The organism is Microbacterium oleivorans NBRC 103075, assembly GCF_001552475.1.
GTDB lineage: Bacteria > Actinomycetota > Actinomycetes > Actinomycetales > Microbacteriaceae > Microbacterium > Microbacterium oleivorans.
In genome coordinates, this window is sequence record NZ_BCRG01000003.1 from 110,979 (window position 1) to 166,402 (window position 55,424).

The 55,424-nt window shown below is 70.1% G+C and carries 56 protein-coding genes and 1 tRNA gene (2 of these 57 cut by a window edge); 25 read left to right on the forward strand and 32 right to left on the reverse strand.

Translation table 11 applies throughout. The features are described from left to right. Both MO1_RS04960 and MO1_RS04965 read right to left on the reverse strand, forming a co-directional pair. On the reverse strand, positions 1-1,466 hold the 5' portion of the coding sequence (locus MO1_RS04960; protein ID WP_036312010.1) for an ABC transporter ATP-binding protein. It extends 262 nt beyond the left edge of the window; 1,466 of the gene's 1,728 nt are visible here — the first part of the coding sequence; it begins with the start codon at positions 1,464-1,466; the stop codon falls past the left edge of the window. Positions 1,467-1,541: 75 nt separating this feature from the next. After that, on the reverse strand, positions 1,542-1,916 hold the full coding sequence (locus tag MO1_RS04965; RefSeq protein ID WP_036312012.1) for a response regulator: 375 nt from the start codon (positions 1,914-1,916) through the stop codon (positions 1,542-1,544). 96 nt (positions 1,917-2,012) lie between these two features. Between MO1_RS04965 and MO1_RS04970 the strand changes: the two genes are divergently transcribed. The 3 genes from MO1_RS04970 to MO1_RS04980 are packed head-to-tail and all read left to right on the forward strand — an operon-like array spanning position 2,013 to position 4,951. Continuing rightward, entirely contained in the window at positions 2,013-3,692 is a 1,680-nt protein-coding gene (locus MO1_RS04970) for a PAS domain-containing sensor histidine kinase (protein ID WP_060915372.1), read from the forward strand. 27 nt (positions 3,693-3,719) lie between these two features. After that, the gene (locus tag MO1_RS04975) at positions 3,720-4,400 is read left to right on the forward strand and encodes a hypothetical protein (protein WP_036312015.1); all 681 of its coding nucleotides are present in this window, start codon (positions 3,720-3,722) and stop codon (positions 4,398-4,400) included. A gap of 11 nt (positions 4,401-4,411) precedes the next feature. Next, entirely contained in the window at positions 4,412-4,951 is a 540-nt protein-coding gene (locus tag MO1_RS04980) for a DUF4352 domain-containing protein (protein ID WP_167542024.1), read from the forward strand. A 398-nt stretch (positions 4,952-5,349) separates the two neighbouring features. On the opposite strand, the gene MO1_RS04985 is transcribed toward MO1_RS04980, so the two are convergent. Beyond that, entirely contained in the window at positions 5,350-6,693 is a 1,344-nt protein-coding gene (locus MO1_RS04985; protein ID WP_255209231.1) for a hypothetical protein, read from the reverse strand. Positions 6,694-6,752: 59 nt separating this feature from the next. Here MO1_RS04985 and MO1_RS04990 point away from each other — a divergent pair, with 59 nt between their 5' ends. Next, positions 6,753-7,220: an SRPBCC family protein gene (locus MO1_RS04990; RefSeq protein WP_060915374.1), complete on the forward strand. Its 468-nt coding sequence runs from the start codon at positions 6,753-6,755 to the stop codon at positions 7,218-7,220. 166 nt (positions 7,221-7,386) lie between these two features. Next, the gene (locus tag MO1_RS04995) at positions 7,387-9,300 is read left to right on the forward strand and encodes a ParA family protein (RefSeq protein WP_060915375.1); all 1,914 of its coding nucleotides are present in this window, start codon (positions 7,387-7,389) and stop codon (positions 9,298-9,300) included. 51 nt (positions 9,301-9,351) lie between these two features. Here MO1_RS04995 and MO1_RS05000 read toward each other — a convergent pair whose 3' ends face one another. Beyond that, a complete protein-coding gene (locus MO1_RS05000; protein ID WP_060915376.1) occupies positions 9,352-9,534 on the reverse strand; it encodes a DUF1272 domain-containing protein in 183 nt (60 codons plus the stop codon). A 107-nt stretch (positions 9,535-9,641) separates the two neighbouring features. Between MO1_RS05000 and MO1_RS05005 the strand changes: the two genes are divergently transcribed. After that, positions 9,642-10,484 (forward strand): hypothetical protein, encoded by an 843-nt coding sequence (locus tag MO1_RS05005; RefSeq protein WP_060915466.1) that lies wholly within the window; start codon positions 9,642-9,644, stop codon positions 10,482-10,484. Here the strand turns inward: MO1_RS05005 and MO1_RS05010 are convergent, their stop codons facing one another. Further along, entirely contained in the window at positions 10,485-10,754 is a 270-nt protein-coding gene (locus MO1_RS05010; protein ID WP_036312028.1) for a hypothetical protein, read from the reverse strand. A gap of 103 nt (positions 10,755-10,857) precedes the next feature. Next, positions 10,858-11,739 (reverse strand): LysR family transcriptional regulator ArgP, encoded by an 882-nt coding sequence (locus MO1_RS05015; protein WP_060915377.1) that lies wholly within the window; start codon positions 11,737-11,739, stop codon positions 10,858-10,860. A 75-nt stretch (positions 11,740-11,814) separates the two neighbouring features. Here MO1_RS05015 and MO1_RS05020 point away from each other — a divergent pair, with 75 nt between their 5' ends. Further along, positions 11,815-12,483 carry a LysE/ArgO family amino acid transporter gene (locus MO1_RS05020; protein ID WP_060915378.1) on the forward strand — a complete coding sequence of 223 codons (669 nt, stop codon included), beginning with the start codon at positions 11,815-11,817 and terminating at the stop codon, positions 12,481-12,483. A gap of 19 nt (positions 12,484-12,502) precedes the next feature. Here MO1_RS05020 and MO1_RS05025 read toward each other — a convergent pair whose 3' ends face one another. After that, the gene (locus tag MO1_RS05025; protein WP_036312034.1) at positions 12,503-12,865 is read right to left on the reverse strand and encodes a histone-like nucleoid-structuring protein Lsr2; all 363 of its coding nucleotides are present in this window, start codon (positions 12,863-12,865) and stop codon (positions 12,503-12,505) included. Positions 12,866-12,893: 28 nt separating this feature from the next. Continuing rightward, complete coding sequence (locus MO1_RS05030; protein ID WP_060915379.1) at positions 12,894-13,742, reverse strand: helix-turn-helix transcriptional regulator; 849 nt, start codon at positions 13,740-13,742, stop codon at positions 12,894-12,896. Between the two features lie 124 nt (positions 13,743-13,866). Here MO1_RS05030 and MO1_RS05035 point away from each other — a divergent pair, with 124 nt between their 5' ends. Next, on the forward strand, positions 13,867-14,217 hold the full coding sequence (locus tag MO1_RS05035) for a DUF485 domain-containing protein (protein WP_174520547.1): 351 nt from the start codon (positions 13,867-13,869) through the stop codon (positions 14,215-14,217). Further along, positions 14,214-15,833: a monocarboxylic acid transporter gene (locus MO1_RS05040; RefSeq protein ID WP_060915380.1), complete on the forward strand. Its 1,620-nt coding sequence runs from the start codon at positions 14,214-14,216 to the stop codon at positions 15,831-15,833. Before MO1_RS05035 ends, MO1_RS05040 begins: the two co-directional genes overlap by 4 nt. A gap of 61 nt (positions 15,834-15,894) precedes the next feature. On the opposite strand, the gene MO1_RS05045 is transcribed toward MO1_RS05040, so the two are convergent. Beyond that, entirely contained in the window at positions 15,895-16,419 is a 525-nt protein-coding gene (locus MO1_RS05045; protein WP_060915381.1) for a methylated-DNA--[protein]-cysteine S-methyltransferase, read from the reverse strand. 193 nt (positions 16,420-16,612) lie between these two features. Here MO1_RS05045 and MO1_RS05050 point away from each other — a divergent pair, with 193 nt between their 5' ends. Together MO1_RS05050 and MO1_RS14710 are read left to right on the forward strand one after the other, a co-directional pair. Then, positions 16,613-20,305 carry a DEAD/DEAH box helicase gene (locus tag MO1_RS05050; protein ID WP_060915382.1) on the forward strand — a complete coding sequence of 1,231 codons (3,693 nt, stop codon included), beginning with the start codon at positions 16,613-16,615 and terminating at the stop codon, positions 20,303-20,305. After that, the gene (locus MO1_RS14710; RefSeq protein WP_164499347.1) at positions 20,295-20,471 is read left to right on the forward strand and encodes a hypothetical protein; all 177 of its coding nucleotides are present in this window, start codon (positions 20,295-20,297) and stop codon (positions 20,469-20,471) included. Before MO1_RS05050 ends, MO1_RS14710 begins: the two co-directional genes overlap by 11 nt. A gap of 4 nt (positions 20,472-20,475) precedes the next feature. Here MO1_RS14710 and mscL read toward each other — a convergent pair whose 3' ends face one another. From mscL to MO1_RS05065, 3 genes are read right to left on the reverse strand one after another with little or no spacing between them, the layout of a single operon-like run. Continuing rightward, positions 20,476-20,931, reverse strand: a complete 456-nt coding sequence (gene mscL, locus MO1_RS05055) for a large conductance mechanosensitive channel protein MscL (protein ID WP_060915383.1) — start codon at positions 20,929-20,931, stop codon at positions 20,476-20,478. 34 nt (positions 20,932-20,965) lie between these two features. Continuing rightward, on the reverse strand, positions 20,966-21,238 hold the full coding sequence (locus tag MO1_RS05060; protein WP_036312049.1) for an FmdB family zinc ribbon protein: 273 nt from the start codon (positions 21,236-21,238) through the stop codon (positions 20,966-20,968). A gap of 14 nt (positions 21,239-21,252) precedes the next feature. Further along, a complete protein-coding gene (locus tag MO1_RS05065) occupies positions 21,253-21,843 on the reverse strand; it encodes a 5-formyltetrahydrofolate cyclo-ligase (protein WP_036312052.1) in 591 nt (196 codons plus the stop codon). Between the two features lie 77 nt (positions 21,844-21,920). Between MO1_RS05065 and galU the strand changes: the two genes are divergently transcribed. From galU to MO1_RS05085, 4 genes are all read left to right on the forward strand, one after another. Next, positions 21,921-22,799, forward strand: a complete 879-nt coding sequence (galU, locus tag MO1_RS05070) for a UTP--glucose-1-phosphate uridylyltransferase GalU (protein ID WP_036312457.1) — start codon at positions 21,921-21,923, stop codon at positions 22,797-22,799. A gap of 22 nt (positions 22,800-22,821) precedes the next feature. Next, positions 22,822-23,442, forward strand: a complete 621-nt coding sequence (locus MO1_RS05075; protein WP_036312055.1) for a GNAT family N-acetyltransferase — start codon at positions 22,822-22,824, stop codon at positions 23,440-23,442. A 72-nt stretch (positions 23,443-23,514) separates the two neighbouring features. After that, on the forward strand, positions 23,515-24,510 hold the full coding sequence (locus MO1_RS05080) for a large exoprotein (protein ID WP_255209228.1): 996 nt from the start codon (positions 23,515-23,517) through the stop codon (positions 24,508-24,510). Positions 24,511-24,564: 54 nt separating this feature from the next. Then, positions 24,565-24,640: transfer RNA gene (locus MO1_RS05085), tRNA-Ala, on the forward strand. 36 nt (positions 24,641-24,676) lie between these two features. On the opposite strand, the gene MO1_RS05090 is transcribed toward MO1_RS05085, so the two are convergent. The 3 genes from MO1_RS05090 to MO1_RS05100 are packed head-to-tail and all read right to left on the reverse strand — an operon-like array spanning position 24,677 to position 27,719. Next, positions 24,677-26,239 carry a glycerol-3-phosphate dehydrogenase/oxidase gene (locus MO1_RS05090; protein ID WP_060915385.1) on the reverse strand — a complete coding sequence of 521 codons (1,563 nt, stop codon included), beginning with the start codon at positions 26,237-26,239 and terminating at the stop codon, positions 24,677-24,679. Further along, positions 26,236-27,048, reverse strand: coding sequence for an aminoglycoside phosphotransferase family protein (locus tag MO1_RS05095; protein WP_060915386.1), 813 nt, complete (start codon positions 27,046-27,048; stop codon positions 26,236-26,238). The genes MO1_RS05090 and MO1_RS05095 overlap by 4 nt, the downstream gene beginning before the upstream one ends. Continuing rightward, entirely contained in the window at positions 27,045-27,719 is a 675-nt protein-coding gene (locus MO1_RS05100) for a class II aldolase/adducin family protein (protein ID WP_036312064.1), read from the reverse strand. Before MO1_RS05100 ends, MO1_RS05095 begins: the two co-directional genes overlap by 4 nt. A 47-nt stretch (positions 27,720-27,766) precedes the next feature. Between MO1_RS05100 and MO1_RS05105 the strand changes: the two genes are divergently transcribed. After that, positions 27,767-28,405: a TetR/AcrR family transcriptional regulator gene (locus MO1_RS05105; protein ID WP_060915387.1), complete on the forward strand. Its 639-nt coding sequence runs from the start codon at positions 27,767-27,769 to the stop codon at positions 28,403-28,405. Between the two features lie 8 nt (positions 28,406-28,413). On the opposite strand, the gene MO1_RS05110 is transcribed toward MO1_RS05105, so the two are convergent. From MO1_RS05110 to MO1_RS05130, 5 genes are read right to left on the reverse strand one after another with little or no spacing between them, the layout of a single operon-like run. Beyond that, the gene (locus tag MO1_RS05110; protein WP_060915388.1) at positions 28,414-29,565 is read right to left on the reverse strand and encodes an MFS transporter; all 1,152 of its coding nucleotides are present in this window, start codon (positions 29,563-29,565) and stop codon (positions 28,414-28,416) included. A 1-nt stretch (position 29,566) separates the two neighbouring features. After that, positions 29,567-30,832, reverse strand: coding sequence for an aminotransferase class III-fold pyridoxal phosphate-dependent enzyme (locus MO1_RS05115; protein WP_060915389.1), 1,266 nt, complete (start codon positions 30,830-30,832; stop codon positions 29,567-29,569). Beyond that, positions 30,829-31,608 (reverse strand): hypothetical protein, encoded by a 780-nt coding sequence (locus MO1_RS05120; RefSeq protein WP_060915390.1) that lies wholly within the window; start codon positions 31,606-31,608, stop codon positions 30,829-30,831. The genes MO1_RS05115 and MO1_RS05120 overlap by 4 nt, the downstream gene beginning before the upstream one ends. Then, on the reverse strand, positions 31,589-32,215 hold the full coding sequence (locus tag MO1_RS05125) for a TetR/AcrR family transcriptional regulator (RefSeq protein ID WP_052009467.1): 627 nt from the start codon (positions 32,213-32,215) through the stop codon (positions 31,589-31,591). Before MO1_RS05125 ends, MO1_RS05120 begins: the two co-directional genes overlap by 20 nt. An 8-nt stretch (positions 32,216-32,223) precedes the next feature. Continuing rightward, the gene (locus MO1_RS05130) at positions 32,224-32,997 is read right to left on the reverse strand and encodes an SDR family NAD(P)-dependent oxidoreductase (protein WP_036312074.1); all 774 of its coding nucleotides are present in this window, start codon (positions 32,995-32,997) and stop codon (positions 32,224-32,226) included. Positions 32,998-33,111: 114 nt separating this feature from the next. On the opposite strand from MO1_RS05130, the gene MO1_RS05135 reads away from it, so the two are divergent. Genes MO1_RS05135 through MO1_RS05145 form a run of 3 tightly spaced genes read left to right on the forward strand, consistent with a single transcriptional unit; the run spans position 33,112 to position 35,483 of the window. Beyond that, positions 33,112-33,477 carry a PadR family transcriptional regulator gene (locus tag MO1_RS05135; protein ID WP_036312076.1) on the forward strand — a complete coding sequence of 122 codons (366 nt, stop codon included), beginning with the start codon at positions 33,112-33,114 and terminating at the stop codon, positions 33,475-33,477. Continuing rightward, positions 33,474-34,859 (forward strand): hypothetical protein, encoded by a 1,386-nt coding sequence (locus MO1_RS05140; protein WP_036312078.1) that lies wholly within the window; start codon positions 33,474-33,476, stop codon positions 34,857-34,859. The genes MO1_RS05135 and MO1_RS05140 overlap by 4 nt, the downstream gene beginning before the upstream one ends. Positions 34,860-34,916: 57 nt before the next feature. Further along, positions 34,917-35,483 carry a hypothetical protein gene (locus tag MO1_RS05145; RefSeq protein WP_036312081.1) on the forward strand — a complete coding sequence of 189 codons (567 nt, stop codon included), beginning with the start codon at positions 34,917-34,919 and terminating at the stop codon, positions 35,481-35,483. Positions 35,484-35,527: 44 nt separating this feature from the next. Here MO1_RS05145 and MO1_RS05150 read toward each other — a convergent pair whose 3' ends face one another. Continuing rightward, positions 35,528-36,601, reverse strand: coding sequence for a Glu/Leu/Phe/Val dehydrogenase family protein (locus tag MO1_RS05150; RefSeq protein ID WP_036312082.1), 1,074 nt, complete (start codon positions 36,599-36,601; stop codon positions 35,528-35,530). A gap of 109 nt (positions 36,602-36,710) precedes the next feature. On the opposite strand from MO1_RS05150, the gene MO1_RS05155 reads away from it, so the two are divergent. Continuing rightward, entirely contained in the window at positions 36,711-37,514 is an 804-nt protein-coding gene (locus MO1_RS05155) for a methyltransferase domain-containing protein (RefSeq protein WP_036312085.1), read from the forward strand. A gap of 3 nt (positions 37,515-37,517) precedes the next feature. Beyond that, on the forward strand, positions 37,518-37,994 hold the full coding sequence (locus MO1_RS05160) for a YbaK/EbsC family protein (protein ID WP_036312088.1): 477 nt from the start codon (positions 37,518-37,520) through the stop codon (positions 37,992-37,994). 6 nt (positions 37,995-38,000) lie between these two features. Here MO1_RS05160 and MO1_RS05165 read toward each other — a convergent pair whose 3' ends face one another. Genes MO1_RS05165 through MO1_RS05195 form a run of 7 tightly spaced genes read right to left on the reverse strand, consistent with a single transcriptional unit; the run spans position 38,001 to position 47,079 of the window. Further along, positions 38,001-38,345 (reverse strand): UBP-type zinc finger domain-containing protein, encoded by a 345-nt coding sequence (locus tag MO1_RS05165; RefSeq protein ID WP_036312090.1) that lies wholly within the window; start codon positions 38,343-38,345, stop codon positions 38,001-38,003. 23 nt (positions 38,346-38,368) lie between these two features. Then, positions 38,369-40,015 carry an FAD-dependent oxidoreductase gene (locus MO1_RS05170; RefSeq protein WP_036312093.1) on the reverse strand — a complete coding sequence of 549 codons (1,647 nt, stop codon included), beginning with the start codon at positions 40,013-40,015 and terminating at the stop codon, positions 38,369-38,371. A gap of 9 nt (positions 40,016-40,024) precedes the next feature. Next, positions 40,025-41,857 carry a Na+/H+ antiporter NhaA gene (gene nhaA / locus MO1_RS05175; protein ID WP_060915391.1) on the reverse strand — a complete coding sequence of 611 codons (1,833 nt, stop codon included), beginning with the start codon at positions 41,855-41,857 and terminating at the stop codon, positions 40,025-40,027. 57 nt (positions 41,858-41,914) lie between these two features. After that, positions 41,915-43,801 (reverse strand): glycogen debranching N-terminal domain-containing protein, encoded by a 1,887-nt coding sequence (locus MO1_RS05180; RefSeq protein ID WP_060915392.1) that lies wholly within the window; start codon positions 43,799-43,801, stop codon positions 41,915-41,917. After that, positions 43,798-44,712 (reverse strand): carbohydrate ABC transporter permease, encoded by a 915-nt coding sequence (locus tag MO1_RS05185; protein ID WP_036312101.1) that lies wholly within the window; start codon positions 44,710-44,712, stop codon positions 43,798-43,800. Before MO1_RS05185 ends, MO1_RS05180 begins: the two co-directional genes overlap by 4 nt. Next, positions 44,709-45,830, reverse strand: coding sequence for a carbohydrate ABC transporter permease (locus tag MO1_RS05190; protein WP_036312103.1), 1,122 nt, complete (start codon positions 45,828-45,830; stop codon positions 44,709-44,711). Before MO1_RS05190 ends, MO1_RS05185 begins: the two co-directional genes overlap by 4 nt. Before the next feature lies 1 nt (position 45,831). Then, positions 45,832-47,079 carry a sugar ABC transporter substrate-binding protein gene (locus MO1_RS05195; protein ID WP_081416994.1) on the reverse strand — a complete coding sequence of 416 codons (1,248 nt, stop codon included), beginning with the start codon at positions 47,077-47,079 and terminating at the stop codon, positions 45,832-45,834. 157 nt (positions 47,080-47,236) lie between these two features. Here MO1_RS05195 and MO1_RS05200 point away from each other — a divergent pair, with 157 nt between their 5' ends. Further along, positions 47,237-48,244, forward strand: a complete 1,008-nt coding sequence (locus MO1_RS05200) for a LacI family DNA-binding transcriptional regulator (RefSeq protein ID WP_036312108.1) — start codon at positions 47,237-47,239, stop codon at positions 48,242-48,244. 13 nt (positions 48,245-48,257) lie between these two features. Here the strand turns inward: MO1_RS05200 and MO1_RS05205 are convergent, their stop codons facing one another. Further along, a complete protein-coding gene (locus MO1_RS05205; protein ID WP_036312110.1) occupies positions 48,258-49,049 on the reverse strand; it encodes an IclR family transcriptional regulator in 792 nt (263 codons plus the stop codon). Between the two features lie 58 nt (positions 49,050-49,107). On the opposite strand from MO1_RS05205, the gene hutH reads away from it, so the two are divergent. The 3 genes from hutH (at position 49,108) to hutI (ending at position 53,654) form a co-directional block, all read left to right on the forward strand. After that, positions 49,108-50,649 (forward strand): histidine ammonia-lyase, encoded by a 1,542-nt coding sequence (gene hutH / locus MO1_RS05210; protein ID WP_060915393.1) that lies wholly within the window; start codon positions 49,108-49,110, stop codon positions 50,647-50,649. 112 nt (positions 50,650-50,761) lie between these two features. After that, positions 50,762-52,426 carry a urocanate hydratase gene (gene hutU / locus MO1_RS05215; RefSeq protein WP_060915394.1) on the forward strand — a complete coding sequence of 555 codons (1,665 nt, stop codon included), beginning with the start codon at positions 50,762-50,764 and terminating at the stop codon, positions 52,424-52,426. A gap of 1 nt (position 52,427) precedes the next feature. After that, positions 52,428-53,654 carry an imidazolonepropionase gene (gene hutI, locus MO1_RS05220; protein ID WP_060915395.1) on the forward strand — a complete coding sequence of 409 codons (1,227 nt, stop codon included), beginning with the start codon at positions 52,428-52,430 and terminating at the stop codon, positions 53,652-53,654. Here the strand turns inward: hutI and MO1_RS05225 are convergent. The 3 genes in view from MO1_RS05225 to MO1_RS05235 are tightly spaced (at most 1 nt apart) and all read right to left on the reverse strand, a layout consistent with a single transcriptional unit that may run on beyond the window. After that, the gene (locus MO1_RS05225; RefSeq protein ID WP_060915396.1) at positions 53,641-54,123 is read right to left on the reverse strand and encodes a SixA phosphatase family protein; all 483 of its coding nucleotides are present in this window, start codon (positions 54,121-54,123) and stop codon (positions 53,641-53,643) included. The genes hutI and MO1_RS05225 overlap by 14 nt on opposite strands. Next, positions 54,120-54,998 (reverse strand): arginase family protein, encoded by an 879-nt coding sequence (locus MO1_RS05230; protein ID WP_174520549.1) that lies wholly within the window; start codon positions 54,996-54,998, stop codon positions 54,120-54,122. The genes MO1_RS05225 and MO1_RS05230 overlap by 4 nt, the downstream gene beginning before the upstream one ends. Before the next feature lies 1 nt (position 54,999). Continuing rightward, a protein-coding gene (locus MO1_RS05235) for a DUF445 domain-containing protein (RefSeq protein ID WP_060915398.1) crosses the window boundary here: on the reverse strand, positions 55,000-55,424 show its final stretch. Its footprint extends 847 nt past the window's final position; only the last 425 of its 1,272 coding nucleotides appear in the window; its start codon lies beyond the right edge, outside the window; the stop codon is at positions 55,000-55,002.

The following is a 55,424-nucleotide window of genomic DNA, read 5'->3' on the forward strand; positions in this document are numbered from 1 at the left end:
CGGTGCACGATGGCGCGGGCGATCGAGAGCCGCTGGCGCTGGCCGCCGGACACGTTCGTGCCGCCCTGCGAAATGCGGGCATCGAGCCCCCCGTCCATCTCCTCGACGAAGTCGCGACCCTGTGCGATCTCGAGTGCGTGCCAGAGTTCCTCGTCGGTCGCCTCCTCGCGCCCGAAACGGAGATTCGAAGCGATCGTGCCGGTGAACAGGAACGGGCGCTGCGGAACGAGCCCGATGCCCTTCCAGAGCTCGTCGAGGTCGGCATCTCGCACGTCGACTCCGGCGACGCGGACCGCTCCGCCGGTTGCGTCGAACAAGCGGGGGATCAGCGAGACGAGCGTCGTCTTGCCTGCGCCGGTCGACCCGACGACGGCCACGGTCTCGCCGGGCGCGGCCGCGAAGGTGAGCCCCTCGAGCACAGGCGAGTCGGCCCCCGGGTAGGTGAAGGCGACATCCTCGAACTCGATCGCGCCGGGGCGGGGGAAGTCGGTCACGGGGTTGGCCGGACGGACGAGCCCACCCTCGACGGCGAGGACCTCGCCGATGCGGTCGGCCGAGACGGCCGCGCGCGGGATCATGATCGTCATGAAGGTGGCCATGAGGACACCCATGAGGATCTGGCCGATGTACTGCATGAAGGCGAAGAGGGTGCCGATCTGCACCGAGCCATCATTCACCTCGATGCCGCCGAACCAGATGACGCCGACGACCGTGAGATTGAGCACGAGCATCGCGAGCGGGAACATGAGCACGAAGAGCGACCCGACCTTGCGGCCGACGACGAGGATGTCGGTGTTGGCGCCGCGGAAGCGCTCTTCTTCGATGGGCTCGCGGACGAAGGCGCGGACGACCCGGACGCCCGTGAGCTGCTCGCGGAGGATGCGGTTCACGGCGTCGAGCTTGGTCTGATAGCTCCGGAACAGGGGCACCATCCGGCTGATGATGAGGATGCCGATGACGAGCAGCGCCGGCACGGAGACCCCGATGAGCCAGCTCAGGCCGACGTCCTGCTGCAGCGCCATCACGATGCCGCCGATGGCGAGCAGCGGAGCGGTCACGAGCATCGTCGCGCCCATCATCGCGAGCATCTGCACCTGCTGCACGTCGTTCGTGTTGCGGGTGATCAGCGAGCCGGCACCGAACTGGGTGACCTCGCGCTCGGAGAAGCCGCTGACGCGGTCGAAGATGTCACGCCGGATGTCGCGACCGACCGCCATGGCGGCGCGCGCGGCGAAGTAGGTGGCGATGACGGAAGCGACGATCTGACCGAGCGCGATCACGAGCATGAGCACGCCGTTCGACCAGATGAAATCGACGTCGCCGCGGGTGACGCCCTTGTCGATGATGTCGGCATTGAGCCGAGGGAGGTACAGCGCGGCCATCGCGGAGGCGAACTGGAAGACCAGCACACCGATCAGCAGCCAGCGGTAGGTCCGGAGATACCGAACCAGAAGGGTTCCGAGCATGAGTCTCAGAGTGCCACTCCCCGCCGACATCCGCGTCCTCCTGCGGGCGGATGTCCGCTGAGGGCGTATCAGAGGTCAGCTCGCGAGCTCGAGGAGCTCCTTCACATGGCCGACGATCTCGCGCGGCCGGAACGGCTTGGCGAGCACTTCGTCGACCCCGGCGCGGAGCGCCTGCTCCTGATCGGTGATGTGGACGCGTGCGGTCAGCATGATGATGTGCGGCTGCGCGATCTCGGCATCCTCACGGATCTCCTGAGCCGCCTGGATACCGTCGGTCACCGGCATCATCCAGTCCATGAGGACGACGCGGGGCCGGTCGGCGCGGACCCGTTCGATGCCCTCGCGTCCGTTGCCGGCGCGGGCGGTCGCGATGCCGGCGCGCTCGAGACTGGAAACGAGGAGCATAGCGATGTCATCGTCGTCGTCAACCACGAGCACGGAAATTCCCATCCTCGTACTCTGACACCCATACGTCGGTGCGGGTAATCCCGGACCCGCTCGACGGGGGAGCCGGGGGCAGTTCCCGGCTGGGAGGGGGTCCCAACCATGAACAACCGTCCGCTGTGGAAGCCGATGCGGCCCGAGGAACTTTTCTCGCGCTTGCAACTGCCTTTCGTCGCAGGAATCGTCTTCGTCGTGCTCGCCGCCGGCGCCGCGGTTCCGAGTCTCTGGATGTCGGAGGTGCTGCTCATCGGCGTGATCGTCGCGGGGGCGACATCCGCCGTCTTCCTCATGCCGCGGCGCGGCTGGCTGCTGACGCCGTGGGGGATCGTCGTGCCGCTGCTCGACGTGGTCGCTCTCGCGTTCGTGCGGGGGGCGCTGTTCCCCTACATCCCAACGGTGGGCGTCCTCTGCCTCATGCCCTTCGCGTGGATCGCACTGCGATACCGGTGGCAGGCGCTCTTCCTCGTCTTCCTGGGCGGGCTGTTCATCTCCGCGCTGCCGTTACTGATGCGCGTCGAGCAGGTCGCCACTCCTCTCATGCTTCTCAACCTCGTGACTCTGCCGTTCCTCGCGACGGGCATCTCGATCGGCATCCACCTCGCGGTGCAGAGCTTCCGCCGCAGTCGGCAGCAGGTGGAGGATGCCGCGGTCCGGCTGGAGACGACCCTCGAGAAGTCCGAGGACGATGCCCTCGTCCTTCGGACCGTGCTCGACACCGTCAACGGGGCCGTCGCCTTCTACAACGCCGAGGGGCGGCCCGTCCTCGCGAACCGCGCTGCCCACAAGATGGCCGAGGTCGTCGGCTTCCGATTCGACACGCCGCCGTTCGCCGGCCCCCACGTGCGGAAGGCCGACCGGACGACCCCGGTTCCCTGCCAGGAGCAGATCGTCCCGCGCGCGCTTCGCGGCGACGCCATCCGCAACCATCTCGAGTGGTTGGGCACGCCGGGCAATCAGATGGCGATCCTTGCGTCGTCGCGGCGCGTTCACCGCCCGGACGGTGCACTCCTCGGCACTGTCATCGCCGCCTACGACGTCACCGACCTCGCTGACGCCATCGAGGTGCGCGAGGAGTTCCTGACCACGGTGTCGCATGAGCTGCGGACCCCGCTCACCTCCGTCGTGGGGTACACCGAGCACGTCATCGACGTCCTGGGGGAGGATGCGGACCGCCTGGGCGTGGCGAACGCCCTCGGCGCCATCTCCCGCAACGGCGACGTCTTGCTCGAGCGGGTGGCGCAGCTGCTGACCGCGGGGAACAAAAAGATGGTGCTCGCGCCCGCGGTTGTCGACGTTGCAGGGCTCGTCGAGGAGACCGTCGAGGTCATGGTCCCTCTGGCACGACAGGCGGGCGTCGATCTCTCGGTCGAATGCGACGAGAACGTCATCGCCGAACTCGATGCGCGCCGGATCGAGCAGGCTGTGGAGAACGTCCTCACGAACGCCGTGAAGTTCACGCCTCGTGGCGGTTCGGTGTCGGTGAAGGTGTCTCGCCGAGCCGACGGCGAGCAGGTCCACATCGCGATCACGGACACCGGCATCGGGATGAGCGCCGACGACAAACGCCGTGTCTTCGACCGGTTCTACCGATCGACCGAGGTCCGCAAGAACGCGGTCCAGGGCATCGGGGTGGGCCTGTCCATCGTCAAGTCGATCGTGGGAGCCCACGGCGGCGACGTCACGATCGAGAGCGAACCCGGTCAGGGCACGACGATCGCTCTGCACCTTCCGCGGATGCGCGCGGCGATAGAGCCCGCCGCGGAGTTCGCCCTCTCCGCGTGACCGGTGGCGCGTCGCTATGATGACGCCGTGACAGGCACCGGTGAAGGGTCCCGTGGCACCCGATCCGTGCGGGATGCTCAGTGGCTGCGCGCAGCGACGGACCGCGTTCCCACGGCCTGGATTCCCGGCATCCTCACCGCTGTGTTCCTGGGCGCTGCGGCAGCGTTCGGAGGGCTCGAAGCAGTCGCCGCGCCGCCCATCGCGACGCTGGAGCCCGGGGAGACGCACGTGAACGACATGCTGTCGATCACGGTCGAGCGCGCGGTGCTCATCGACAGCTTCCCCGAAGCCGGGGCGTACGCCGACCCGGATAAGGGTCAGCGAATTCTCGCCATGGTGGTCACGGCGGAGAACGTCTGGGACCGCCCCGTTCAGTCGATGAGCGACACGTCCCTCACAGGGTCGCTTCGCGTGCCGGGTCTCGCCGACCCCGTACCCGTCGCCGCCGCCCGACTCGACGACGGCACGAACAAGCCGTGGCTCCAACCGGGAATGCCGGCGGAGATCGTGGTCACGTGGCGGATCAGCGCCGAGGAAGTCGCCGCGGGCGATGGCATCACCGTTGAGATCAGCGACTTCTCCCTGCAGCGCGGCCAGATCGTCTTTTCCGGCGAGACCTGGGTGAGCCCCGTTGTCGCGGCGCGGACATCCGTGACCGTGACAGACGTCGGCGCGGGGGCCGACGCCGAGCAGTCCGGTCCATCGTGATGAAGCCCTGGGTGGTCTGGGCCGTCGGCGTCACTCTGCTCGTCGTCGCCTGGGGCGTAACGAAGGTGACCCCTGGAGCGGAACTCACCGAAGCGTCCTTCGTCACACCGGCAACGATCGGCGAACGCGCCCTCGGGTCTGAACTGGCGCTGACCATCGACGAGGTCGTCATCGCCTCCACTGTCTCGGACTCCCGCGGCTGGACCGCAGAAGGTCAGTGGCTGATTGTCGATCTCCAGATGTCGGCACAGACGACCGAGGAGGTGACGTCGCTCTCGACCGCGATCCTCACCGTCGACGGCAAGATGTACCAGGCCAGCGAGAGGCCGCAGTCGCTGTTCCTCGAGTCGCTGGGAGCGGACATCGTCACGACGGGGAGCGTGGCGTTCGAGCTGCCGGCTGGGGCCGACTCGCAGGCGGCCACCCTGCGCTTCGCTCCGAAAGCGGGCGATGTGCGGCTCGACTCCGTCATCGAATTGTCTTTTGACCTCGGCGATCTTTCGCACGAAAGGTCTCGGGAGCTACGGCCGACGGTAGGAGGCGGGCTGTGAGCGACTGGTGGCGGCGGAACCGTGGCGCTCTCCTGGCGATCGTCATCCTGGTTCCGCTGATGGTCGGCATCGCCGGAGGGTGGGAATTCTGGAATCGCGTTCAAGGACGGCCGACCTTCCCGGTCGCGGCGGCTGCGGGAAGTTCGCTCGACTTCGGTGGAATCACCTTCGGCCCCGCCACGGCAGAGGTGACCTCGATACCCGACGCACAGTTGCCGCCGAACACGAAGATCATCGCCGTCTCGGTCCGAGTCGACCGTCACGATGCGACGACATCGTGCTCGATCCCTGTGCTCCGAGAGCTGACCGGTAAGGGGAGGGTCTGGGAGGCAGACGCCCAAATCGTTCCGTGGAACTGGCGCCTCAACACCCTGTGCCCGGCGCAGAGTACCCGTAACCTATTTCCCGGCGGGGCGTTCTCGATCGACGTGCCCTTCATCGTGCCCGACGACGTCGACGGCGAGCTCGGCGTCGAGTTCACGATCCCGAACCAGCTCCCGCGCTACGCGCGACTCGTCGTCGTGCCCTGACGCGACGACAGGGGCGCCGATCAGGGCTCCCACCGTCGAGTCGTACGCCGCCGCGATGAGCGACGTGCGAACCGGCTCGATGATGAGCGAGGGGATGCCGAGGAGAAGCCCGCCGGCTGCTCGCCAGAAGTCGTACACGTCGTGCGGGCCGATGACCCGCGTCACCCCGACGCTGAGCAGTGGCTCGAGAAGCTGGATCACGGCGTAGGCGAGGACATAACCCCCGATCAGGATCGGGCCACCTCGCCACATCAGGACGACCGCGCGCCAGACAGGTTGGAAACGTGCGCCCATTCCCGAACCGATATCGCCGAGTCGTCGCCGGAGTCGTTGCGGGAGAGTGCCGTAGCGTTCGCGAGCACGTTGGACGAGCTCCCCACGCCACTGCACACCCTGGGGTGCGACCACCTGCCCGTAAACCACCCCCGCCACGGTCAGCCACGCCAGCGGAACGGCGATGAGTCCGGCCGCTTCCCCGATGACCAGGACGATTCCGTCCCAGACCCATCCCAGGGGCGCGAACCATGCTCCGACACTCTCGCGAAGCTGACCGAGCCACTCGATCGCGCGGCGTGACTGAACCCACGCCGACACGCGAGCGAACGCGCCACTCACGAAGAGGACGGTAAGGAACACCCAGAGGCCTTCGAGGTAGGTGGCAGCGAGCCCGGTGCCTTTGGGAAGACGTGAATTCCAGCGGCCCCATGCCCAGCGACCCAGGAAAGCGGCGACGACGACTGCGATGGTCCACGGCTCCCATGTCAGCGTGGCGACCGTGCCCGTCGTGTCCACGGTGGTTCCGGAGATGACACCCGTGAGGCCGCGGCCGAGTTTGACCTGGATCGCGGTGTCGACGTATGCGGCGAAATCCTGACCCAGGAAGCCCAGGGCGGCGTACACGGCCATGAACGGCAGAGTCGAGGAGAGCATCGCGTCGCGGAATGCCCGCCGCCGTCCGATGGAGCCTTCGGGCGGGGGAGCGATGGCGCCGAGGCGCACCATGCCGTCCCGGAGGACGAGGAACATCGCGACGAGACTGATGAGCTTCGCGAGGATCGCCAGAGGGAGGATGAGGATGCCGCCCAGCGCCGTGTAGCCGCCGACGTACCCGGCGACCTCGAGTCCGACGTAACGACCGAGCACGCCCGCGAGGTACCAGGCCACGAGCGCGGGCCAGTGGCGCACGAGGAGGCGCCACGTCATCCCGAGCATCGTCAGCACGGTCTTAAGGTAGCGGCAGCAACGCGGCGTTGCGCGACTAGCCTGGCGTCATGACGGCATCCTTCACCGAGGTCACCCGAGCCGTGTGCACGCCCGAGGAGCTGTTCGATCTTTCGCTGTCGATCGATACGCACCTCGAGTCGATGGCGCACTCGGGGGAGCGCGCTGTCGGGGGCGTCACGGGCGGCGCGATCGGGCTGGGCGAAAGCGTCACCTGGCGCGCCCGACACTTCGGCGTGGTGTGGAAGATGACGTCGCGGATCACCGACCTCGACCGTCCCCACCGGTTCGTCGACGAGCAGGTCCGCGGGCCGTTCCGGTCGTTTCACCACGAGCACCGGTTCGAGCGCACCGGCGACGTGACGGTGATGACCGATACGGTGACGCTGCGTTCACCGCTGCTCGGATGGATCGTCGAACCGCTCCTGCTGCGCCCCTACCTGCAACGCCTCATTCGCACGCGGAACACCGTCCTGGTCGACACCCTGGCCCGTCGACGGTCGGATCCGGCTGCCTGAGCCCGTGTTCATGCCCGTCCACCGGGGATTTTGGCGTCTCCCGCGATAGCGTGGGAGAGCGTCCTCCCTCGGCGCGAAGCGCTCGACTGCGTCCCTGCGGTCCGCATTTTCGCCGCCGGCCCCCGGGACCGGACCGCTCACGCGGTCGGTCCACCGAAAGGAACCCATGAACACTGGCAGCGAACCGGCACGCGCGTACGCGCACGTCACCGGCGGATCGGCACGGTTCACAGCGGTGGACGGCGCCGAGGAGACACTCGAGACCCCCGACGTCGACGCGGTCCGCCGCCTGTTGATCGACCGCGTCCGAGCGGATGCCGCGGCCTCCGGTACGTCCATCGAACTCCTCACGAGCGGCGACCGTGGCGAGCACCGATTCGTCATCGACCCCTCCGGCGCGATCGACGTCGAGCTCGACGACCGCACCGTGACGCGGTCGGAACTCCGCCAGCAGGCCTGGTGGACCACCGACCCGGAGCCCCTCACCGAGGATGAGCCCGCTGCGAAGGTTGAGCCCGCGGCCGAGGATGAGCCCGCGGCCTCGTTCGCGACGCACGAGGGGTTCTCGCCCGAGGACGACGACGCGCCCGCGGCCTCGTTCGCGACGCAGGAGGGGTTCTCGCCCGAGGACGACGACGCGCCCGAGGACCTCACTGCACCTGCGGATGCGCCGGCCCTCGCGGACGACCACGCTCCTGAGGACGACCACGCTCCTGAGGACGACCTCGCCGAGCCTGAGCTCTCCTACGAGCCCGAGCTCCCCGACGAGCCTGAGCCCGACGAAGGACCTGAGCACGCTCCCGCGCTCGTCGCCGAGGTGCCGAGCTTCTTCCCGCCGTCGCGCGTCGACGATGCATCGGACCTGGACGACACGGTCGCTCGGACGCACTCGGCGTTCGACGACGGTGACGACGACGACATCGACGACAGCGCCGAAGGGATGCCGCCCGAGTGGGCTCCCGCTCGCGTGAGCGAGATCCCCGCGGCAGCTCCCGCACCGGAGGCCGGCACGGGTACCGACCCCGTCGACGTCGCGCGCGCGTCCTTCGAGTCCGAGGAGCCACCCGTTCCGTTCGAGGTGACCCCTGCACCCGCTGCAGCATCGGCACCCGCGCCCGAAGGCGCGCCCGCGCCCGACACGGCGTTCGAGGCGACCGCATCCACAGGTCCCCGTCCGTCGTTCATCGAGCCGGCGAGCGAACACCCCGCCACCGTCACCGGGTGGCGCTCGTTCTTCGTACGGATCGGCATCCCCGTCCGCCCGTCGAAGGCGGAGATCGCTCGCGCGGAACGGGAGAAGGCCGTGTCCCGCCAGTGGGCCGGATGCCGCGCCATCGCCGTCGCGAACGGCAAGGGCGGCGTCGGCAAGACGATGACCACCGCAGTCCTCTCCGCCGTCTTCGCGCGGCACGGCGGCGGCAACGTGCTCGCATGGGACAACAACGACACCCGCGGCACCCTCGGCTGGCGGACCGAGCAGGGCGACTACGACACCACGATCCGCGACCTCCTGCCGGAGGCCTCGCGTTTGCTCGAGGCGACGGCCTCGGTCTCGGATATCGCACGCTTCGTGCACCACCAGTCCGTCGATCGGTACGACGTCCTCCGTTCGAACCCCGAGCTGCTCGCTGCCGACCAGCGCATCACCACGGCCGACTTCGACCTGTTGGCTCAGGTGGCGGCGCGCTACTACCGCATGGTCATCTTCGATTCCGGCAACGACGAGTCGGCCGACCGGTGGCTCCGCATGATCGACTCCGCGCATCAGCTCGTCGTCCCGACTCTGGCGGCGCCCGAGTCGGCCGAGTCCGCAGCGCTGCTGCTCGACGCGCTCCGCAAGCGCGACGAGCATTCCCGCCGTCTCGCTGACGGCGCCGTGGTTGTGGTCGGCCAGTCCGAGCGCGCGGGCATCGGAGCCGCGCAGCGGATCGCTGCCGGTTTCGAAGGACACGTCCGCGCCGTGGAGATCATCCCGTTCGACGACTCGCTGAAGGCGGGCCGCATCCGCTACGACGCGCTGCAGCCGCGTACGAAGGACGCGTGGATGCGCGCCGCCGCCGCGGTCGCCCAGGGGCTGTAGACCGGAAGCCCCGTGCTCTCGTTCACTCCGCCTGTGATCTGGGCGAGTCGATCAGGCGCGGGCGACCCGTGTCGGGCGGCGCTGCAGATCGCCGCCGCAGTTCGGGCACGCGCCGTCCGTGAAGCCTGCGACGCAGACCGGGCACCACGTGCACTCGTACGAGCAGATGAAGGCCTTTGCCTCGGCGGGGAGCGCACCGTCGCAGGATTCGCAGGCCGAACGCATCTCGAGCATGTTCCGAGGCTATGGGCGCCGGCGCCGGCGACCCCGGGTTCGGAATGCCGGATTCCGGAGGATTCCTGCCGATGCGCGGTGCGCCCGGCGTGCGGCAGGATGACCCGATGACTGCCGCCGATCATGACGCCCGCCTCATCGAGGTAGCTGCGCGGCTCAGCGTCATCGCCGCCGAGGAGTTCGTCGCGGCGCGCAGGGCCGCCTCGAAAGAAGCGGAGGATCCCGCGCTGGCCGCCGCCATCGCGAAGCTCCGAAAGCCCGTCCTGGCGGCGTGGGTCGTCAATCTGCTCGCCGCGCACGACCCGCACGCGCTCACGCCCGCGGCGGAGCTCGCCGAGGAGTTCCGCCAGGCCGTGGATGCCGGCGACGCCCGCGCCCTCGGCGACCTCACCACCCGGCGGCGCCGCATCCTCGGTGAACTCGCCGGTCGCGCCGTCGACCTCGCCGCCGAACGCGACGTCGAGGTCGGCCCTGCCGCCCGCGTCGCGGTCGAGCGCACCCTCGATGCGGCTCTGCGTGACCCGGATGCCGCGGCTGCCGTCGCGAGCGCTCGCCTGCTGCGCCCGATCGAGGCCACCGGCATGGACGCGCCCGATCTCGGCGGCGCGGTGTCGGGTCCGTTCGAGGCGGCAGTCGCGCCGGCGGGGGACAGCGACGAACTCGCCGAACGGCGTGCGGCCCGCGACAACGCGCGCGCTGCCGCCGAGGCCCGCCGTCACGCCGAGAGTGCGGAGCGCGACCTGGCTGGTCTTGAGGAGAGTCTGCGGTCGGCGCAGGAGCGCGTTGCCAGCCTGGAAAAGCAGCTTGTCCGTCTCGAGCAACAACGCGAGCGCCTTGCTTCCGAGGCGGAAGCTGCGCAGCGTGAACTCGAGGTACTCAGCGATCAGCGGGTCGTCGCACGCGATGCCGTCCGTCGCGCCCGGAGGGACGCCGATCGGGCCTCAACCTGATCAGCCGCGGGAGCGGTGCTGGTCGAGCGCGGTCGTCGCGGTCGACCATACGATCGTCTGGATGACCTCGACCGCACGGTCGTAGCGAGGGCCCGCAAGAACGACGTAGACGGCCCCGACGACGTCGATGAACCCGGCCACTTCACCGCCGATCCGGACCTCGTAACGGTCGTCGGTGATCAGGTCCCACTGGATGCGCGAGGCGCGAGTCGAGGCATCCGCCGGCCGACGCGTCGGTAGAGCGCGCAGCGTTTCCGAATCCACATACATGTTCCGCACCTCGTCCCTCACCCTGCCGACACTGGCCCTAGAAGACCACCATCCGTCGCCCGCCGCAGGTTGCCGAGGGGATTGACGGCGCAGGCAAGGGCCGCTACCCGAGGGCGGGGGAGGCTGCCGCCGTTCGGCGGACGGCATCCGTCACCGTGTCGAGGAGCATCGAGGACAGGTTCCACCGCTGCCAGTACAACGGCACCTCGATCGTGTCGTCGGCCAGCACGACGAGCGACCCGTCGGCGGCGCCCGCCTCGAACTGGCCGGGCAGCAGCATGCCCCAGCCGAGGCCGAGGGTGATCGCCTGCGCGAACTCCGCCGAGGCGCTGATCACGTGCCGTGGGGGCTCCTGCCGGGCTCCGTGGCGGCGGGCGAACGCGCTCTGCAGAGTGTCGTGGCGATCGAAGTCGACCCGTGGCGCGACCTCGAGGGCGGTGCGGTTCAGTCCCGCCGAGAACCAGCGGTCCGCGAAGGGCCGCGTCGCCACGGCGGTGTACCGCATGCGCCCGAGCGGGGAGGTGACGCATCCCGCCACCGGCTCACGCTGTGACGTCACGGCGGCCATGACGGTCCCCGCCGCGAGCAGCTGGGCGGTGCGCTCCTGGTCCTCGCGGTGCAGTTCGAACGTGACGGCGTGGTCGGCCGTGACGGAAGCGAGTGCCGGCAGAAACCACGTGATGAGAGAGTCGGCGTTCACCGCGAGCGGCACATGCGCCGAGCCCGCGTCGTCGCCCAGCGCCGTGCGCGCGTCGTGCTCGAGGAGGTCGAGCTGACGGGCCAAGCGGACGAGCGGCTCGCCCGCTTCTGTCGCGGTGACGGGCTTCGTCCGGCGGAGGACGACCCGACCGACGCGCTGCTCGATGACACGGATCCGCTGACTGACCGCGCTCGGCGTGATCCCCAGCCGGACCGCCGCGCGATCGAGGGTGCCGGCGTCGACCGCGGCGGTGAGGGTGCGCAGATGTTCGAGCGGGATGTCCATCATTCGACTTTAATGAAGCAATCCTTCAGATCATGCAAGATCCTTCGCTGTACTACAGGAGGACTTCTCCCTAGCGTGGACGCTGTGTCTCCCGAACTCATCGCCCTGCTCTCCGGCCTCGGTCTCTGCCTCGGGCTGATCGTGTCGATCGGCGCGCAGAACGCGATCGTGCTGCGTCAGGGTCTCCGGCGCGAGCATGTGGGCATCGTCGTCCTCGTCTGCGTCGTCAGCGACGCGATCCTCCAGACCCTCGGTGTCGCGGGCGTCGCGACACTCGTCACAGCACACCCGTGGCTCGAGACGCTTGCGCGGTGGGCGGGCGCGGCGTTCATCGTCGGCTTCGCGCTCGTGAGCGCGCGACGCGCCTGGCGCGGCGGAGGCAGTCTCGAAGCTGCCGGAGACGAGAAGACGACGGATGCCGCGGCCCCCGGCACGGTCCTCACCCGCCCACGCGTCGCGACGCGCTCGGCGACACTCCTGACGATCCTCGCTGTCACATGGCTGAACCCGCACGCGATCGTCGAAACGACCGTCGTCCTCGGATCGGTCGCAGCCACACACGGCGACGCGCGGTGGTTCTTCCTCGCCGGGGGGATCGCCGGCAGCACGCTCTGGTTCGTGGTCTTCGGTTACGGAGCGCGCTACCTCGCGCCGCTTCTGCGCACCGAACGTGCGTGGCGCATCCTCGATGGCGGCATCGCCGTCATCATGCTGGTCATCGCGGTCACCCTCGTCCTCGGCTGACGCCGGGAGGGCTCACCGATCAGTGTGCGGCGTCGTAGGCGTCGAGCACCTGGGCGGGAACACGGCCGCGTTCGGAGAGCTCGTAACCGTTCTGCGCAGCCCACTCGCGGATCGGCGCGTAGTCGCGCTGTCCGGCACGCTTCTGCTTGCGGCTCGAGTTCGACGACGAGGACGCGCGTGAGGCAGCCGGACGGCTCGACACCCGGCGGGCGGCGTCGATGTACGGCGCCAGCGTCTCGCGGAGCGCGTTCGCGTTGTCGTGAGTGAGATCGATCTCGTAGGCGGTGCCATCGACGGAGAAGAGGACGGTCTCGCCGTCGCCGACCTCGAGGACGGTGCCGTCCAGGTCATCGACGAGCTGATGCACGATTTTGCGGGCCATGCGCCGAGCCTAGTGGCGTGGATGCCTGCTACGGCAGCAACCCGGCCCGGCGCGCCTTGGCGACGGCCGCGTGACGAGTAGAGGCATCCAGCTTCGCCATCGCGGCCTGCAGGTACGACTTCACCGTCCCCTCGCGCAGCGACAGGGATGCGGCGATCTCGGCGTTCGTGGCGCCGAGCGCGCAGCAGGCCAGCACGTCCAGTTCGCGCGGCGACAACGCGACGTCCAGCGAGGTCTCCGCCGAGGCAGCCCGCGACATCCCCGCGAGGCGCTTCTCGACGGCGGCGATACGTTCTCGCAGTCCCGGGTCCGCGACGGATGCCGCGATGCTCCGGAGTTCCGCATAGCTTTCGCGGAGGTCTTCCTGCGCCGCGGCGGGGAGAGCAGGCTCGGTCGGAAGGAGCGCCGCCACTCTGCGGTCCACCTCTTCGCGCACGCGAAGTTCGGTCGCCAGCATGTCGGCCGCGCGGAAGGCGGGCCGGCTCACGAGGTCGCCGACGGGGCCGGGGGTCCAGGAGCCGCAGTAGACGATGCCGCGGGGCCGTCCCGTGACGACGACCGGCACGGCCAGGAGCGTCGAGATGCCCTCGCCCAGGATGGCGCGGTCGTAGTCGTGCGTGATGGTGCGCGCCGTCCGATAGTCGAGTGCCAGACGCGGCCGCTTCTCGAGCATCGCGGCACCACCGAGGCCGCGCCCGGCTTCGACGACGAGGCCCTCGATGCTGCGGGTCCGGGTGCCGGAGATCGCGGTCACGTGGACGGCGCCATCGCGCTCGAGGCCGCCGAAGACGACCGGAAACCGGGTCTGACGTGCGAGATCCGTCACGGCTCGGGAGACGAGCCGCGTGTCTGCGTCGCTCTCGGCCAACGATCCCACGCGTACCTACTTCCGGGGGTGACGGCACCACTGCCGCCTTCGTACGGTCGAACCTACCACGCGGCCGATTCTCAGGAACGGCCGTCAGAGCACCGTCGCTCACCCCATGAGGCAAGGAGGCCACATGTCGTCCCAGTCCCCCCACGGAGGCGTGGAAGGGAGTGCCATCGACTACGTCGCGGTCGAGCGATCGCCGCGTTTCGTCGAACTGAAGAAGAAGCATCGCAGCGTCGTCTTCCCGCTCGCGGTCCTCTTCATCGTCTGGTACTTCGTCTACGTCCTGCTCTCCTCGTTCGCCCCCGACTTCATGGCGCAGGAGGTGTTCGGCCACATCACGATCGGCCTGCTCCTGGGCCTCGGCCAGTTCGTCACGACGTTCGCGATCACGATGGGCTACGTCGCCTTCGCCAACCGCACGCTCGACCCGATCTCCTCCGAGATCCGTGCCGACCTCGAAAGCCAGGAGGCGCGATGACTCCCGTCCTGCTCGCTGCGGCACCCGCCGCCGCTGCGGAGAACAACCCCGTCCTCAACATCTCGATCTTCGGCGCGTTCGTCGCGGTGACGCTGTTCATCGTCATCCGCGCGAGTCGCAACAACAAGACGGCCGCCGACTACTACGCGGCCGGTCGCTCCTTCACCGGCCCGCAGAACGGCTTCGCCATCGCCGGGGACTACCTGTCGGCGGCATCCTTCCTGGGCATCGTCGGCGCCATCGCGATCAACGGCTACGACGGCTTCCTCTACTCGATCGGCTTCCTTGTCGCGTGGCTCGTCGCGCTCCTGCTGGTGGCCGAGCTCATGCGCAACACCGGCAAGTTCACGATGGCCGACGTGCTGTCGTTCCGCCTGAAGCAACGCCCCGTCCGTCTCGCCGCGGCGATCACCACGCTGGCGGTCTGCTTCTTCTACCTGTTGGCGCAGATGGCCGGTGCCGGTGGCCTCGTCTCGCTGCTCCTCGGCATCACCGAGCAGATCGGCCAGTCGATCGTCGTCGCCGTCGTCGGCGTGCTGATGATCGTCTACGTGCTCATCGGCGGCATGAAGGGCACGACCTGGGTGCAGATCGTCAAGGCGTTCCTCCTCATCGGCGGTGCCATCGTCATGACGATCTGGGTGCTCGCGATCAACGGCTTCAGCCTCGACACGCTCCTCGAGTCGGCGGTGCAGAAGTCGGCGACCGACCCGAAGGACGCGATCCTCGGTCCGGGCCTGCAGTACGGGGCCAACCCGTGGGACTTCATCTCCCTCGCGATCGCCCTGGTCCTGGGTACCGCGGGCCTCCCGCACGTGCTGATGCGGTTCTACACCGTGCCGACGGCGAAGGAAGCCCGTCGGTCGGTCGTGTGGGCGATCTGGCTGATCGGACTCTTCTACCTGCTGACGCTCGTCCTCGGCTACGGCGCCGGCGCGATCGTCGGGTCGGAGACCATCAAGGCGGCGCCCGGTGGCGTCAACTCGGCGGCGCCGCTCTTGGCGGCGGCGCTGGGCGGACCGGTGCTGCTCGGCTTCATCTCGGCGGTCGCCTTCGCGACGATCCTCGCGGTCGTCGCCGGTCTGACGATCACGGCTGCGGCGTCCTTCGCGCACGACATCTACGCGAACGTCGTGAAGAAGGGCAACGTCCCGCCGGACGGCGAGGTCAAGGTCGCCCGTCGCACGGTCATCGTGATCGGTGTGCTCGCGATCCTCGGCGGCATCGGCGTGCAGGGGCAGAACGTCGCGTTCCTGGTCGCGCTCGCCTTCGCGGTCGCGGCATCCGCCAACCTGCCGACGATCCTGTACTCCCTCTTCTGGCGGAAGTTCACGACGCGCGGCGCGGTGTGGAGCATGTACGGCGGCCTCGGAACGGCCATCGTCCTCATCATCCTGTCGCCCGTGTTCTGGGGCACCGAGACGAGCGTGTTCAAGAACGTCGGGATGGCGATCTGGCCGCTCAACAACCCCGGCATCGTGTCGATCCCCGTCGGCTTCATCCTCGGCTGGCTCGGCTCGGTGACCTCGCGGAAGGCAGAGGACGCCACCAAGGCGGCCGAGATGGAGGTCCGCTCGCTGACCGGCTACGGCGCTGAAAAGGCGGTCGACCACTAGTCGGCACCGGATGCCGCGACGAGGCGGGCAGGGACGGCCTACACGTCCCCGCCCGCCTCCGTCATGCGCGGCCCCGCTCGCTCACGACCCGCTCCTCGAGATCGAGGAGGAATCGCTTGCGCTCGGGATGTCCGCCGTACTCGCCCATCGAGCCGTCGCTGCGGATCACCCGATGCGCCGGCACCACGATGGACCAGGGCGTCCGGGCGCACGCGGTCCCCACCGCGCGATGCGCCCGAGGTGCCCCTGCCGCGATCGCCACCTCGGCGTAGGAGGCCGTTTCCCCATACGGCACCTCCGCGATCGCTTCGAGCGCACGGCGGGAGAACCCCGCCGTGAGGCGCCAATCGAGCGCCGTCGTGAACGTCCGCCGCTCTCCCGCGAAGTACTCGTCGATCTCGTCGGCGAGGGATGCCGCGGGTTCGTCGTCAGCCACCGGCACCATGTGCAGGAGCAGACTCAGCCGGGCGACCTCGGCGTAGGCGGGACCGTCGAGGACGGAGAGCGCGACGAGACCCTCGTCGGTCGTCACCGAGAGCGCCTCGCCGATCGGTGTCGGGTGCACCGAGTAGGTTGCGAACGTCATGACCTCATCATGGCGGGCGAGCGAAGGACCCGAGCGGGGGAGCACCCGGCGGGGGAGAAGCGGCATCCCGGGACGGATGTGGAGGAAACGCGACCCCGCCAGCCCTCCGATCCGCGAAACTCGGCCGTCGGTCCCGCTTTCTCAGCCCGACGCGCCTAATGTTTCTCGTGTGTGGCGAGCAGAGAGCGGTGCTGTGCGCGGCGAGAGAGCCGAGCAAGCGTCTGCGGTGACCCCGGCAGACGTGACGCTGTCCGACCCCGAGGTCCTCGTCATGCACGCGGCCGTCCCCGAGCGGAAACGACTGCGCGAAGAAGCCGCCCAGCTCGGCGGAGCCTCGACGCTGCTGCATTACCGCGATGACGGCGATGCGGGCATCGACATCACCAAGGCCCACCCCGGCAGCCTGCCCCAGTTCATCACCGGCCGGCCGACACTTCTGTCCAACATGTTCCGCGACGAGGTCGCGCTTCGCACGGCCCGACTGGCCGCCGAGCGCATCACCTCGAAGGATGTCGAGCTGCGGACTTCGCGCGGGCTCGACACCGTGCACCTCGCGATCGGCATGGCCTCGTGGCGCATCGGCAGCACAAGCTGCACGGCTCCCGTCCTGCTCCGCCCGTTGACGATCCGCCGGCACCACGCCGACTTCGACCTGCGTCTGCACGGCCCGTTCCACGTCAACCCCGAGCTCGTCACCGCCGCCCGCATCCACTTCGGCGTCGACCTCGACGGCGACGCGCTCGCCAACCTGGCCTACGACGGCGGCGTGTTCCAGCCGCAGCCGGTCATCGACCGCCTGCGCGCGCTCACAGCCCACGTGCCCACTTTCACGGTGCTCCCGCGCCTGGTCGTCTCCACTTTCGCCGACGTCGCCTCCGACATGGAACGGGATGCCGTCGACCTCGACCACCCCGTGCTCAACGCGCTCGCGGGTCACCCCGCCGACCGTGAGCGGCTCTCGTTCGTCCGCCCTCAGCCCGACGCCGTCGGCCCCGACGACCGCACGCCGGCCTCGGACCGACTCATCCTCGACGCCGACGCGGAGCAGGAGGCGGTCCTCGCCCGCATCACCGAGGGTCAGTCGATCGCCGTGCACACGCTGCCCGGCACCGGCGGCACGCAGACCGTCATCAACGCGGTCGGCGAACTCGTGCGCTCGGGCAAGCGCGTCCTCGTCGTCAGCGCTCGCCGCTCGACGCTCGACGGCGTGCGTCACCGCCTCACCGGTATCGGACTGCCGGGTCTCGCCGTCTCGCCCACGCGACTGCACCGCGACCTCATCCGTGCGATCGCCCGCAATGAGAAGGCCGAGCAGCCCAAGGTCGCCGAAGTCGACGACGCGCTCGTTCGTCTTCGCACCGTGCTCCGCGATTACCGTTCCGCGCTCACGCAGCGTCACGGCTCGGTCGGTGTCTCGCCGCTCGAAGCGCTCCGCGAACTCACCCGCATCGCCGAGCACGAGCCCCAGCCGTCCGCGACCACGCGGTTCGACCTCGCGACGGTGCAGCGACTCGCGACTCGTCGCGTCGAGGCCGCGCAGGCACTCGCGGCATCCGCTCGCCTGGGCGAGTTCCGCATCGGTCCCGACGACTCGCCCTGGTACGGGGTCGCATTCTCGACGACGGATGAGGCGCGCGCCGCACATGCCCTCGCCGGACGCCTGCACCGCACCGAGGTACCCGGGTTGCTGGAGCGCGGCTACGAGCTGATCGCGCAGACGCGCATGCGGCCGTTCACGACGATCGCCGAGATGGGCTCGTACGTCCAGCTGCTTCAGGGCATCCGCGCCTCGCTCGACCGGTTCAGCCCCACCGTCTTCGAGCGTCCCCTCACCGATCTCATCGCGGCGCACTCGTCGCGACGTGACTCGGCGCAGATGACTCCGGCGAACCGGCGTCGGCTCCGTCGGCTCTCGAAGGAGTACGTGCGCCCCGGGATGCACGTCACCGACATGCACGAAGCCCTCCTCCGCGTCCAGACCCAGCGCACGCAGTGGCAGCAGCTCGTCGACGCCGGTGTCACCCCTGAGATCCCGATCGGACTCGATGACGTCGCCGCCGCCTGGCAGCGCGTAAACGCCGATCTCGGCGAACTCGACGGCGCTCTCGGTCGCACCGACGGGCTCGCCGCGCTTCCCATCCCGCAGCTGCTCCGCACCCTCGCGGGCCTCGCCGCGGCATCCGACGTCTTCGACAACCTGGTCGAGCGCGCCGCTCTCCGCGGTGAACTCGCCCAGCTGGGTCTCGAGCCGCTCCTCATGGAGCTCTCGACGCGTCACGTGCCCGAGGCCGAGGTCGCGAGCGAGTTCGAATTCGCGTGGTGGCGCTCCGCTCTCGAGGCGATGCTGCGCTCGGACCGCGCGTTGCTGGGCGCGAACACGACCGTCCTCGACCGCCTCGAGCGCGACTTCCGTCTCGTCGACGAGGCCCACGCTGCGTCGTCGGGCCCGCTGCTCGCGTCGGAGCTCGCCAAGCGGTGGCGCATCGCGATCGTCGACGAGCCGCGCGAAGCGGCATCCCTCAAGGCGGCGCTCCGCGGCGGAACGGCCTCGGCCTCCGAACTGGTGGCGTCGGCACCGAGCCTCATGCGCGTGCTCGCACCGGTGTGGCTCGCCTCGCCGTACGAGGTGCCCCACGTGCCCGACCATCCCGACTTCGACGTCGTCATCATCGCGGATGCCGCTGCGCTCTGCCTCGCGGAGGCGACGCCGGCCCTTCGTCGTGCGCGTCAGATCGTCGTGTTCGGCGACCCCGTCACGCAGAAGCCGACTCCCTTCCGACTCTGGTCGGGCCGGGGCGACGACCGCGAGGCGCCCGAGGTTCCGTTCGACGACACGAGCGTGTTCGAGCGGCTCAGCGAGCTGATCCCCGTTGAGACCCTGACGCGCAGCTACCGCGCCGGCGGTGAGGACCTCGCCGAGCTCGTCAACGACGCTTTCTACGGCGGAGCGATCAGCTCCCTCCCCTGGGCGGGGTCGTACCTCGGCCGCGGCAGCCTCAGCGTCGACTACGTCGAGGGCGGTACTGGAGCCCCGAACCCTGAGACGGGTGCGGTCGAGAGTCCGGATGCCGAGGTCGCTCGCGTCGTGACCCTCGTCGTCGAACATGCGATCAACCGCCCCGGCGAGTCCCTCATGGTCGTCACCGCCTCGGCGCGGCACGCCGAGCGTGTCCGTGCCGCCGTGTCGAGCGCCTTCGCCGGTCGGTCCGACGTCGCCGACTTCATCGGTCGCGAGACGGCCGAGCCGTTCGCCGTGCTCGGACTCGAGGAGTCCGTGGCCGAGAGTCGCGACCGCGTCATCTTCTCGCTCGGGTTCGGGCTGACGAAGCACGGCCGTGTCCTGAGTGACTTCGGTGACCTGTCGACCCCCGACGGTGAGCGGCTGCTGACGGTCGGGATGACGCGCGCCCGTCGCTCGATGGTCATCGTTTCGTCGATCCGCCCGTCCGCTTTCGACGAGGGGCGTCTGACGCACGGTGCCGCGACACTCATGTCGATCCTCGGGCGCATCGCCGCCCGCGGGCGCGACGCGCGACTGGAAGACCTCGCCGACCCCCTGACTCTCACGCTCGCGCAGCACCTGCGGAGCCTCGGTGTCTCGGTCGACGTCGACTACCGCGGCGGACAGCTGCCGCTCGTGGCCCAGTACAAGGGCAAAGCAGTCGTCGCCGATCTCGATCCGGAGAGCACGCACGACAGCCTCCGCGAAACGCTCCGCCGCCGACCCCAGCTGCTGCGTCGCCTCGGCTGGCACTACGTCCGCGTGCACGCGTTCGAGGTCTACAACGACCCCGCGGCCGTCGCGCTGCGGATCGCCGGTGTCATCGGCGTTCAGCCCGAGACGCCGTCGGCACCGGGCTCGACCCAGCCGATCGATGTCGACTGAGCGTCAGCGCGTCGAGCGGGTGCCGGGCTCCCGGCGCGCCAAACTGACGCCCGCGCCCGGGACGGACCCGACCCCCGAGACGACGAACGGGCCGGAGGCGGGGGAACCCCCGGCATCCGGCCCGAACGACGATCGCCTGCGGAACGACGTCCCGCCGCACTACTGAGTCGTCAGATCGACGGCGACGGCGGCTCGGTCGAGCGCGTCGGAGCCGTCGTCCCGCGCTGCTGCTCGAGCAGGTCGCGGATCTGGATGAGGAGCTCGGCCTCGGTCGGAAGCTTCGCGGCCTCTTCGACGACGCCGGCCTTCGCGGCCTGGCGTTCCTTCCACTTGTTCATGGGGACGACGAACACGAGGTAGACGACAAGTGCCACTGCGAAGAAGCTGATGATCGCGGTGATCAGACCGCCGAGCGGGAAGGTGACCGCCTTGCCGTGGAGTCCCGTGAACACCGGCCCGATCGCACCAGTTTTCGGGTCAGGCAGGTAGAACAACGCGATCAACGGGTTGATGATGCTCGTCACGATCGCCGTGACCAGTGCGGTGAACGCACCGCCGATGACGACCGCGACCGCCAGGTCAATGACATTGCCGCGCATGATGAAGTCTTTGAAGCCTTTGATCACGGCTATTCCTTCCGACGCCGGCTTGCGGCCGGAGTTACGAACCCGCGGGGGCGGGCGAAGCGGATGCTTCAGATGACTTCGATGATGTCGAAGAAGAGGAGCTCTCACCAGAGGACGCCGATCCGCTCGACGAACGTGAGTCGGTGCGGTAGAAGCCCGAGCCGTTGAAGGTCACCCCGATCGAGCCGTACTGCTTGCGGAGCGTGCCGCCGCATTCGGGGCATTCGGTGAGCGCGGCGTCGGCGAACGACTGGACGGCGTCGAAACGGTGGCCGCACGAGGTGCAGGCGTAGGCGTAGGTGGGCATGAGACCTCGGGGGATCAGCGGGTGGGAAGAAGGACGGTGCGAGTGGGGGTGACGACCCCCGAGACGGGCTGGTCGTGCACCTCGCGCGGCACGGAGTCGACGAGTTCGGAGTCGAAGATGACGGCGTAGACGGGTGGGCACTTCTCCATCGAGCCGATGGTCTTGTCGAAGTAGCCGCGTCCCCAGCCGAGCCGCATCCCGGTCCTGTCGACGGCGGCAGCCGGGATGACGAGCAGATCGACGTCGTTCACCGCGACGGGGCTCAGCAGCTCGCCGACGGGTTCGGGAAGGCCGAAGAGTCCTTCTGCGGTGTCACCCTCTTCTTCGGCGACGGCCCAGTCGAGGAGCCCGTCGGCGCGGGTGACGGGGAGGAGCACACGGATGCCGCGTGCCACCGCTGCGGCGATGAACTCCCGTGTGCCCGGCTCCGTCGGTGTGGAGAGGAAGCAGGACATCGATCGGACGCCGTGGGTGGCGACGAGGGCGTCGAGCTGTGCGTGGACGCCGGTGGCTGCGTCCTCGAGCGCGGCGGCCGAACGCTGCTGGCGGCGCTCGCGGAGCTCGGCGCGCAGGGCGCGCTTCTCAGTGTCCAACGGGCCGGTCATGGTCCGATTCTAAAGGGACACGCCCGCGCGGCAGACGTGTCATCCGCGCGACCCGCGGCATCTGTAGGGTGATGGTCATGTCTGCGCAGCGCATCAAGGCCGTCATCCCCGCCGCCGGCCTGGGGACTCGCTTCCTCCCTGCCACGAAAGCCATGCCGAAGGAGATGCTGCCTGTCGTCGACAAGCCGGCGATCCAGTACGTGGTCGAGGAGGCGGTAGCGGCCGGAATCGATGACGTGCTCATCATCCTGGGACGCAACAAAAACAACATCTCCAACCACTTCGACTCGGTCCCCGAGCTCGAGTCGAACCTGTCCAAGAAGGGCGACCACGAGAAGCTGAAGCGGGTGCAGGACTCGTCGGAGATGGCGGACATCCACTTCGTTCGTCAGGGTGAACCCAAGGGTCTCGGCCACGCCGTCCTCCGGGCGCGCTCGCACGTGGGCGACAGCACGTTCGCCGTCATGCTGGGCGATGACCTGATCGACGCGCGCGACGTTCTCCTCGAGAAGATGCTCGAGCAGAATCAGAAGACCGGCCTCACGGTCATCGCGCTCATGGAGGTCTCGCCCGACCAGATCCACCTCTACGGTGCGGCGGCGGTCGAGGAGACCGATGAGACCGACGTGGTGAAGGTCACGGGCCTTGTCGAGAAGCCCAAGAAGGAGGATGCCCCCTCCAACTACGCCGTCATCGGCCGCTACGTGCTGAACCCCGGCGTCTTCGAGGTCCTCGAGCGCACCGAGCCGGGCAAGGGCGGCGAGATCCAGCTGACCGATGCGCTGCAGGAGCTCGCCTCGACCGAGGGTGTCCTCGGCGTCGTCTTCCGCGGCCGCCGCTACGACACCGGCGACCGTGCCGATTACATCAAGGCCATCGTGCAGCTCGCCGTCGACCGTGACGACCTGGGGGCGGAGCTCCGCCCGTGGCTGAAGGACTTCGCATCGGGCCTGTGAGCCCGGCGGATCGATGATGGGCATGGAGGGTCCGGTCGTCCGCGCCCACGGTCCGATTTCGATCCGACTCGTGCGTCCCCGTGACGCGAAGGCACTGCAGACAGAGCTCGAGCAGAATCGCTCCTGGCTGCGGCAGTGGGAGGCGACGAGCCCCGACGGTCCGATCTCGCTCGACATGCGCAGCGGTGTCCGACGTCTGCTGCAGCAGTATCGCGACGGCGCCGGTGTGCCGTTCGTCATGGAATACGACGGTGAGATCACCGGTCAACTCAATGTGTGGGGGATTGCGCGCGGGTCGCTGTCGTCGGCGACCATCGGCTACTGGGTGAGCGAACGCTTCGCAGGACGCGGAATCACGCCGACCTCCGTCGCCCTCGCGACCGACGTGTGCTTCGAGGATCTGCGGCTCCACCGCATGGAGATCTGCATCCGTCCCGAGAACACGAAGAGCCTGCGCGTCGTCGAGAAGCTCGGGTTCCGGTACGAGGGACTCCGCCGCCGCTACATCCACATCGACGGCGAATGGCGGGATCACTACGCCTTCGCGCTGGTTCGCGAAGAGGTGCGGGAGGGCGTACTCAACCGGTGGTTGGCGGGGCGCGCGCCCGCGGATGCGGCATCCATTCCTCCGGCTGACCGTTAACCCTCAACCAGAAGTTCAGACACGCCCACCGGATGCGGGGTCGCACCGCTCCGGGAACATACGGTGAGCGACATGGGTGAGCAGGTGATGGGTGGCGGGGTGATCGTCCTCGTTGCTGTCCTCTTGTGGCTGTTGTACCTCCTGCCCTCGTGGCACAGCCGGTACCAGTACCAGGCTGCCGAGCGTAACGCTGTGCGTCTGAACCAGGCGCTCCGCGTCCTCGCGGAGACGAGCGAGACGCCGGGCGAGGTCCGCCTCGAGCTGAACGCCCGCACCGCCCTCGCCCAGCAGAAGCTCGCGCGTCGTGTGCAGGCCGAGAAGGAGAGCGTGGGCCTCGAGGCCGCGCGCGCCGAACTCGCCGCTGCGAAGGCGCAGGCCGCCGTCGACCGTGAGCTCGCGAAGGCCGACCGTCGCCGTGCCGCCGCCGACGCGGAAGCTGCGCGAGAGAAGGCGCGAGCGGATGCCGCCCTCGCCCGCGAGCGCGCCCTCGTCGAGGCGTCCGTCGCTCGCGCTCTGCCTGCCGTCCGTCGCGCTCGGGCGCGTCGCCGGGCGCGGCTGATCGCGTCGATCATCGGTGTCGTCGCTGTGGCCGTCGCCGGACTCGGTGGATACCTCGGCGCGATCGGCACCGGCTGGACCGTGCTCGCCGCCGGTGCCACCGTTGCCGTTGGCAGCCTCATCGTGCTCGGGCGGATGAACACCGTCGCACGACGCGCGGCATCCCGCGTCGTGGCGACCGAGGTCGTCCGCGAAGCCACCGCCCTGCAGGACGTGGCGCTCGAATCTGAGCGCGTGGAATGGACTCCGCGGACGCTGCCACGCCCGCTCACCGCGTCTGCCGGCTCACGTGCAGCCGCCCTGCTCGACGCCTCGGATGCCCGTGAGGCGCTCCGCCACGCGGCCGTCGAAGAGGCGCTGCGGGAGCGCGTCGCTCAGTCCGCGCCGCCCTCCATCGACACCGCTCGTCGCACCCGTGCGGCGGAGGTCGCCTTCGCCGGACCCGCCGACGATGAGCGGATCGAAGCGCACGTTCGAGACCTTCTCACCCGCCGCGCGTCGGGGCAGTGAGAGCCCGCCTCACGTTCGAGCGGCCGGATCGACCGTGGTAATGTTGAGGCTTCCGGGCCTGTGGCGCAGTTGGTAGCGCGCTTCGTTCGCAATGAAGAGGTCAGGGGTTCGAATCCCCTCAGGTCCACCACCGGAAAGACCCCCGTTCGCGGGGGTCTTTCGCTTTCTAGACAGGCACGCCCACGGCGGCGCGGGCGGTGTCGAGCTCGGCGGCTCGCCGTTCGGGCGACCAGTCGAGCTCGGAGCCGGCGATATCCGCCGCAGCCGTCAAGACGTCGTCACCAGGGTCGCCACGGCGACCGATACCGGTGCGGTTCAGCAGGATGTCCGTGAGGTGCACCACGGCCTCGTGGCGGGCGGCGAACGCGACCCCGGCCAGCAGTTCGCCGTCGTCGGTCGCCTCGCGTGAGAGGACGTCGGACTCGGATGCCACGGCCCGGAGGGCACCGGCATCCGATCCGTATAGGCGGTCGATGAGGTCGGTCGTTCCCGTGTCGGTCAGATCTGCGCCCTCGAGCGGCACGTCCGCCGTCATGGACCGGGAGACCGTGCGACCGATCGAGCGGGCGAGCGCGGGAGTGACCTTCTCGGCGAAGGCCCGCGCGGTCGTGTACTTGCCGCCGGTCGCGGTCACGATGCCGGGGACACCGTCCTTCGCGTGGTCGACGAGCTCCGACGCGCGCGAGGCGCGGTAGGTGTCGGTTCCGCTCGTCTCGGTCAGGGGGCGGAGGCCACCGTAGGCGGCAACGACGTCCGCCATCGACAGCTCGACCGGGAGGCTTCCTGCCGCGTTGATCTCGCCGAGGAAGCGCTCGATCGACTCGCGGGTCAGTCGCCACTCGGCGACGTCACCCGTGTACGGCGTCTCGGTCGGGCCGATGAGGGTGCGACCGCGCCACGGCGCGAAGCTGAAATGACCACCGGACGAGACCGTCAGCACCATCGTCTCGGTGATCGGCTTCGTGAGCAGGTAGATGCCCTCGGAGCGCACCTGCGGACGGGGGCCGGCGGCATCCTGCAACAGCCCCTCGCCTGCGAGCACGTCGTACGCCCAGGGGCCGCTCGCGTTCACGGTCACGCGCGCACGGATCTCGTGCGGCGTTCCCGTCACCAGGTCGGTGACGCGCGCGCCGCGGACGCGACCGCCTGCGGCGATGAGGCCGTCCGCGCGGACGTAGTTCGCGACGGTCGCGCCGTGCGCGACGGCGGAGCGGACGAATGCGAACGTGAGCCGCTCGGGTGAGAGCATCATCGCGTCGTGGAAGAGGATGCCGTGCTCCAGGTGCCCGAGCCCGCGGCGGCGGAGCTCGACGCGGCTGAGGCTCCGATGACGCGGGATGCGGTGGCTCGCCGCCACGCGGTTCCGGTCGAACGACAGCAGGTCGTACGCGGTCAGCCCGACGTGCTCGATGAGGCCGGGGTCAGGCAGCACCATGGCGACGGGGGACACGAGTCCCGGTGCGATCCGCGACAGCGTCCGCCGCTCGGCGAGGGACTCCCGCACGAGCCCGACCTCGAGGTTCTTCAGGTACCGGAGCCCGCCGTGGATGAGCTTTCCCGTCGCGGCCGAGGTCGCCGCGCCGAAATCGCCATTCTCGACGAGCGCCACCGAGAGGCCGCGACTCGCCGCCTCGTACGCGATCGCCGCTCCTGTGATCCCGCCGCCCACGATGAGGACGTCGACCGTCTCGCCCTCGGCCGGCAGTGACCGGCGGACCGTCGTGGTCATCGTGAGATCACCGAACGGATGCCGTGCACGAGACGCTCCCGCTCGCTCGGGATGTCGAGCATCCCCAGCCGCAGCACACGCGCGGCCGTCGCCCACTGATCGAGGCTCGCCGTCGTCATGCCGGTAACTCTCAGGTACTCGCTGAGATACATCCGGCCCATCGCGCCGCGCGCGGCGCCGTAGATGAGCAGCTGCGCCCGGGTCGCGCCCGGGAAGAGCTCGGCCTCGGTGAACAGCAGGCGCGTCATCGCGACGTCGGCGGCCGGATCGCCGCACGCGGTCGACTGCCAATCGATCGTCGCGATGCCGCCGCCATGGCGGAACACGTTCATCGGGTGGAAGTCCAGGTGCAGCGCACTGTCGCCGCCCGGCAACGACGCGAGGTGGTCGAGCAGCGCGCCGCGCTCGCGGGCGGTGAAGGCAGCCAAAGGCGCCGTGCCGACGAGGTCGGCCGCGACGTCACGGACATCGGGGAAGCGATCGGTCGACACCCGGTGGATGCGTGCGTGCTCCTGCGCGAGCGCACGGGCGACCCGCCCCATCCTCAGGGGATTCTTCTCGGCGACGGTCGTCAGGGCGACACCCTCGATGCGGTCGAAGATCGCCGCGCGGCGGCCGTCGGCATCCGTTCGGCCATGGCAACGGATCGGGGTGAGGCCGAGCTCGAAAGCGGCCGTGGCGTCCTCGACCTCACGGTCGATCGCCTCACTGCCCCAGTCGTCGTGGAACACCTTCACCACGGTCGAGTCCGTCAGCGAGTGGACGTCCGCGGAACGCCCGTGAGCGACGAGTCCGCCGAGGGCGCTCATGCCGTCACCGGCTTCGTCGCGCCGTAGCCGAGGCGTGTGGCGTGCGCGATGACGGCGTGCTGCTGTGCGCCGTCGAGTGAGCGGGGAGTGCCGACGGTCGCCGCGCGCAGGTACAGCTCGGCGAGCCATTCGACCAGCAGCGCGTGCTCGATCGCGGTGGCGAGGTTCGGCCCCAGCGCGACCGTGCCGTGATTGGCCATCAGAGCAGCGAGGCGGCCGTCGAGTGCGGCGCCGACGGCGGCGGCGAGTTCGGGAGTGCCGAAGGCATGGAAGGGCGCGACGCGGAGCGGACCGCCGAGGATGAGCTGCTGGTAGTGCACGACGGGAAGCTCGTCGAGGACGAGCGACAGCGCCGTCGCGTTCGGCGCATGCGTGTGGACCACGGCCGACACATTCTCGGGCGGCGCGGACCGCAGCACTCCGAGGTGCAGCGCGAGCTCCGACGTCGGGGCGAGGGTGCCCTCGATCACAGCGCCGTCGAGATCGACCACGGTGACGTCGTCGAGAGTGGCGTCGGCCAGGACCACGCCCGTCGCCGTGACAGCCACGACGTCGCCCTCGCGCGCACTGACGTTTCCGGCGGTTCCGATGAGGAGTCCGTGACCGGCGAGGGTGCGGGATGCCGCGGCCACAGACGTGCGGAGGTCATGATGGTGCGACGTCGTCGTCATGCTGCTAACGTTGCCGCCACCCCTAACCAAAGTCAAGTTTGATTTTTATGGACACCACTGACGGCACCGCCCAAGACTGGGCAGCGCTCGGCCTGCGCCGCACACCCACACAGCAGCGGTCTCGGCAGAAGCTCGCCCAGGCGATCGCGGCGGCGGAGTCCCTCGTACTGCGAGAGGGCGTCGACGTCGTCACACTTCCGCGCGTGGCGGCCGACGCGGGTGTCAGCGTCGGGGCGCTCTATCAGTACCTTCCTGACCGGGAGGCGATTCTCGCGGCCATCGTCTCCCGCTACCACGACCGCCTCGAACGGCTCCTCGACGACGCCATCGACCGGATCCGCACTGATCCGCGCACCGAGGATCCGGTCGGGCAGGTTCTCGGTGCGGTGGCGGATGTGTACCGCGACGAGCAGTCCGCTCGGTCGCTCGGCACCGTCGCCATCTCCGCAGAAGCGGATGCCGCGCGCCGCCGCCACAAGCGCGCGATGGCCGACCGCGTGCACACGCTGCTGCGCGAGTCGGGTGTGCTCGACGGAGTGGACGACGAGCGCGGCGCGGCGATGGCACGGGTCGCGTTCGCGTCGGCCGACGCCGTACTGCACGAGGCGTTCTCGGCGCCGGAAAGCGAGCGCACGGTGCTGCTCGCCGAACTCGAACGGTCGCTTCGCGCGTCGCTCGGAGCCTGACCCGATCCTCAGGCGGCGCGTCGCCAGGCGGGCACCGCTGCGACCAGCAACAGCGCCGGCAGGAGGAAGGCGAGCCCCGATCCGGTGACGTCGGTCAGGACACCGACGCCGACAGCGCCGAGGACTGCCCCGGCGTAGTTGAAGAGGTTGACCCGCGCGATCACCTCGTCGCTGCGCCCCGGATCGATCGCTCCGGCGAGGCCGAAGGCGATCGGGACGAGCGCACCGACGGCCACGCCGCTGATCGCGAAGCCGACGATCGAGGCGACGGGGGAGGGGACGGCGGCGACGATGAGCGCCCCGATCACTCCGAGGACGAGGCTGACTGCCAAAAGGCGACCGCGGCCGATGCGGCGGACCACGGCATCCGTCGCCAGTCGCGCCGCCAGGACGCCGCCCTGGTAGGCCGCGAGGCCGAGGGGTGCGATCGCGACGGCGGCGCCGATCGCGCGAAGGTGCACGGAACTCCACGAGCTCACCGCCGAGTCGACCGTGTAGGCGGCGAGGATGACGAGCCCGACGATCGTGATGGCGCGGGCATCGAGACGCGGCCCGCGGGGGCCGCTCCATTCGGAGGACTGTGCCGCTCGCTCCCTGCTGAGGCGACCGGACACCGCCAGGAGGAAGGCGATCTGCAGGACCGCCGCACCGACGAGGGTCGCGAAGGCCGGGGCGCCCGCGGCGAGAATCCCCGCCATCCCGAGCGCCCCGACGATGGACCCCGCGGTCAGAGTGGCGAAGAACCGGCCGAGCAGCGGAGTCGCACGGCCCCGTTGAACCAGCACGCCCTGCATGTTGGACGATGCGTCGATGAGGCCGAGTCCCAGCCCGTAGACGAGGACGGATGCCGCGAGCACAACCGTTCCGGGCGAGAACGCCGTGGCCACGAGTCCCAGCGCCTGCAGCGACAGGCCGACGATGACCCCGTGACGGCTGCTCGCACGCCGGGCGATCGCGTCGGCGCCGAGCGAGCCGAGCGCCGCGGTGACGCACACGCCGAGCAGGATCGCGGCGATGCCCGTGGCATCCAATCCGGTGCGTTCCTGGAACGCGGGGAGAGCCGTCACGATGACGGCGTACCCGAGTCCCTGCAGGCCGTAGACCGTCGCGACTGCGAGGACGTTGCCGGTCGTCGCGGGTGCTGTCGTCGTCCCGGTCACCTCACACCACCGCGGGGTGGCGCGTCCGGAGGGCGGCGAAGGCGTCGGCGGCGATCTCGACCGTCCGGTCGACATCGGCCTCGGTGACCGCGGCGTTGAGGAAGTGGTTGTGATGCGACGTGAGGTACGCCCCGCGCCTCACGCACTCGGCGATCCAGTCCTGGTGCAGCATGAGTGAGTCGGCCGGGTCGGCGACGCGCAGGTAGAAGAGTGCGGGAGCCCCTGAGGCGACAAGCGTGAACCCGGCCTCGGAGGCGGCCTCGGTGAGCCCGTCGGTCAGGCGCGTGCCGAGGCGTTCGAAGAGCGCCGGCGCGTCGAGCTCGCGGAGCTTCCTCTGCGTCGCGATGCCGGCGGCGAACGGGACGGCGCTCATCCAGTAGCTGCCCGTGTAGGTGATCGAGCTCACGGCCTCTTTCAGCGCCTCGCGTCCGAGAAGCGCCGACACGTTGTAGCCGTTCGCGAGCGCCTTGCAGAAGCAGATGAGGTCGGCTTCGAAACCGAAGTAATGGTCGCTGCCGGCGAGGTCGAGGCGGAAGCCTGCGCGCACGTCATCGACGATGAGGACCACGCCGTGCTCGTCGCAGAGCTTCCGTACGGCCTGCCAGTAGCCCTCGGCAGGCAGTTGGTTGTCGACGAAATTGCCGTGCATGTACGGCGTCGAGATGAGCGCGGCGACCTCGCCCCGGTTCTCGGACAGCAGGGTGCGGAGGGCATCGAGGTCGTTCCACGGCACGTACAGGTTGTTCGCGACGTCTTCTTCGAGGACGCCCGGATAATCGAGCTTCTGCGTCCACGGCGCGACCCCGTGATAGAAACCCTTCACGAAGACGACCTTCTTCCGCAGTGTCGCGGCGCGCGCGGTCATGATCGCAAGCGTGGTCGTGTCGCCGCCGTTCTTGGCGAACATCGCCCAGTCGGCGCTGGCGACCTGATCGACGAGCATCTCGGCGAAGTCGATCATGACGGTCGAGGGGAGCGAGACGACGTCCTCCTTCTTCGCCTGCTCCTGAGCGGCCGCGGCCACGTCCGGGTCGTTGTAGCCGAGGATGTTCGGTCCGTACCCGCACATCCAGTCGATGAACTCGTTGCCGTCGAGGTCCCAGAACCGGGTCCCTTGGGCGCGGGTGGCGAACTTGGGGAAGCCGTCATTCGGGAGGTGCAGCCCCTCGGTCGGGCCGAGGTGACCCGGGATGCCGCCGGGGATCACCTGCTGGGCGCGGCGGAAGGCGGCGAGGCTCTTGTCGAAGGTGTACACGGAGGAGCTCACTTTCCGAGGTAGTGGCCGACGCGGTCGAGAATGCGACTCGTGTTGTCGACGAGGGGGATGTAGCCGCGGATGGCGATACGACCGTCGCCGACGCACGCGAGCGCGCTCTCGCGACCGGCGAGGACGTCTCCCGCAGTCTGCAGGTCGGCGAACCGGAAGACGGCGCGGGGCGCGGCATCCGTCACCGGGACGCGCGACAGCGTGTGCTCACGCACCCGCAGACGGTGGCGGAGCGCATCGCCCACCGCGATGTCGAGGTCGCCGTCCGACATCTGCTCGGCGCTGAAGCGCCCGGACCGGTCGCGGTTCGCGACGATCGTGATCGCGCCGACGGCCACCTCGAGGAGCAGGACGCGGTGCGCATCGGTGAACGCCGGATCGGTCAGGTCCGCGTCGGCCGGACGCAGGTAGCGACCCAGCAGATCGCTGACCGGGGTGAAGACCTGTGTGAGGAAGCGGAGCCCCGCGGGACCGGCGAGCGGGAGGGGAGACCCCTTGCCGTCGAGGACCGCGTTGAGATGCGCGGGGGAGCGGAACACGAGTGTGGCTCGCGTCATTCCGCTGTGATCGCCGTCCGCGGGGCGGATGCCGTCCCGAGCGAAGACGAGGCTCATCGCCTCGCCGCCGACGATCCGCGCCGTCAACAGCACCGGCTGCGGCAGACCGGCGAGCAGCCACGACGCGTCGGGGGCGACCTCCGACAGCTTCGGGAGCGCGCCGAGGACGGCGTGCAGGTTCACCGCCGCGAGAACGCGGTCATCGATCTCCGTCAGCACGGGGACTCCCTTCGGTCGGTGCCCCGAGTGGGGCGGATGCCGCGGCGAACGCGGCCGCAGCGAACGATGCCGTGCGGCGCGCGGCATCCGAGTCTCCGTCGGCGAGCCACGTCGTCGTGATGCCGTCGACGACGACGACGAGGTGACGCGCGAGATCGGCGACGGGCTGCGTCCAGCGATTACCGGTGATCTCGGCCGCGTAGGTGAGGACCTGCTCGGCGGCGGTGTAGTACGTCTCCCATTGCGCGCGCATCTGCCCCTGCGGATCACGGCGGCGCGCGACGAGGGCGAGTTCGAGCAGTGCGATCTCGTCGGCGGGGTCGCGTTCGAGCAGATCGATGTAGCCCTCGAGGCCCGAGCGGATCGCCGAGGCGAGGGAGGTCGGATCGATCGCGCGGGACTCGGCGGCGAACCGCTCCTGCTCGATGACGGTGTCGATGACAGCGGTCATGAGTTCGTCCTGCGTGCCGAAGATGTAGGTGAATGCGCCGAGTGGCATCCCCGCTTCGGCCGTGATCGCGCGGGTCGTCGCGGCGGCCACGCCCTGCCGGGCGATGACGCGGATCGCGGCTGCGACGAGTTCGTGACGGCGTTCTTCGGGCGGCATCCGTCGCATCAGGAGCCTCCCACCGCGCGGGCGGCGACGAACAGGCGGAGGCGGCGGGGGGAGACGCGGGCGACCCAGCCCTGCACGCGGTTGGCGGCGCCGACGGTTCGGACGGGCGACGGGTCCGATGAGTCGAGGGCGTCGAAGGCCTCGTCGAGCACGTCGTCGACGGTCTTCGACGCGCCGACCTTGAAGGTCTCCGAGCCCGCGACGGCGAAGAACTCGGTCTCGGTCGGGCCGGGGCAGAGGGCGAGGACCGTGAGGCCGGTACCCCGCGTCTCCTGCCAGATCGCCTCGGTGAGCGAGGTGACGTACGCCTTCGTCGCGGCGTAGACGGCGAGTCCCGGCAGTGGCTGATGCCCGGCGTTGCTCGACACGTTGACGAGAACGCCGCGCGCGGCGATGAGGTCGGGAAGGAGCTCCCGCGTAAGGAGGGTCAGGGCGAGCACGTTGACCTGCACCTCGGCGGCGACGCGGGCGGCATCCTCGTCGGCGAAGGCGGATGCGGTGCCGAAGCCGGCGCTGTTGACGAGACCGGCGGGGCGGATGCCGCGCTGGGCGAGTTCCGCGGCGATGGCGGCGGGCGCGGCCGGGTCGGTGAGGTCGACGGCGAGGACGGTCGCGTCGATGCGGTGGAGCCCGCGGAGCTCTTCGGCGAGGGCTTCGAGTCGGTCGGCTCGACGGGCGACGAGGACGACGTCGTGACCCCGCGCGGCGTAGCGGCGGGCGAACCCGGCGCCGATCCCCGAACTTGCTCCCGTGATGACGATCGCTCCGGGCATGGCGCCTCCAGAAGAGTTGTACAGATGAACAAGTGCACTCAGTATGGCGACGCGGATGGGCTGCGTAAAGGATCACCCGTGGGAATATGCCCGCCGATGGAGTATGAATGACCCATGGCATCCCCTCTCGGTCTCACGGCCTTCTGGATCCTCACGGCGCTCGCCGGGGGACGGCGACACGGGTACGACATCCTTCGCGAGGTCGACGCGGCCTCCTCAGGCCGGGCAGCGATGAAGGTCACGACGCTCTACGCCGCGCTCGAGCGCCTCGAGCGCGAGGGTCTCATCCGCGCCGACGGCGAGGAGGTCGTCGGTGGGCGCGCGCGGCGGTACTTCGCGATCGAGGATGCCGGTGGCGCGGCCCTGCTTGCTGAGATCACCGCTCTCGAGCACCAGGCGCGGGTGGCGAGGGAGCGGTTGGCCGCCGCCCGACGACCTGGCGCCGCGCGCCCTGCGGTGGCCCGGACGGCGTTCGCATGAGTGGGCTCGACGAGCGGCGCTTCCGACGCGTGCTGAGCTGGTACCCGCCCTCCTGGCGCCGGGAGCACGGCGATGTTCTGCTCGCGATGATGCTCGACGAGGCTGAGCGGACAGGACGGTCTCGGCCGACCGCCGCCGAGTCCCGCGCAGCGTTCGTGCACGGTCTGGGAGCTCGCTTCGGCGCGACGGCGGCGCTCGTCGCGGCATCCGTCGCGCTCCTCGCGACCGTGGTGGGTCAGAGCGGCATCCTGCTGGTCACCGGCGGCGACGCGGGCAGCGTCCCGGTGCACGAAGTCGCCCTGTTCGCGATGACGGGAGTGGCTCCCGCGGCGACCGGCATCGCGCTCTTCGCGCTCCTCCGCGCGGCCTCCCTGCTGCGGGACGGCCCGACGCTCGTCGCCACCGCGTGCGCGGCGGTCGCGGGAGCCTGCGGGGGACTCGCGGGAGTCGGCTGGAGCCGCGGATTCGACGCCGCCGACGCCGGATTGCCGCAGACCGGACTGGCGGCAGCGACGGCACCGCTCGGCGCCGTCGGCCTGCTTCTCACGGTCGTCGCGCTCGTCGTCGTCCTCCTGCCCGTTCTCCAGCGCACGGGGGTGTCGCGGTCGGGGGCGACTCTTCTCGCCGTGGTCCTGGCCGCCATCACCGGTCCGCTCGTCGGCGGGCTCGTCTTCTTCTCGCCGGCGACGACGGCGGTCGTCGCGATCGTGGTGCTGATCGTCGCTGCGCTGCCCCGCGTGCGTGGCGTCCGCCGTGACGACGCGGCGGTGGTCGCGCGTGTCGCGCCCGCACCGATCGGCCCGCCGGTGACGCGGCGAGCACCCCTCAGTCGCCTGCTCGCCGGTGTCGCGCTGACCGGTGGCGCGCTCGGGATCGCGTGGGCGTTCGCGGGGGCCGGGTGGTCACCGACGGCGCGGGGCGACGCGACCGCGGCGATGCGGGAGGGCATCGCGATCCTCGGCGTCAGCATGATCCCGGCGGTCGTCGCGCTCGGCTTCGTGCTGCGCCGTTCCCGGCGGGCGTCTGCGCGGGATGTCTGGATCCCGGTCACCGCCGTGGCCACCGGGTTCGCGCTCATCTCGGCCGACTACCTCACCACCGACGGCTCCGGTGATCTCTCCGTCGGGTGGGTCGGGGCAGCCGCGTCCGTCGGTGTCGGCGTCGCCTGGTGGATCGCTGCCCGGATGCCGGTGGGGACCGGCATCCGGATCGGCGTCGGTGCGGGGATCGCGCTCGCCTACACCGTCGTGCTCGGCCTCGCGCTCACGCCGATGCTCGCGTTCAGCGCGCCCGTGGTGGCGCTCGTCGTCCTCGTGCTGCCGTGGCGCCGTCGACGCGCCGTCGACGGGTCCGTCGCCATCCCAGGCGGCGCGACGGCGTAGGTCTCGGTAATGGGGTCGAACTCAGCCGCGCGTCCTGACGCGCGGGAGGCGCGGACGATGGCGACAGCGGCGATCGGCGTGGCATCCGTCGGCCTGATGTCGTCGATCGTCGGCGGCGTCGGCTCGATCACGCCCGAGTCGTCGGATGCGTTTCTGTTCGCGGTGGCCGGCGTGGCACCTGCCGCCGTCGGCATCGCGCTTCTGGGCGTCGTCCGCGTCGGCGGACTCGTGAGCTCCCGTGCGACCGTGATCCTCATGGTCGCCGCCGCGGTCGCCGGGCTGAGCGGCGGACTCGCCGCCTGGGCCGTCCGCGTGTCGTTCGATCTCAGTGACGACGGCCTGCCGAGCGCGGCCGTCGACCTCGTCGCGATGGTTTCCGCTGCCTGCGGAGTCCTGGTTCTTGCCGCGATTCTCGCGACCCTCGGCACCGTGCTGCTCCGCGGGGCAAGCCTGCCGGGGTGGGTTGCGACGACCGTCGGCGTGATCGCCGCGCTGATCGCCGCGCCCGTCGTCGGGGTGGTGGCTGCCGTCGTGCACCCCCTGACCGCAGTCGCCTCGCTCGCGCTCATCGGCTGCGCGGTCGAGATGCGCAGGCGGATGCCGGTGGCACCCGCTCATGCCTGAGCCCGAGTCACCCGGGGCCCGCGACGCGGACCCCGGGCCCCGAGTCAGACGCCCGCGGGCTGGCGTGCTCCCGTCGCGAGCCGCTCGGCTGCGTACGCCTCGGCCGCGTCGAGCGGGGTGACGCCGCGTTCTGCCGCGTCGTCGAACAGGCGGCGCAGGGTGTCGCCGATCCCGTCGATGCGCGTCGCGATCTCCTCGCGGTGGCCGGGTGTCCGCGCCTCGACGTCGAGGTAGATGACACCACCCGCGTTCGCGACGAAGTCGGGGGCGTAGAGGATGCCGCGGTCCGCGAGGCGTGCCGCACCGGAGCGCTCGGCGAGCGGGTTGTTCGCCGGTCCGCAGACGGCCCCCGCGGCGAGGGCGTCGATGACGTCTTCGGTGAGGAGGCCGCCGATGCCGGCGGGAACGAAGACGTCGGCGGGGACCACGTGCTCGGTGCCGGGTTCGACCCAGGTCGCCCCGAGCTCGGCGGCGAGCGACATCTTCGCGGGGTTCACATCGGTGACGGTCAGGATGGCGCCCTCACCGGACAGGCGAACGGCGAGGCGGCTGCCGACCTGGCCGAGGCCCGAGATCGTGATGCGGCGGCCCGCTACCTCGGGCGAACCGACGATGCGTTCGAGAGTGGCGCGGAGAGCCGCGTAGACACCGCGACTGGTGGGACCGGCGGGCTCGCCGGATCCGCCGACCGAGTCGGGAAGGCCGACGACGTGGGCGGTGCGCTCACTGACGACGAGCATGTCCTCGGTCGTCGAGCCCACATCCTCCGCGGTGCGGTACTGGCCGCCGAAGGACTCGACGGCGTCGCCGAGGTCGAGGAAGGCCGCCCGCCGGCGGTCGGCGTCGAGGGTGTCGGCCTCGCTCAGCGCGATGACGGACTTGCCGCCGCCGGCATCCAGACCTGCCGTCGCGTTCTTCAGCGTCATCGCCGCCGAGAGTCGCAGCGCATCGCCCATCGCATCGGACCAGTGCGGGTAGCGCCACAGGCGCGCGCCGCCGAGGGCGGGGCCAAGGGCCGAGGAGTGGAGCGCGACGGTGACGACGAGGCCGCTGCGCCGGCCGGTGATCACCTCCACACGTTCGTGGGTGAAATCGGGCAGGGGCAGGGAGTGCGTCATTGCGATCCTTCTCGACGGGCCTTGTGGGCGCTGCGGTGCGGATGCCGCCGATCTGCGGCATCCGTCATCATTCTGCCTGGCATATCGCCCGCCGCCTAGGCTGTCGCCCATGCAGACCGAGCGATACTCCCACGGCCATCACGAGAGCGTTTTGCGGGCGCACGCCTGGCGGAGGGCGGAGAATTCGGTCGGCTATCTCCTGCCTCATCTCCACTCCGGAGCATCGCTCCTCGACGTCGGATCGGGACCGGGAACCATCACCGTCGACCTCGCCCGGCGACTCGCGCCCGGGAACGTCGTGGGCGTCGACGCCTCGGCGGACGTCGTCGACCAGGCCCGCGCGCACGCTGCGGCGGAGAACGTCACGAACGTCACCTTCGAGACGGCGAACGCGTACGACCTCGATGCCGCCGACGGCTCGTTCGACATCGTCCACACGCACCAGCTGCTGCAGCACCTCGCCCGCCCCGTCGACGCCCTCCGGGAGTTCCGCCGGGTGGCCGGCGCCGACGGACTCGTCGCCGCGCGTGAGGTCGATTACGCGGGCATCATCATCCACCCGCACGTCCCCGCGCTCGACGAGTGGCTCGACCTGTTGCTGCGCATGGGACGTAACAATGGCGGCGAACCCTCCGCGGGTCGGCGCCTCAAATCGTGGGCACAGGATGCCGGGTTCACGGACATCACGGTGAGCGCATCCACCTGGCTCTTCGAGACCGACGAGCAGCGGGAGTGGTGGGGCGGATCCTGGGCCGACCGCGCGCTCCACTCCTCCTACGCCGATCACGCTCTCGAGCAGGGCCTCGCCGACCGGGCGGACCTCGAGCGCATCTCCGCGGGCTGGCGGGAGTGGGCCGCGGCGCCCGACGGGTGGCTGCTCATGCCGCACGGCGAGATCCTCGCGCGAGGCTGACGGATGACCGAACACCTGAGCGCGCGGAGCCGCCTCGTCCATGACGCGCTCCGGGCAGCCGGCATCCCGGGCGAGATCGTCGTGCTGCCCGACGCGGCTTCCACCGCGGTGCTCGCCGCCGAGGCGCTCGGGGTCGAGGTCGGGGCCATCGCGAACAGCCTCGTGTTCCAGTGCGACGGGATGCCGCTGCTGGTCATGACGAGCGGTGCGCACCGCGTCGACACGGCGGCGCTCGCCGCACGGATCGGGCGCGGAAAGATCAGCCGGGCGACGCCGGAGCAGGTCCGCGAAGCGACCGGCCAGGCGATCGGCGGTGTCGCGCCCACTGGGCACCCGGCGCCGCTCGAAACCCTCGTCGACGAGGACCTCGCCGACTATCCGGAGATCTGGGCCGCGGGCGGCACACCGCACACGGTGTTCCCGATGACGTTCGGCGAGCTCGTCCGGCTCACCGGCGGACGGGTCGTCTCGGTCGTCTGAGCGCGCTCACGTGTGGATGAGGTCGCGCCAGTTGCCGGGAACGCGACCGCGCGGCCCGGGGGCGGGCTGATCGGCGGGGTGGCTCGTCGGCGGGGCGAGCTCGGGACCCGCGAACATCGTCTCGTCGACGTAGTCCCAGTACCAGTCCTCGCCCGGTTCGAAGCTCTGCACGAGCCGGTGCCCGGTCTCGCGGAAGTGCGCGGTGGCGTGCTGCTCGGGCGACGTGTCGCAGCATCCCACGTGACCGCACGACGCGCAGCGGCGCAGGTGCACCCAGAACCCGTCCTGTGCCTCGCACTCGAGGCATCCCGTCCCCGAGGGTGCGGCGTTCGTGTCGATGTCGGAACTCATATCGTCCTCCTGATGATCGTGGGTCAGAAGGCCAGGGCGCGGTGCACCGAGGCGACAGCGCTCGACCCCTCGCCGACGGCGGCGGCGACGCGTTTCATCGACCCGCGGCGGACGTCGCCCGCGGCGAACACACGCGGCGCGGACGTCTCGAACGGGAACGGCTCGCGACCCAGGTCGCGCCACTGCGCGATGGACTGCACCGCCACGTCGGTGCCGGTACGGACGAACCCTCCGCTGTCGCGGTCGAGGGTCGGCAGCCACGAGGTGGCGGGGTCAGCGCCGATGAAACAGAACAGCCCGCGCGCGTCGACGGCGCCGGCCGAGTCGATCGTGACGGACTCGAGGGTCCCGTCGCCGTCGAGACCGGTGACCTGGGATGCCGTGTGCACCTGCACGCGCGGATCGTCGGCGAGCCGGTCGGCCAGATAGCTGGACATGCGCGTGCGGAGGTCGGTCCCGCGGATCACCAGGTGCACGGGGGAGCCGTGCGCGGCGAGATACAGTGCCGCCTGTCCCGCCGAGTTCGCGCCGCCGACCACGACGACGGGCTTGCTCTGCACCTGGCGGAGCTCGAGCGGCGTGGCGGCGTAGTAGACGCCGGACCGTTCGAAGTCCTCCCACCGGTCGAGGGCGAGGCGACGATAGGCGGCGCCCGACGTGACGATCGCGCTCCGCGCACGGATGATGCGACCGTCGGCGAGGGTCACGTCGAGGAGATCCGTGCCGATCTGCGTCAGGGCGACCGCTTCGCAGGGCGCGTACACGCGGACGCCGAACTTCAGCGCCTGGAGGACCGCCTGACCGATCAGGTCGCCGCCGCTCACCCCGAAGGGGAAGCCGAGGAAGTTCTCGATGCGGGAGGTGGATGCCGCCTGCCCGCCCGGCGCGACGGCGTCGAGCAGCACGGTGCTGAGACCCTCGGATGCTCCGTAGATCGCTGCGGCGAGGCCCGCGGGGCCGCCGCCGACCACCACGAGGTCGACGATCTCGTCGGACTGGGCTTGATAGCTGAGGCCGAGGCGCTCCGCCAACAGACCGGGGGTGGCGCGGGGGATCGCCTCGCCCTGGACGTAGGCGACGGGGAGGTCTTCGAGGGCCACCTCGTGGGTGTCGAGCGTGTCGAGCTCGGTCGGCGCGATCGCGACGGCCTTGTGGACGAGGTCGAGTCTCTCAGCGAACCGGCGGAGGGACAGGAAGTCGTTCGACGTCGTCGTCCCGACGAACTTGAGCGTCATCGCCGCCGGCCCCGTGCGAAGCGACTCCCGACGCGCCCACAGCGCATGCAGGATGAGGTCGCAGAGCTCGTCGTCCTCGCTCATGATCTCGCGGAGCGCGGCACGGGACAGTCGGTGCACGCGGCCCGCCTTCGTCACGCGTGCCGACAAGAAGGCGCTCTGGCCGTTGAGGATGCCGAGTTCACCGGCGAACCGGCCAGGGCCCACCGTCGTGATGACCTCTTCGCCGACCCAGCGGAGTGCGTCGCGGACGATCTCGACCTCGCCGGACTCGACGAAGACGAGGTCGTAGCCGGCGTCGCCCGTCCGGAAGACGTAGTCGCCGGCCTCGACGTCCTGCGGGACGGCGGCATCGACGACACGGCGCCAGTGCTCGGGGGAGAGGTCCGGCGCCATCATGGCATCCAGCACAGTGGGAGCGGTCTCGTCCGTCATGGCCACAACCTAGCGAGTCGCGGGGGCCGCCGGGGCGTCGGATTCGGACTGCAGCGCGCGGATGAGGGATTGCGCGTCGTAGGGGCCGGTGTGGCGACGACCGTTGACGAAGAACGTCGGCACCGAGTGGATGTTCATCGCCTCCGCGTCGAACATGTCGTCGCGCACCCGGCTCGCGACGTCGGGCGACGTCAGGTCGCGTTCGAACTTCGGCACGTCGAGGCCGAGACGTGCCGCGAGGCGCACGATGTCGGACGGCAGCTGATTGTCCTGATCGGCGAACAGCCCCCGTTCGAACTCGAAGAACTTGCCCTGCTTGGCCGCCGCTTCCGAGGCCTCCGCACCTGCCAGGGCGTTGGGGTGCTGCACCGTGAGCGGGGCGTGTCGCCACACATAGCGGAGGTTCGGGCCGAGTTCGTCCATGACCTCCTGAATCGACCCCGACGCCTTCAGGCAGAACCCGCACTGGAAGTCGCCATACTCAACGATCTCGTACGGAGCGTCGGCTGACCCGTAGATGTGGTCGCGGCGAGCGTCGACGGGGCGGACGAGCGTCTGGCCGACCTCCTCCTCCGGGCTCCGGGCGTCCGCGATGCGGAAGAGCACGGTGCCGAGGGCGAGCGCGAGGACGGATGCCGCGAGCACCCCCACGCGCGCCTGGTTCTGCGCGTCGGGGTCCTCGATGGCGAGATCGATGATGAACAGGGAGATCGTGAACCCGATTCCCGCGAGAGCGGCGCCACCGCCGATCCGGTCGAGTGACAGACCCGGCCCGAAGTCGCCGATCTTCAGGGCCTTGAGCAAGGCGGTGGACCCCCAGATGCCGGCGAGCTTGCCGATGACAAGCCCGACCACGATGCCCCAGGTCAGCGGCGAGGTCGCTGCGGCGGCGAGGATCTCGGGGCTCAGCGAGACACCCGCGTTGGCGAGCGCGAACAGCGGCAGGATGACGTACGCGACGTACGGCGCGTAGGCGGTCTGCAGGCGCTCATTGATCGAGATCGACTCGCGGAGGCTGTTCGCGGCGGCGCGGGCGTACTCCGTGCTCGGCGACTGCCGGAACGTGCGCGCGAGTTCGAGCGCGTGCTCGACGTCGCGGCGATCGGGCCGGTACACCGGCACGAGGAGCGCGATCGCGACTCCGGCAAGCGTCGGATGTACGCCCGAGGCGAGGAACGCAAGCCACACGATGACTGCGAGCGTCGCGTAGATCGGGCCGCGGCCGCCCCGGAGGTAGCGGACCAGGTAGATCCCGACGAGCCCGACCGCCGCGATGAGGAGCGGCATCGGCGTGAAGGTGTCCGTGTAGACGAGCGCGATGATGCTGAGCGCTCCGATGTCGTCGACCACGGCGAGGGCGAGGAGGAACACCCGCAGGCGACCCGAACCGCGCGGCCCGATCAGGGCGAGGGCGCCCACGAGGAACGCGGTGTCGGTCGAGATGACGACACCCCAGGCATCCGCATTGCCGCTCGGACCGGCGATGAGGACGAAAAGAAGGGCGGGCAGGGCGAGGCCCGCGACGGCGGCGATGACGGGCACGACGGCGCGCGACCAGCTGGTGAGCTCGCCGATCGCGAATTCCTTCCGCACCTCGAGGCCCACGGTGAAGAAGAAGATCGCCATCAGCGCGTCGTTGACGAGGGAATGCAGGGTGAAGTCCAGGTGGAGGTCCCCGAGCCCGATCATCAGGTGGGTGTCCCAGAACTCGTCGTACGTCGACGACGAGATGTTCGCCCACACGATGGCGGCAGCCGTCGCGATCAGCAGCAAGAGCGCACCCAGGCGGGTGCGTCCCATCCTGCCGATGTGGTCCGCGATGGAAGCGAGTTTCCGCGGCATGCATCCTCCGGAGGGGGTCGGGTCGGAAGTCAGTCTCCACCCCCAGCCGGGGTTCTGTCAGCGGTTGAGCGTGACGATCTCGTGACAGACCACGGCGGCTGCTGCCGACCACGCCTGCGGTCGACAGGCCGCGGGATAGGGAGCCGGGACGGAGACGTCGCTCGCGGCCTCTCCGGCGTGAAGCTCCGGCACGCGGTAGGCGAACGCCTCGGCGGCGTTGAGCATTCCGTCGACCAGCACCCGGGCGTGGTCGATGAGCCCGGCTCGCGCCATGCCGCGTGCCACGATGGCGGTGTCGTGAGCCCAGACGCTGCCGCCGTGATAACTGAGCGGCCAGTACCCGCCGGCATCCGTCGACATCGTCCGCAGGCCGAAGCCCGACGTCATCGACGTGCCGGTGAGGAGGTCGGCGACCGCGCGCTCCTCCTCCGGATCGAGGATGCCGGTGCCCAAGAGGTGTCCCGCGTTCGAGGTCAGCGTGTCCACCGCGCGACCGTCGCGGTCGAGGGCGATCGCCGGATACCGGCCCTCGGGCGTGGTGACCCAGAAGCGTTCGCGGAAGCGGGTGCGGAGCTCCGCCGCCCACGTCCGGAGCCGACCGGACCCCTCCTCGTCGAGCGCGTCGAGGAGGTCGGCGGCGCGGACGACCGCCTCGTAGGCGTAGCCCTGCACCTCCGACAGGGCAATGGGTCCATCCGCGAGTGTGCCGTCCCGCCACTGGATCGAGTCGCCCGAGTCCTTCCAGCCCTGGTTCGACAGGCCGTGGCCCGTCTCGTCGACGTAGTCGAGGAAGCCGTCGGCGTTGGCCGAGGCGAGGATCCAGTCGAGGGCGTCGTGCATCGCGGGAAGAAGGTCCCGCACGTCGGCCTCGGGCATCCCGGCCTCATGCGCTTCGGAGAGGAGCGTCACCCAGAGCGGGGTGGCGTCGACTGTGCCGTAGTAGAGCGGCGGCAGTGAGATCCCCTCGCCGGGCATCGTGAGGGTGCCGGCTCGGAGCTCGTGCGCGATCTTGCCCGGCTCCTCGGCGGTCGCGGGGTCGGCGGTGGAGCCCTGCAGACGGCCGAGGACGCGAAGGGTGGATGCCGCCATCCCCGGGTCGACGGACAGGAACAGCCGCGCGGCCCAGAGTGAATCACGCCCGAACAGCGTGAAGAACCAGGGGGCGCCGGCGGCGAAGAACTCGTCGGGACTCCCCGGCAGCGTCAGGCGCAGAGCGTCGAGGTCGTCGAGCGCCTGGCGAAGCCACCTGTTCAGCCGCGGATCGCCCCCACGCGCCTGCAGCGCCCAGTCCACCTGGCGCGCCGTGCCCCGCACGACGAGCGAGGGGTCGTCGAGGTCGACGTGCCACGAGACGGTCGCCGCCGCTCGTGGCGGGCAGGTGACGTGCCAGGTGAGGACGAGGTCGTCGCCGGACGCCGTGACCTCGCCTCCGGGCGCCCGCAGCCGCATCGATGCCGCACCCGCCGTCAGCTCGACCGCGTCGCCCGCGAGGGTCCGTTCGACCGCTGCCGCAGGGCGCGCGCCGGACTTGACCTCCTGCATGGGGGTCGCGTCGGGGGTGACCGCCACCTCCAGCACGAGGCCGACCTCCTCCTCGAGGTGGGAGACGAGGGTGAACTCCTCCATCATCCGCCCGTCGACGACGACACGACGCCGCGTGAGCCGGATCTTCGGATCCGGAGTGCGGTCGTCGAGCCGGCGGAGCAGTGCTTCGAACCGCACATCGGATGCCGACCCCGCCGAGCGGGAGATCCACTCCGGGGCGTGGGTCGCGGCATCCGTCCCGTAGCGGACGCGGGTCGCGCGGACGAATCGCGTATCGCCGTGGAAGACGCCGTCGATCGCGCCGGCGCCGATCTCGCCGTCGGCGCGGGACCACACCTGGGTGGGAGCCCGCAGGACGGCGACGGCGTCGGACAGGAACGGCTGGAGGCCTTCGGTCATCCCTTGACTGCTCCTTCGGAGGTGTTCATGATGCGCTTCTGGAAGATGAAGAAGACGACCGCGACGGGGATCGTCATGAGGGCGGCCGCGGCGAGCTTCAACGGGTACTGCGTGCCCTGGCTGAGCTGTCCGGACGAGAGGCTCGCGACTCCTCGGGTCAGCGGGAAGAACTCCGGGGACTGCACCGACACGATGAAGTGCGTCAGCTCGTTCCACGACCCCTGGAACGACAGGATCACGATCGTGATGAGCGCCGGCCGTGCCATCGGCAGGACGACGGACCAGTAGACCCGGAACGGCCCCGCTCCGTCGATGCGCGCCTGTTCCTCGACGGACGGCGGGATCGACTCGAAGAAGTTCTTCATGATGAACACCCCGGCCGCGTCCACGAGGAGCGGGAGCACCATGCCGGCGTAGGAGTCGTACATGCCGAGCTGGTTCAGCACGAGGAACCGGGGGATGAGGAGCACGACCGACGGCACCGCCATGACGCCGACGACGAGCGCGAAGATCAGGTTCCGCCCGCGGAACGTCAGGCGCGCCAGCGCGTAACCGGCGAGCGAGACGAAGAAGACGCGCCCGATCGTCACGAGGATCGTGACGATCGCCGAGTTGGCGAACCACAGCGGGAAGTCGCTGTTGAGGAACAGCCGCTCGTACGCCGCCGTCGTGAACGTCTGCGGGATCAGCGAGATCGGACTGGATGCCGCTTCCTGCTCGCTCTTGAACGAGGTCGCCACCTGGACGAGGAAAGGGTAGATGTAGACGAGCGCGAGGAGAGCGAGCGTCACGTAGAGGATGATCTGCGCGGCGCGGGATCCGCGGGTCATTCGGATGCGCCGCGTCGGGCGGGCATCGATCGGTTCATCGGTCAGCGTCTTCGTGCGCGCGAGCGTTCTGCTGTCCGTCACGATCGTGCTCCCTTCGGCGTGTAGGCGCGGATGCGGCGCTTCGAGACGGGCCGCTCGCGGAGGATCCACCGCTGGAACAGCGTGAACGCGATGATGATGAGGAACAGGATGAAGGCGATCGCGGCACCGATGCCCCAGTCCTGGTTGCTGAACGCCGACGTGTACGACAGGTACGCGGGGGTGATCGTGGTCTTGCCCGGCTGGCCCTTCGTGCCCGTGTAGATCTGATCGAACACCTGCCAGCAGCCGATGAGACCCAGCGTGATGACAGTGAAGAGCGTCGGGCGGAGCTGCGGAAGCGTGATGCGCCAGAACCGCTGCCACGCGCTTGCGCCGTCCATCATCCCCGCCTCCGTCAGCTCGTAGCCGACGTTCTGGAGAGCCGCGATGAACAGCAGCATGAATGTGCCGCTCGTCGTGAAGACCGCCATGAGGATGAAGGCGCTCATCGCGACGGAGGGACCGGCGATCCAGTCCCACCCCGACAGGCCGAGGAAGCCGGGCTGCGAGATGGCGGCGGGCGCGGCATCCACCCCGAACGCACCGAACAGCAGGTGCACGATCCCGCGCGGGTCGTTGAACCAGTTCGGTCCCTTGCCTCCGGTGACGGCCGCGATGAGGGCGTTGACGGGACCGGCGGCACTGAAGAGGAAGATCCACAGCACCGTGATGGCGACCGAGCTCGTCACGGACGGGAAGTAGAACGCCGTACGGAAGAAGCCGCGCGCCTTCATCATGCGGCGGCTGACGAGCACTGCGAGGAACAGCGACAGTGCGGTCTGCAGCGGGACGACGAGGAAGACGTACCAGGCGTTGTTCCGGAGTGCCGTGCCGAAGTCGCGGCTGCGCAAGCCCTGGCCCGAGGTCAGCTCCGCGTAGTTGTCGAGTCCGACGAAGTTCACGTTCGGAGACAGGGGGCTGCCGCGGCCACCCCAGTCCGACACGCTGACCCACAGCGCCATGAGCACCGGGAGGAACAGGAACACCCCGAGGATCACGACGACGGGGGAGACGAAGAGCCACCCGGCGGCTCCCTCGCCGCGACGGAGACCGCGTGAGCGGTTGTCGCGGCGAGGGAGCTTCTCGGGTGCCCGTTCGGTGGTGACGGGCGAGGCCATGTCAGCCGACGATCGCCTCGAGGTTGGACTGGACGCTCTTGAGGATCGTGGCAGGGTCGCCGTCCTTCAGGGTCGCCAGCTGCGCGTTGAAGTCGGTGAAGACATCGGACACGCCGTCGTTGGTCGGCACGCCCTGGGCGTAGTCCGCTCCCGAGAGGAAGGCCTCGAGGTTCGGGTTGTCGGTCGTCCACTGCTCTGCGGCGGACTGGACCGACGGCATCGGGCCGAACGCCTTCGAGAACTCGAGCTGCTGCTCGGCCGTGGTCAGGTACTCGACGAGGTCGAGCGCGGCCTGCTGGTTCGGGCTGTCGGCGGCCATGCCCCAGCAGTTCGTGAACTGCAGGGTGCCCTTGCCGGCGGGGCCGGCGGGCAGTTCGACGACGAGGGGGTCGACGTCGGGGAAGTCGCCGAGGGCGCCGGTGATCCAGTTCCCCTCGATGGTCATGGCGGCCAGCTGCTTGCCGAGCGCCTCGCCACCCCAGCCCGCACCCACGTCGGCGGCGTACGCGAACGTTCCGTCGGCGAGGTGCTCCTTGACGTAGGCGAGGGCGTCCGCGTTCTCCTGGCTGTCGGCGACGACCTTCGTGCCGTCCTCCGACACGAGCCGGCCGCCGGCTTCAGCCATGAAGGCTCCCACGCGCTGGTACTCACCGCTGAAGACGAGACCCGTGGTGTTGCCCGAGGTCAGCTTCTTGGCGACGGTCGCGAGCGAGTCCCAGTCGGTCGGGACGTCGGCATCCGTCAGGCCGGCCTTCTCCCACAGGTTCTTGTTGATGATCAGCTGCAGCGTCGAGAAGTCCTTCGGCGCGCAGTAGAACTTGTCGTCGTAGGTGAAGTTCTGGACGAGCGAGGGGTAGAAGTCGCCCTTGTTCTCGAGCTTGTCGCCGTAGGCGACGACCGAACCGTTGTCGGCGTAGCCGGCGAGGAGCTCGGTCGCGAGGTAGAACAGGTCCGGCGGGTTGCCGCCCGCGAACCCCTGCGACAGCTGCTGGGTCAGGTCGGTGGCGGCCACGACCTCGGCGCTGACGCCGGAGTCCTCCGACCACTTCGCGACGGCGTCCTTGACGGCGGCCGTCTCGGCGTCACCGGAGGAGCCGATCATGATCGTGAGCGCGTCGTCGGACGAGGTCAGCTCGCCGCCGGCTGCGCCTTCGGTCCCGCCGCTCGCGGCCGGACCATCGTCGAATCCGGAGCCGCCGCATCCCGCCAACGCGAGCGTGGTCGCGAGGCCGAGCCCGCCGAGGGCCATGAGTCGTCTGCTGTGTCGCACGTCCGTATCTCCTTCGATCTCGGTGCTGCGATCGTTCCGACCGTGCTGATCTCGGTCAACTTTGAACGATCAAATTGTGGAATGCTGACCAACGTAAGAGGGTGGTCCCATCACTGTCAAGGGGGCGGGATGCGTCGTGAGTGAGAAGTCGATAACGATCGAGGACGTCGCGACGGCGGCCGGTGTCTCGCGGCAGACCGTGAGCAACGTCCTCAACACGCCCTCGATCGTGAAGACCGCGACGCGCGAGCGCGTGCAGGAGGCGATCTCCCGCCTCGGCTACTCGCCGCACGCCTCGGCACGTCGGCTCCGCACTCAGCGCAGCGCCACGATCGGCATCCACCTCGACCCGTATGCGGGCGGCATCTCGGGCGTCGTGCTCGATCGGTTCGTGCATGCCCTGACCGAGATCGCCGGCGACCGGGGCCTGCGGGTGCTCGTGTACGCGGCATCCGATCAGGACGAGGAGATCCGGCGGATGTCGGAACTCGTCGACGCCGGCGACGTCGAAGCGGTCGTCGTGACCGGCACCCGTTACGACGATCGGCGTCTTTCCTGGCTCACGGAGCGCGGCGTGCCGTTCGTGTCGTTCGGCCGTCCGTGGGATGTCGCCTCACCCGACGAGTCGTCGCACCTGTGGGTCGACGTCGACGGCGCATCGGGCACGCGGGCCGCAACCGTTCACGCCCTGACCGTCGGCCCGCGTGTCGCCTTCCTCGGCTGGCCCGAGGGGTCGCCGACGGGGGACGATCGCGAGCGCGGCTGGCGCGAGGCGATGACGGATGCCGGGGCTCGCCCCGACCTGCGCCTGTCGGCGGAGGAGCGGGTCGCCGAGGCGCGCGAGCGTGTCGTCGACCTGCTCGCGACGACGGACGTCGACGCGATCGTGTGCGCGAGCGACACCCTCGCCGTCGGTGCGCACGTCGCGGCCGTCGCGGCGCAGCGCCCCGACCTGGCGATCATCGGCTTCGACAACACGCCTGCGGTCGAGGCCCTCGGGCTCGCGAGCGTCGAGCAGCTTCCCGAGCTCGTCGCCGCCGGAGCGCTCGACCTGCTCATGGCGGGCGGGACCCGCATCGAGCGGCGTGCCGCCGGCGACACCGAGGCGCACGTCCTCGTGCAGCCGCGACTCGTCGTGCGCTGAGAAGCCGCAGCGTCTACCGCCGTCCGATGCGGCGAGAGAGGTCGGCTGCGGCGTCGATCGCGAGGTCGGCGAGACGAATGGGATCGACCTGGGCGTCTTCGGGCCACGTGATCGCGATGGCGGCGGCCGGCCACTCCGCATGGTCGCGGACGGCGACGCCGATCGAGCGGAACCCGAGGGTGACCTCGCCGTCCTCCGTCGCGTGGCCGTCGGCGCGGGTCTGTCTGAGCAGTTCGCGCAACTCCCTGGGACGACCCGGCCCGCGGCCGGTGCGTTCGGCGGAGAGGGAAGCGGCATCCGGGAACAGCGCGCGGACCTGTTCGCGGGGGAGTGCAGCCAGCATCGCCCGGCCCGTGGCGGTCAGGTGCGCGGGGAGGCGCACGCCTACGTCGGTGATGAGGGTGGGACGCCTCGGCGCGCGCTCCTCGACGATGTAAAGCACGTCGCGCCCCGTCATGACCGCGAGGTGCGCGCTCTCCCCGGCCCGGTCAGCGAGCTGGGCGACGATCGGACGACCGAGTCGGGCGAGCGGTTCCTGCCGCGCATAGCCGCCGGCGAGCTCGAACGCGGCGGTACCGAGCCCCCAGCGGCGGTCACCCTCGAGGTGCACGACGAAGCCGTGCGATTCCATCGCTGCGAGCAGGTGGTAGACGCTCGACCGGGGGAGATCGAGCTGCGTCGCGACCGTCTGCGCCGCGACCGGCCCGCGCTGGTGAGCGAGGAAACGCAGGATGCGGAGCGTCTGGTCCGCCGCAGGGACCTTCGGCTTGTCCGGGAACGGCGCCTGCGGCTTGTCTGGTATCACAGACACAGGATGCCACGGCCGCCTCCCGCGGAGACCCACCGCGCGCTGGAATCGATGCATGCCCACCCTCACTGCCGTGACCCTCGGCGACGCCCCCCTCACCCCGACCGAGGTCGTCGCTGTCGCTCGCCACGACGCGCACGTCGCCGTCTCGGACGCAGCGCTCGCGCGCACAGCGGAGACCCGCGCGCTGATCGAGCGCCTCGCCGACGACCCGCAGCCCCACTACGGCATCTCGACCGGGTTCGGCGCCCTCGCGACGACGTTCATCGCGCCCGACCGGCGCCGGCAGCTGCAGGCGAGCCTCATCCGCTCCCACGCCGCGGGCACCGGCCCCGAGGTCGAGCGGGAAGTCGTCCGCGCTTTGCACCTCCTGCGGCTCCAGACCCTCGCGACCGGCCGCACGGGGGTCCGTCCTGTCGTCGTCGAGACCTACGCGGCGATGCTCAACGCGGGCATCACCCCGATCGTTCACGAGTACGGTTCGCTGGGGTGCTCCGGCGACCTCGCCCCCCTGTCGCACATCGCGCTCGCCGCCCTGGGCGAAGGCCCGGTCCGCACGTCGGACGGCACGGAGGTCGACGCCGCGGAGGCGCTGGCGGATGCCGGCATCCGTCCCCTCGTCCTCGAGGAGAAAGAGGGGCTCGCGCTGATCAACGGCACCGACGGCATGCTCGGGATGCTGTCGCTCGCCCTCGCCGACCTCGACACGCTCCTGGCGACGGCCGACCTGGCCGCCGCCCTGTCGGTCGAGAGCCAGCTCGGCACCGACGCCGTCTTCGCGGCGGACCTCATGGCCCTGCGCCCTCAGTCGGGGCAGGCGGTCTCGGCCGCGAACCTGCGCCACGCGCTCGCCGACTCGCCGATCGTCGCGAGCCACCGCGACCCCGCCGTCTGCACGCGCGTGCAGGACGCGTACTCGCTCCGCTGCTCGCCGCAGGTGCACGGCGCCGCGCGCGACACCCTCGATCACGCCCGGATGGTCGCCGAACGCGAGCTTGCCTCGGCCGTCGACAATCCCGTCGTCACGCCCGACGGTCGCGTCGAGTCGAACGGCAACTTCCACGGCGCGCCGGTCGCGTACGTCCTCGACTTCCTCGCGATCGCCGTCGCGGACGTCGCCTCGATCTCCGAGCGCCGCACCGACCGGGCGCTCGACCGCACGCGCAGCAACGGCCTCCCGCCGTTCCTCGCCGACGAGGTCGGCGTCGACAGCGGTCTCATGATCGCGCAGTACGCCGCGGCGGGGATCGTCTCGGAGCTCAAGCGTCTTGCGGTGCCGGCATCCGTCGACTCGATCCCGTCGTCGGCGATGCAGGAGGACCACGTCTCGATGGGGTGGGCCGCCGCCCGCAAGCTCCGCCGCGCCGTCGACGGGCTCGCTCGCGTCCTCGCCATCGAGGTGGTGACGGGATGCCGCGCCCTCGACCTACGAGCTCCGCTGCAGCCCGCGCCGGTCACCGGCTCCGTCCGCGATCTCGTCCGCACGGTCGTCGAGGGGCCCGGGCCCGACCGCTTCGTCGCCCCCGACCTCGAAGCGGCCACGCAGCTCGTCATCTCGGGCGAGGTCGCCCGCACCGCGTTCGCGGATTTCGCATGATCGCGCCTGCGGCGGGGATTCGCCGTCGCGAGGACACATCCGTCCCGTTCATCCGCTGTTGCGCAGAGATCCGCCCCAGCGCCACCCGTCAGCTGTTCAGAGAGGATCACGCATGACCGACACGACAACCACCCGTACAGTGCGCGCCGACCGCGGCAACACACGAACGGCGAAGTCCTGGGGCGCCGAAGCGGCGAAGCGGATGCTGATGAACAACCTCGATCCCGAGGTCGCCGAGCACCCCGAGGACCTCGTCGTCTACGGCGGCACCGGCAAGGCCGCCCGTTCGTGGGAGGCGTACGACGCGATCGTCCGCACCCTGGATGAGCTCGAACCAGACGAGACGCTGCTGGTGCAGTCCGGCAAGCCGGTCGGCGTCTTCCGGACGCACGAGTGGGCGCCTCGCGTGCTGATCGCGAACTCCAACCTCGTCGGCGACTGGGCGACGTGGCCGGAGTTCCGCCGCCTCGAGCACCTCGGCCTCACGATGTACGGCCAGATGACGGCAGGGTCCTGGATCTACATCGGCACGCAGGGCATCCTGCAGGGCACGTACGAGACCTTCGCCGCCGTCGCCACCTCCCTCGGACGCGACTCGCTCGCCGGCACGCTCACCCTCACCGGTGGCGCGGGCGGCATGGGCGGTGCCCAGCCGCTCGCCGTGACCATGAACGGGGGAGCGGTGCTCGTCGTCGACGTCGACGAGTCGCGCCTCCGTCGCCGCGTCGAACACGGCTACCTCGATGAGCACACGGCCGATCTCGACGCCGCGATCGAGCGAGCGCTGGCTGCCAAGGCCGCCGGTGAAGCGCGCTCCATCGGCGTTGTGGGGAACGCGGCCGACGTGTTCCCCGAGCTCCTGGCCCGCGGCATCCCGATCGACATCGTCACCGACCAGACGAGCGCGCACGACCCGCTCGCCTACCTGCCGTCGGGCGTCGCGTTCGAGGAGTGGAAGGCCGAGGCCGCCGCAGATCCCGAGGCTTTCACCGAGCGTTCGCGACAGTCGATGGCGCGCCACGTCGAGGCGATGGTCGGGTTCCAGGATGCCGGGGCCGCCGTCTTCGACTACGGCAACTCGATCCGTCGAGAAGCCGAGCTCGGCGGCTACGACCGAGCGTTCGCCTTCCCCGGCTTCGTCCCCGCGTACATCCGGCCCCTCTTCGCCGAGGGCAAGGGCCCGTTCCGCTGGGTCGCGCTGTCGGGGGATCCCGAGGACATCGCGAAGACCGACCGCGCCGTCGCGGAGCTCTTCCCCGAGGATGCTGCGCTCCACCGCTGGCTGGAGAAGGCGGCCGAGAAGGTGCATTTCGAGGGGCTCCCCGCCCGGATCTGCTGGCTCGGCTACCAGGAGCGACACCTGGCGGGCCTGAAGTTCAACGAGATGGTCGCGTCGGGGGAGCTGTCCGGGCCGATCGTCATCGGCCGCGACCACCTCGACGCCGGCTCCGTGGCGAGCCCATACCGCGAGACCGAGGCGATGGCCGACGGCTCCGACGCGATCGCCGATTGGCCGCTGCTGAACGCGCTGCTCAACACGGCGTCGGGGGCGGCATGGGTGTCGATCCACCACGGCGGCGGTGTCGGCATCGGTCGCTCGATCCACGCGGGCCAGGTCACGGTCGCCGACGGCACTCCACTCGCCGCTGAGAAACTCGCCCGCGTCCTCGTCAACGACCCGGGAACAGGCGTCATGCGCCACGTCGACGCGGGGTACGACCGGGCGAAGGAGGTCGCCCGCGAGCGCGGCCTGAACGTCCCGATGCTGGACGCCTGACATGGCAACGCTCCTCACCGGCATCGGCGAGCTCACGACGAACGCGGATGCCGCCGCCCGGACGGCGACGATCGGCGACGCAGCGCTCCTCATCACCGACGGTCGCGTCGCGTGGGCGGGTCCGGCGTCGGACGCCGAAACAGCAGTGGCAGCTCGAGACAGCGGTCTGTCGTCGCTGTCTCGAGCTTCGGGTGCTGTCTCGCGGTCAGAGATCGAGGTCATTGACGTCGACGGGCGTGCCGTGATCCCGGGGTTCGTGGACAGTCATACGCACCTCGTCTTCGCGGGCGACCGTGCCGATGAGTTCGAGGCGCGGATGACGGGGGTCCCGTATGCCGCGGGCGGCATTCGCCGGACGGTCGCTGCCACGCGCGCAGCCACCGATGATGAGCTACGGACGCACCTCGCGGCGCTCGTCGCCGAACTCCACGCCCAGGGAACCACGACGTTCGAGGTGAAGACGGGCTACGACCTCACGGCAGCAGGCGAGGAACGCCTCGCGCGACTGGCGGCCGAGGTCACCGACGAGGTCACGTACCTCGGGGCGCATGTCGTCCCCGAGGGCGCGGAGCGCGAGGCGTACGTCGACCTCGTCTGCACCGGGATGCTGGCGGCAGCACGCCCGCACGCCCGCTGGATCGACGTCTTCTGCGAGCGTGGCGCATTCACCGAGGCGGAGAGCGAGCGTATCCTCCGAGCCGGCGTCGCGGCCGGGCTCGGCGTCCGTGTGCACGGGAACCAGCTCGGCGAAGGACCCGGTGTCCAGCTCGCCGTGCGGCTCGGCGCGGCATCCGTCGACCACTGCACCTACCTGACGGATGCCGACATCGCGGCACTCGCGGGGTCGGACACGGTTGCGACCCTGCTCCCGGGCGTCGAGTTCTCGACCCGGCAGCCCTATCCCGATGCACGGGGGCTGATCGATGCCGGCGTGACCGTCGCGCTCGCGAGCGACTGCAATCCGGGTTCGTGCTTCACGAGTTCGATGCCGCTCATGATCGCCCTCGCGGTGCGCGAGATGGGGATGACGGTCGGAGAGGCCGTCTGGGCAGCGACGGCCGGGGGAGCGCGCGCACTCCGCCGCGACGACATCGGTCACCTGGGCGTCGGCGCGCGCGCCGACCTCGTCGTGCTCGATGCATCGAGCCGGCGGCACCTGGCCTACCGGCCCGGCGTGCCGCTCGTGGAACGCGTCTATCGCGGCGGCGAGGTCCTCAGCCGGCGCTGACGTCCCGCGGGATGTCGATGCTCCAGCGGGCGGGCGGGACCGCGGTGGCGACGTCCCAGTCGTCCGTGTCCCAGAAGAAGGTCGCGACCGCGCAGGTCGGCATCGCCCCGATGCCGCCGTCCGAGAGCCGCTCGGCGAGCACCGTCATCCCGGGATCGTGCGCGACGACCATGACGTCGGTCACGCCACTCGCGGCGGCGGCGTCGAGCAGGCGCGAACCGGCGGCACCGTAGAGGCCCTCGTCGGTCGCGACCGTCACGCCTAGGGCCTCCGCGAACACCTGCGCTGTCGTCCGCGCCCGGACCGCAGTGGACGACAGGATGCGGGCGGGACGCACACCGGTCGCAGCGAGACGTCGCGCCATCGTCGGGGCATCTCGGCGACCGCGATCGTTGAGCGGACGTTCGTGATCGTCCTGACCCGTGGCCCAATCGCTTTTGGCGTGACGGACGAGGATGAGGGTGATCATGCGAGTGCCCTTCCGGCGAGGAGTTCCAGAACGCAGAGTGCGGCGAGTCTGACGGTGCGGCCGTCTGCGGCATCGGCTGTCGCGTCGACTTCGACGATGTCGGCGCTGACGACGCGGCGGTCGCCCGTGGCCGCGCGGACGAGGGCGCGCAACTCCCACGCCTCGAGTCCGCCGGGGATGGATGCCGGGCACCCGGGCGCGACGGAGCGGTCGCAGACGTCCACATCGATGTCGAGGTGCACGTCCCCTGCCGATCCGGCGATGGCGAGGGCCTCGATCATGACGTCCTCGGCACCGCGGCGCCGCACCTCGTCGAGTGTGATGACGGTGATGCCGAGGTCGGCAGCACGCTGCGCATAGGCGACCGAGTTCGCGAAGTCCGCGATGCCGATCTGCACGATGCGCAGTGGGTCGAGTCCGTCCTCGACGAGTCGGCGGACGGGGGAGCCGTTGGAGACTCCGTCGCGGAGGTCGAAGTGCGCGTCGAGGGTGATGAGGCCCGAGACGCCGGCGCCCTGCGCGGTCGCGTAGGTCACGGAGTTGTCGCCCCCGAGCGCGATCACGAGGTCCGACTGGGCGCGGAGCTCGCCCACCCGGTCGCGCACGCGGGTCTCGCCCTCGGGCCCATCGGGGTCGTCGACGTCACCCGCGTCCGCGATGCGAAGGGCCTCGTTCAGATCGATGGGGGGAGGCCCGAGCAGCGTGGGGCTGAAGCGGCGGAGCGCTTCGCGGACGGCGGCCGGTGTCGCGTGCGCGCCCGTCGGCGACAGCGAGGTGCGGAACGCAGGCAGGCCGAGGAGGGCGGCATCCACTTGCCCGTCGGGCGCAGGCCAGTCTCCGGCGCGAGGCCACAGTGGGTCCGACGAGAGCGCCATGTCAGGGGAGGAGGAGGTGCGCGACGGTGAAGATCACGAGCCCGGCGAGAGCGCCGACGATCGTGCCGTTCAGGCGGATGTACTGCAGGTCGCGGCCGACCTGGAGCTCGATCTTCTGGCTCGTCTCATCGGCATCCCAGCGTTCGACCGTGTCGGTGATGATCGAGGCGATGTCATGGCGGTACCGGTCGACGAGGAACACGGCGGCATCCGCGATGCGCTTGTCGACCCGCTGCTGCAGCGCCGTGTCGGTCGCCAGCCGATCTCCGAGGTCACCGAGCGCGGCGGTGACGCGGCGGCGGAGCGCGCTGTCCTCGTCGGCGAGCGAGCGCAGCAGGCCGGTCTTCGCGGTGTTCCAGGCATCGGCGGCGAGGGTGCGGACCCGCGGGCTGTCGAAGACGGCGCTCTTCGCGCCCTCGAGGCGTC

Bases quoted from the DNA above. Each gene is read 5' to 3' on its own strand.
- MO1_RS04995 (WP_060915375.1), top strand. From the start codon at position 7,387: ATGAACACTGGCAGCGAACCGGCACGCGCGTACGCGCACGTCACCGGC.
- MO1_RS04970 (WP_060915372.1), top strand. From the start codon at position 2,013: ATGAACAACCGTCCGCTGTGGAAGCCGATGCGGCCCGAGGAACTTTTC.
- MO1_RS05095 (WP_060915386.1), bottom strand. From the start codon at position 27,048: ATGAGCGCCCTCGGCGGACTCGTCGCTCACGGGCGTTCCGCGGACGTC.
- MO1_RS05045 (WP_060915381.1), bottom strand. From the start codon at position 16,419: ATGACGTTCGCAACCTACTCGGTGCACCCGACACCGATCGGCGAGGCG.
- MO1_RS05100 (WP_036312064.1), bottom strand. From the start codon at position 27,719: ATGACGACGACGTCGCACCATCATGACCTCCGCACGTCTGTGGCCGCG.
- hutU (WP_060915394.1), top strand. From the start codon at position 50,762: ATGACCGACACGACAACCACCCGTACAGTGCGCGCCGACCGCGGCAAC.
- MO1_RS05065 (WP_036312052.1), bottom strand. From the start codon at position 21,843: ATGACCGGCCCGTTGGACACTGAGAAGCGCGCCCTGCGCGCCGAGCTC.
- MO1_RS05125 (WP_052009467.1), bottom strand. From the start codon at position 32,215: ATGCCGCCCGAAGAACGCCGTCACGAACTCGTCGCAGCCGCGATCCGC.
- hutH (WP_060915393.1), top strand. From the start codon at position 49,108: ATGCCCACCCTCACTGCCGTGACCCTCGGCGACGCCCCCCTCACCCCG.
- MO1_RS05180 (WP_060915392.1), bottom strand. From the start codon at position 43,801: ATGACCGAAGGCCTCCAGCCGTTCCTGTCCGACGCCGTCGCCGTCCTG.
- MO1_RS04965 (WP_036312012.1), bottom strand. From the start codon at position 1,916: ATGGGAATTTCCGTGCTCGTGGTTGACGACGACGATGACATCGCTATG.
- MO1_RS05230 (WP_174520549.1), bottom strand. From the start codon at position 54,998: ATGGCGCTCTCGTCGGACCCACTGTGGCCTCGCGCCGGAGACTGGCCT.
- MO1_RS05165 (WP_036312090.1), bottom strand. From the start codon at position 38,345: ATGAGTTCCGACATCGACACGAACGCCGCACCCTCGGGGACGGGATGC.
- MO1_RS05000 (WP_060915376.1), bottom strand. From the start codon at position 9,534: ATGCTCGAGATGCGTTCGGCCTGCGAATCCTGCGACGGTGCGCTCCCC.
- MO1_RS05060 (WP_036312049.1), bottom strand. From the start codon at position 21,238: ATGCCCACCTACGCCTACGCCTGCACCTCGTGCGGCCACCGTTTCGAC.
- MO1_RS05025 (WP_036312034.1), bottom strand. From the start codon at position 12,865: ATGGCCCGCAAAATCGTGCATCAGCTCGTCGATGACCTGGACGGCACC.
- MO1_RS14710 (WP_164499347.1), top strand. From the start codon at position 20,295: ATGTCGACTGAGCGTCAGCGCGTCGAGCGGGTGCCGGGCTCCCGGCGC.
- MO1_RS05135 (WP_036312076.1), top strand. From the start codon at position 33,112: ATGGCATCCCCTCTCGGTCTCACGGCCTTCTGGATCCTCACGGCGCTC.
- MO1_RS05155 (WP_036312085.1), top strand. From the start codon at position 36,711: ATGCAGACCGAGCGATACTCCCACGGCCATCACGAGAGCGTTTTGCGG.
- MO1_RS05145 (WP_036312081.1), top strand. From the start codon at position 34,917: ATGGCGACAGCGGCGATCGGCGTGGCATCCGTCGGCCTGATGTCGTCG.
- hutI (WP_060915395.1), top strand. From the start codon at position 52,428: ATGGCAACGCTCCTCACCGGCATCGGCGAGCTCACGACGAACGCGGAT.
- MO1_RS05080 (WP_255209228.1), top strand. From the start codon at position 23,515: ATGGGTGAGCAGGTGATGGGTGGCGGGGTGATCGTCCTCGTTGCTGTC.
- MO1_RS05170 (WP_036312093.1), bottom strand. From the start codon at position 40,015: ATGACGGACGAGACCGCTCCCACTGTGCTGGATGCCATGATGGCGCCG.
- MO1_RS05015 (WP_060915377.1), bottom strand. From the start codon at position 11,739: ATGGACATCCCGCTCGAACATCTGCGCACCCTCACCGCCGCGGTCGAC.
- MO1_RS05075 (WP_036312055.1), top strand. From the start codon at position 22,822: ATGGAGGGTCCGGTCGTCCGCGCCCACGGTCCGATTTCGATCCGACTC.
- MO1_RS05130 (WP_036312074.1), bottom strand. From the start codon at position 32,997: ATGCCCGGAGCGATCGTCATCACGGGAGCAAGTTCGGGGATCGGCGCC.
- MO1_RS05195 (WP_081416994.1), bottom strand. From the start codon at position 47,079: ATGGCCCTCGGCGGGCTCGGCCTCGCGACCACGCTCGCGTTGGCGGGA.
- MO1_RS05105 (WP_060915387.1), top strand. From the start codon at position 27,767: ATGGACACCACTGACGGCACCGCCCAAGACTGGGCAGCGCTCGGCCTG.
- MO1_RS05035 (WP_174520547.1), top strand. From the start codon at position 13,867: ATGTCGTCCCAGTCCCCCCACGGAGGCGTGGAAGGGAGTGCCATCGAC.
- MO1_RS05225 (WP_060915396.1), bottom strand. From the start codon at position 54,123: ATGATCACCCTCATCCTCGTCCGTCACGCCAAAAGCGATTGGGCCACG.
- MO1_RS05190 (WP_036312103.1), bottom strand. From the start codon at position 45,830: ATGGCCTCGCCCGTCACCACCGAACGGGCACCCGAGAAGCTCCCTCGC.
- MO1_RS04990 (WP_060915374.1), top strand. From the start codon at position 6,753: ATGACGGCATCCTTCACCGAGGTCACCCGAGCCGTGTGCACGCCCGAG.
- galU (WP_036312457.1), top strand. From the start codon at position 21,921: ATGTCTGCGCAGCGCATCAAGGCCGTCATCCCCGCCGCCGGCCTGGGG.
- MO1_RS05090 (WP_060915385.1), bottom strand. From the start codon at position 26,239: ATGACCACGACGGTCCGCCGGTCACTGCCGGCCGAGGGCGAGACGGTC.
- MO1_RS05150 (WP_036312082.1), bottom strand. From the start codon at position 36,601: ATGACGCACTCCCTGCCCCTGCCCGATTTCACCCACGAACGTGTGGAG.
- MO1_RS05040 (WP_060915380.1), top strand. From the start codon at position 14,214: ATGACTCCCGTCCTGCTCGCTGCGGCACCCGCCGCCGCTGCGGAGAAC.
- MO1_RS04985 (WP_255209231.1), bottom strand. From the start codon at position 6,693: ATGCTCGGGATGACGTGGCGCCTCCTCGTGCGCCACTGGCCCGCGCTC.
- MO1_RS05140 (WP_036312078.1), top strand. From the start codon at position 33,474: ATGAGTGGGCTCGACGAGCGGCGCTTCCGACGCGTGCTGAGCTGGTAC.
- MO1_RS05005 (WP_060915466.1), top strand. From the start codon at position 9,642: ATGACTGCCGCCGATCATGACGCCCGCCTCATCGAGGTAGCTGCGCGG.
- nhaA (WP_060915391.1), bottom strand. From the start codon at position 41,857: ATGCCGCGGAAACTCGCTTCCATCGCGGACCACATCGGCAGGATGGGA.
- MO1_RS05010 (WP_036312028.1), bottom strand. From the start codon at position 10,754: ATGTATGTGGATTCGGAAACGCTGCGCGCTCTACCGACGCGTCGGCCG.
- MO1_RS05160 (WP_036312088.1), top strand. From the start codon at position 37,518: ATGACCGAACACCTGAGCGCGCGGAGCCGCCTCGTCCATGACGCGCTC.